Source organism: Marinobacter sp. MBR-99 (assembly GCF_040547575.1).
GTDB lineage: Bacteria > Pseudomonadota > Gammaproteobacteria > Pseudomonadales > Oleiphilaceae > Marinobacter.
The window spans coordinates 229,378-287,048 of sequence record NZ_JBEPPY010000002.1 but is presented as its reverse complement, the minus strand read 5'-3'; the positions used below and the strand labels follow the sequence as shown (position 1 = coordinate 287,048).

Genomic DNA, 57,671 nt, shown 5'->3' with positions numbered 1-57,671 from the left:
CGGGAGCGGCACCAGAAAGGCGGTTTCTGACAGGTTGTTCTCCAACGCAATGGCCTGCATCTGTTGCTCCGGCAGCCAGCTCTTTAGCGGCATCACCGCCGCAGGATTACCCCGGAACAGTTCGTTGGTAAAAGCATCCACCTGATAGATATCGGTCTTCATGGCGTGTCCTTGTGGGCTGTTTGTAAAAGGTGTCTTGCGGGTGACGCTGCGATTCTCCGGAGTTCCTGGGCACTGTAACAGTGAATTTCGGGCAAGGGGCTTTGGCCTCGCAGTACCCAATGGCCGTGCCCCGCAGGGATCACCCGAATGCCCTCTTTGGCCAGGGCCTGCAGCGCCGTCATTAGGGTGCTGTGGTGTGGTTCTTCCTCTGTTGCATAAAGACCCAACACGTCCTTGCGAGTGGCGCGATGAGCAGGGCGTTGAAGTAAAGGGGCGGTGGTCGGGATGGTTGCGGTTGCCATGATGAAACTCCTTTTCTGATTCAGGAACCATTATTGGTTTCATCGGATTTCCATAACAGATTCAGCTACAGTGCTATTGAATCGGTACAGATGCAGAAAAATGGAAACTGTACTGCCTGAAAAGTCGGGAAACTGTACTGCTCATCGTGGCGCCGGTTCTGTTGGAATAGAACGCAGAGAGGACAGCACTGGAGAGAACAAAAATGGGAATGCTCTACAACCAGGTGGCGGACCAGCTCCAGGCGCTGATCCTTGATGGTGTATACCGGGAAGGGGAACGTGTGCCTGGTGTGCGGGTATTGAGCCGGCAGTTCGGTGTCAGTATTTCAACCGTGCTACAGGCCCACCAGACTCTGGAAGCACGTGGTTACCTGCAGGCCCGGGAACGCAGCGGATATTTCGTTCGCCGGCCAGCCCGAGACTTGCCGGAACCAAGAATGACCGAACAGCGCAGTCGTCCGGTACCGGTGTCTGCCCGGGAAATGACTCTGGACCTGTGTGCCGACGAACAAAAGCGCATGGTACCTCTGGCCACAGCCATTCCGCACCCGGACTACCTGCCGGTCCGGCAGATTCAGCAGAGCACGTTATGGGCGGCGAGGCGAGGTCTGGAAACCCTCGACTATGCGTTTCCCGGTAAGGAGTCGTTCCGGCGCCAGATTGCGCAGCGAATGGCCACCATCGGAGTGCCCGTTGCACCAGATGATGTGCTGGCCACCAACGGAGCCCAGGAGGCCATCATTCTGGCTCTGCGGGCGGTGACCCAGCCTGGGGATATCGTCGCCGTGGAGTCACCCTCGTTTCCCGGCATCCTGCAGGCGCTGGAAGTGGTGGGCCTGCGGGTGATTGAAATCCCCACCCATCCGTCAGACGGCATCAGTCTTGAAGGCCTGCAGCTTGCCCTGGAACAGTGGCCCTTGAAAGCCTGCGTGGTGGTGCCAAACCACAGCAATCCCATGGGTGCCCGGATGAGCGACGAGCGCAAGCAACAGCTGGTTTCCATGCTGGCGGCCGCCGGGGTGCCGTTGATTGAAGACGATATCTACGGCGACCTTTTCCATACTGGCGAGCGCCCGCGCCCGGCCAAGGCCTTTGACCAGGCCGACAACGTGATTTACTGCAGCTCCTTCTCCAAAACCATCTCGCCGGGCCTTCGGCTTGGCTGGATGATCCCGGGCAGGCACATGGCCGCTGCCCGGCAGCACAAGTATTTCGTGAATCTGGCGACATCGACCATCCCGCAACTGGCGGTGGCCCATTTCCTGGAACAGGGTGGCTATGACCGTTACCTCCGCTCGGCCCGGCAGCACTACAAAGAGTCAACAGACCGGCTTCGCTCGGCCATTGCCAGAACTTTTCCGGAAGGGACAGCGGTGAGCCGGCCCCAGGGCGGATTTGTGCTCTGGGTTCAGCTGCCGGAGGGTGTGTCGGGTACCGAGGTTTACCAACGGGCCCGGAGGGAAAACATCAACGTTGCCCCGGGGCTGATGTTCTCCACCGCCAACAAGTTCGACAACTGCCTGCGGCTGAACGGCGGCAATCCCTGGACCGGCCGGATTGAAGCCGCGGTTGATCGGCTGGGCGCCATCGCCCGGGAAGTGCAGTCCGGCGTCAGCCCGGACCGGTTCTGAGATTTGCAGGGTTCAGCAGCCCGGCTGCGATGGCAATGCCGGTGACATCCGGCAGCCGCTCGGCGCCCAGGCGTTTCATTACCCTGGCCCGATACAGGTCGATGGTTTTGACGCTGACGTCCAGTTGTTCGGCGATTTCCTTGCTGGTGTAGCCTTGGGCCAGGGGCAGGAAGACATCCCGTTCCCGGCGGGTGAGGGTGCTGATCAGCGCTTCGGTATCGGCATCGGATCGAGCGGGTGGCTCGGGCTTGGCGGGTGACTGTAATGCCTGTTGCACGCTGTCCAGCAGCAGCTGCTCGTTGAAGGGTTTCTCGATAAAGTCGAAGGCACCGGATTTGAAGGCGCGCACCACGATGGGCACATCGGCATGGCCGGAGACAAAAATAATCGGTATCTCCAGACCCCGTTTCTGCAATTCTTCCTGAACATTCAGCCCGCCAAGGCCGGGCATCCGGATATCCAGAATCACGCAACCGGGGCGTTGGTCTTCCACGGCGTCCAGAAACTGCCGGCCATCGCTGTAGGCTCTGACCTCAAGCCCGACCGATTCCAGCAGCCATTGGGTTGACTCCAGCATACCGGCATCGTCATCAACAACGTAAACGGTGTTGGCGTTTGACTGGGTGGTACCAGACATCGGGGGCTTACTCCTGGGTTGGTTTGTGGATGCATCGGGTGTTGCCGGGAGGGAACCGGCAGATCAGCGAAAGGCCGCCGGTGTCTGTGCGGGTGGCATCCAGAAAGCCGCCAAATCCCTCAATGATGGTACGGCTCATGGACAGCCCAAGCCCCAGCCCCTTGGCCTTGCTGGTATAGAACGGCTGGAACATCTGGCGGATGCCTTCGTCATCCAGCCCCGGGCCTTCATCGATGACCTGAATCAGAGTTTCCTGTTGTTCGTTGACGCAGGTGCTGACCACAATCCGGGAGGGACCAGCGCTGTCTTTGTCTGCTCCGGCTTCCGCATTGGCTTCTATGCCATTGCGGATCAGGTTAATCAACACCTGTTCAAGCAACACCGGGTCCGCAGTGATGGTGGGGGAGTCTGCGGCCAGGTTCTCGTAAATTCGGACACCATTCTTCTCCGCCTCCCACTGGCAAAGACGGGCAACCTCGGTGATCACTGAGTTCAGGGATACCGGCCCCATGCGTTTCTGACCTTTACGCAGGAAGGCCCGAAGACGTTTGATCACCTCGGAGGCCCGATTGGCGTGGTGCACGATCTTCTGGAGGCCGTCGTCAACTTTCAACAGCTTCTCGGGATGTTGGTCCGCTTCCTTGAGAAAGCGCTGGCTGGCGGATGCGAAATTCACAATCGATGCCAGTGGCTGATTCATCTCATGGGCAATGCTGGAAGCCAGCTCACCCAGGGTTGCCAGGCGAGCGGTGTGCGCCAGCTCATCTGCCAGCAGCCGGTTCTGTTCTTCCGATTCCACCCGCGCGGTGATGTCACGGGATACGCTGATCACCTCAACCACGGCGCCGGTATAGGTCTCCCGGATGGCGCGGCTGGCAATTTCGAACCAGCGGCGGCTGCCATTGCGGTGAATAATCTCCAGCGTCATGGTGGCGTAGCCGTCTTCCCGCAGCCGGTGGCGAGTCAGGGCCAGTTGCTCGGCTACATTTTCCCCCTGGAACACTTCTTCCAGGGCCTTGCCCCGAAGCTCTTCAGGCCAGTAACCCAGCAGGCGCCAGGACGCCGGCGTGGCATCGATGAAGCGCCCGTCCGGGGCGTGCCGCGAGATCAGGTCTGTGGTGTTTTCGGTAATCAGCCGGTACAGCCGATTGGAGCGAACGGCCTCTTCCAAGGAAAGAATATCGTTTGTGGCGTTCCGGCCCCGAACCAGTACCTGCTGGTTCTCTAAGTCCGGAATGAAACTCCACAGGAAGATGTGGTCGGCAAACCGGGATTCCACGGCTTCAATGGCCCGCGCCTGGTCCAGGGCCGAGTTGGCCAGAGCCGTCGCGTTTATCGGCAACAACTGTTCCGGGCGGTTCAGCTTTGCTTGGAGTGTCAGGGTATCAGCAGCTTTATTGCTGGCCAGCACCTCTAATTTGCGACTGACAATGAGAGTCGGCTGCGGATCATTGGGTATTAGTTGGCTGAAACTACTGGAGTTCTTTCTGTTGGCCATAAGGTTATAGTAATTATCCTATAATACCATGGTAGAGTTTCTAGTATTTTTTCTATCTTCTACCATCTCGGGCAATTTGAAGTATAGCTGCTTTGGCTATTCTTCTGAATATGCCATAAGAACAACATTCGAGTTAGAGGACCACACCAATGACTTCGATCTTCGACCAGGGCCTTTCGCCCCGGGATGCCAACTACGCAGTCCAATCCCCCGTTGATTTTATCGAGCGCACCGCCAGTGTGTACCCGGATTATCCCGCCATCATCCATGGTGCCATCCGCCGTAACTGGGCCGAAACCTATGACCGGTGCCGGCGTCTGGCGTCTGCCCTGAAAGGCCGGGGGATCGGCCGCGGAGACACAGTGGCGGTGATGCTGTCTAACATTCCGGCCATGGTGGAATGCCACTTTGGCGTGCCCATGATCGGCGCGGTACTGAACACCCTGAACGTGCGCCTGGATGCCGAGGCCATTGCCTTCATGCTGGAGCATGGTGAGGCGAAAGTCGTGATTGCCGACCGCGAATTCGGCCAGGTAGTGAAAGATGCGGTGCGCCACCTTGAGCACAAGCCCCTGGTGATTGATGTGGACGATCCTGAGTACGGTGAGGGCGTTCAGGTCAGTGATCTCGACTACGAAGCCTTCCTGCAGGAGGGTGACCCCGAGTTTCAGTGGAGTTTCCCTGCCGATGAGTGGGATGCGATATCCCTGAACTACACCTCCGGCACAACAGGTAACCCCAAAGGTGTGGTGTATCACCACCGTGGGGCTTATATCAATGCCCTGGGTAACCAGACCGTGTGGTCCATGGGCATGCACCCCGTGTACCTGTGGACCCTGCCGATGTTCCACTGCAACGGCTGGTGTTTCCCCTGGACCATAACGGCCATGGCGGGCACCCACGTGTGCCTGCGTCGGGTAGACCCGGAGAAGATTCTGCAGCTGATTCGTGATCACCAGGTTACCCACATGTGTGGTGCGCCGATCGTACTGAACGCGCTGCTGAATGCATCCCCGGAAGCCAAAGCCGGTATCGACCACGAAGTGAAGTCCATGACCGCCGGCGCTGCGCCTCCCGCTCAGGTGATTGGTTCCATCGAGGAGATGGGCATCAAGGTAACTCACGTCTACGGCCTGACCGAAGTGTACGGCCCGGTTACCGTGTGTGCCTGGAAGTCAGAATGGGATGAACTGCCGTTGCGTGAGCGTGCCCAGATCAAGGCGCGCCAGGGCGTTCGTTATCACACCCTGGGCGGTACCATGGTGGCTGACCCCAACACCATGCAGCCGGTCCCGAAAGACGGCAAGACCATCGGCGAGATCTTCCTGCGCGGCAACACCGTGATGAAAGGTTATCTGAAGAACCCGAGTGCCACGGAGGAAGCCTTCCGGGGTGGTTGGTTCCATACCGGTGACCTGGCCGTGTGGCACGAAGACGGCTACATGGAAATCAAGGACCGCCTGAAAGACATCATCATCTCCGGTGGTGAGAACATCTCCACCATCGAGGTGGAAGACACCCTTTACCGCCACCCGGCGGTGATGGAAGCGGCGGTGGTTGCCCGGCCGGATGAGAAATGGGGTGAAACGCCCTGTGCCTTCATCACCCTCAAGCCAGAGGCAGGGGATGTGTCTGAAGAAGACATCATCAATTTCTGCCGCGAGCACCTGGCACGATTCAAGGTGCCCAAAACCGTGGTCTTCTCGGAACTGCCGAAAACATCCACAGGCAAGATCCAGAAATTCGTACTGCGGGACCAGGCCAAAGAGCTGAATTGATCCCCGAACGGCGGCACCCTTCGGTGCCGCCACACCTCGTCACAAAAACAACATTGACTGGCACCCTAAACCGGTGTGCGCGGAGGTAATGTAATGCAAATGTTCCACAGAAAAAACGGCGAAGAACAGCCGTTCTGGCCGGCCGGCCCCTTCAAGATCCGTTTGCCGTTCGTCCACTATCGCTGGGAGTTCGCGGAGATGGTCCAGGCCCTGATCATGTTTGTGGTCAGCCTGGCGATGATTCCCCTGCTTGAAACCTACCTTGGTGTGCCTTACGAGGTTGCCCTGGCTTATGTGGTTATCTGCGGTATTGGCTTCATGCTGCCGGCCCTGCTGGGCGTGCCCCTGGTCCCCGGCTGGATTACCCCGGGCATTCCTGTGGTTTTGCTGTTCCTCTCGGACTACGAGCCCGGCCCTGAGGCAATCCAGGCGCTGTTCGCCTTGCAGTTCCTGGTGTTCCTGATCTTCCTGGTTCTGGGTGTTACCCGCCTGGGCAGTAAACTGGTTGAGTGGATTCCACGCTCCATGAAGGGCGGGATCATTATCGGTGCCGGTATTGCGGCCCTGATGGGTGAAATCGAAGCCGGTGGTCGTCTGGCCAACACGCCAATCTCCCTGATTGTCGGTGGCCTGGTCTGTCTGTACCTGATGTTTTCAGTGTCTTTCAAGGGTTTCGTTGACAAGAGCAACATCGCTCGCAAGATTGCCAACTACGGCATGGTACCGGGTATGGTTGTTGCCATTCTGGTAGGTTTTGCCACTGGTGAATACGCCGTACCGGATGTGCAGTGGGGTATCACCAAGCCCGCTTTTGATCAACTGTGGAACTACTTGCCATTTACCGTTGGCTTCCCGGATCTGAATATCTTCCTGTATGCGATTCCGACCGCGGTCATCGCTTACGTGATTGCCTTCGGCGATATCGTCGTGGGTCAGTCCCTGATGAATCGTGTGGACCACCTGCGTAAAGATGAAGACATCGACAACAGCATCGACCGTGTTCACCTGGTAACCGCTATCCGAAATGGTGGCCACGCCTTCTTCGCTCCGTACCCTGGCCTGGCAGGCCCGATCTGGACGGCGGTCACGGCCACCATGGCAGAGCGCTACAAGTACGGCCGCAACGCCATGGATTCCATTTACAGTGGTGGTGGCACCTTCTGGATTACCGGCTTTATCGCGCTGTTTGTTCTGCCGCTGGTGAGCTTTTTCCAGCCGGTTCTGCCGATTGCGCTGTCGCTGACCCTGCTGCTGACCGGTTACATCTGTCTGATGGTGGGCCTGGAGCAACTGGAGAACAACACCGAGCGAGGCATTGCCGGCACCATGGGTGTGGTCCTGGCGGTGTACGGTGCAGGCTGGGGCCTGGCCACCGGTGCCATCCTCTACTACCTGATTGAGCGTACGCATCTGCTGAAGTTTACCTCTGACCCGGAGGCCCCGGGCGCCGAGAAGAGCGAGTAACACTAAACCCGGTGCCGTTATGACGATGGCGGCACCAACCCACTGTGTGTCCTTGGGAGGCTAGATGCCTCCCTTTTTTTGTTTGTAAAAGTGTGCTGACAATTTGTCATTTCATGACAAATTGTCGAATTTTTCAGGCTGGCCCCTTCCAGTTATCCGGAACACGGGGGTACACTGTCTTAACTGGTGAAAATTTATCCAATGTCGAGTGCTTCAATAACAACAAACCGACAACAGGGGGCCGGAATGACCATCAGTTCCACACCGGACGGCGTCGCCGTCAAACCCAGGCATCTGCGTTTTGATGTTCGTGACGAGTTGAAAACCCTTTGGCACGGCAACGATGCCTTCCGCACGGCATTTTTCAATGCCTTGTCCCTTCAGTTTCCCGATGGCGAGCAGCAATTCATCAACGCCGTTCGCCTGTACCGGGACCAGATCACCGACCCGAAACTCAAAGAAGAAATCAAAGGCTTTATCGGCCAGGAAGCGCTGCACAGCCGGGAGCACAAGGACTACAACGAAGCGCTGAAGGCCCGAGGGTATGATATCGATGCCCTGGACAGACGGTTCCAGAAACATATGGAGTGGGTGGGCCGACTGCCGCCAAGTCGGCAACTGGCGGGAACCTGCGGGGCAGAGCACTACACCGCCGTGCTGGCCAACGCCATTCTCAGCCATCCCGAGTGGATGGAGGGCGCTACGCCGACAATGCAACGGTTGTGGCGCTGGCATGCCATCGAGGAAACCGAGCACAAGTCGGTGGCTTTCGACGTGTACCGGGCTTGCGTTGGCAACGAGCGGTTGCGCCGGATTGTCTTTTTGTTTGTCACCTGGAATTTCTTCAAGTACACCTTCATCAACACCTGCAGCCTGCTGAAGACGGATGGCAAACTCTGGAGTCTGAAAACCTGGTTAGGCGGGCTGAATTTTCTCTGGGGTAAGCCCGGCGTTCTGCGCAAGTGCCTGCCCGAATTTCTGGCCTATTTCCGGAAAGATTTCCACCCATGGCAGCAAGACAACCGGCGACTATTGGAAGATAACCTGAGAGAACTGGAGGTTTGACAGCCTGAGGTGGGTGCTGAAATTTTCACCAATCTGTGCAAGACTGTAGCGCGACAAAAATAATGACAATAAAGGGCATGCCCAGATGAGGTGTTGCCCGCACCCGGAGACACACAGCATGCGCGTTGGCCTGATTGTAGATTCCGCCTGTGACCTTCCCTATGAATTTGCCCGGAAGCACGACCTGTTCGTTCTGCCGGTAACCGCGATTATCGACGGCCAGACCTACACCGATAAACATTGTCCGGTTCGTACTCAGGAGTTTTATCAAAGTGGCCTGTTGGGCAAGGGTCATGAAGCGGAAACCAAAGCCTACACTGCCGAACAGATCCATGACTTGTTCATGGAAAAGATTGTGACCGAGTTCGATGTGGCCATCTGCGAAACCGTCACCAAAAGCCGTAGCCAGATTTTCCAGAATGCCGCGGAAGCCATGAACTCCGTCATGGCTCATTACGAGGAGGCCCGTAAGGCCGCTGGCCGGGATGGCAAGTTCTCCATGCGGGTGATCGACAGTAAGCAGATCTTTGCCGGGCAGGGTTTGCTGGCAGCCCATACTCTGAAACTGATTGAGCAAAAGCTTTCCAAGAATGCCCTTCGGCATGAGGTCGAGACGTTTACCGACAAGATCTATACCTGTGTGATCCCCAGAGATCTTCACTATATCCGCGAGCGGGCCCGACGCCGTGGCGACAAGAGCGTTTCGGCTTTGGCGGCGTTCCTGGGCAAGGCCCTGAATATCATTCCGGTCATATTTGGGCAGGGCGCTGAGGGCAAGCCAGTGGTCAAAACCCGCAGCTTTGATATGGCGGTCGAGAAGGTGATGAATTACGCGGTTGCCCGGGTTGAAGCCGGTTTATTAACGCCTTACGTCAGCTTGTCCTGCGGGTTGAGCTGGACGGAAATCGAAGACCTGCCTGGCCTGAACCGCCTGCGTGATGCCTGCGAAAGTAATGGGGTGGAGTTATTGCTGTCACAGATGGGCATTACCAGTGCCATCTATGTAGGCCCGGGCAGTATCTGCCTGGCTCTGGCCGCCGAGCCCCATACCTTCAACGATTTCCAGTAGCCCCCTGGCCAGTCGGTCCCGACTGGCCGCGCGTCGCCCTTCCCGGGGTAATTCCGGCGAACCCGCAACCGGCCAGTTCGTGTTAGCCTCGTTGACAACGTTCAGGATCCCAGTCAAAAGGATGTCCGGTTTATGACAAAGCAAAGCCTTGCCGATACCTTGTTGGAAGCGCACGTCAAACATGAAATGTCTGCCCTGAAAGGAGCAAAGCTGAAAAAGTTTCTCGAGAACGAGGTAGGTGAACTGCTTAATCACGCGGACAGTGTCACCCTGAACCGGCTGGTTAGTGCAGACCAGATAATGGGTGTGATTCAGCGTATCGTCGTGGACATGGAGTTGGATGCTGGCATCCCGGAGCTGGCTGCCGAAATGGCAACCGAGGTAATGAATGCGCCGGTCCAGTCTGACACAGTCCTTGGCGACATTCTCACTCGCGATCAGGCCAGTGGCTTTATCGAAGAAGCCCTGGAGCTACGCCACCAGCGTGAGCGCATTATCGCAGAAATCATGGCCCATCCGGTGTACCAGGAGCTGGTTTCCAACGTGGTATATCACGGCCTGGTCAACTACCTCTATGAAGACAATCTGATCACCCGCTCCGTACCTGGGGTTGGTTCGATGATGAAGTTTGGCAAGAAAATGGCCAACAAGGCGGTGCCGGGGTTGGACGAGACGTTTGAACGGCGCATCAAGGCCTGGCTGGCAGACAGTTTGCCGGGGTTGATTGCTCGCAGTGAGCAATTCCTGAACAAGGCGCTGTCTGATGATGAGCTGAGAGATACCGTGATGGCTGCCTGGGTGTCCCTGGAAGGCCGCACCATCGCCGAGCTTAAAGAGGGGCTGGGTGACGTGGAGTTGCAGGAGTTCGTGGTGTTGGGTTACGAGTTTTGGCTGAATTTCCGGAAAACCGGCTACTTCGAAGGCTGCGCCAGGGCCGTGGTGGAGCATCTTTTTGCCAAGTATGGCGATCGCCCGGTCATGGATCTTCTGCAGGATGTGGGAGTGACGCGAGAGGTTATTGTTACCGAAGTTGAGTCCCTGGCCCTGCCGATCGTGGAAGTGTTAGCCGAGGAGGGCTACCTGGAGGCGCTGGTGCGCCGGCGCTTGGGAGCATTCTATGGTTCTGCAGCAGCCAGGAAACTGCTGGTTTAGCCTGTCCCGATTTATACATGCCCCAGAGCCCTGCCATGCACGGGCTCAAACAAAAAGGCCGGACGAGTAACATCGTCCGGCCTTTGTGTTGCAGCGGTATCGCCCGAGGTGATCAGCGCTCCAGGTACTGAAGTTTGTTGGGCTTGCCGTCCCACTCTTCCGCATCTGGCAGAGGGTCTTTCTTCTCGGTAATATTCGGCCATTTGCCGGCCAGTTCGGCGTTAATCTCAACGAAGGCCTCCTGCCCAGCCGGCAGTTCGTCCTCAGAGAAGATGGCCTCGGCCGGACACTCGGGCTCGCACAGGGCGCAATCAATGCACTCGTCCGGGTCAATTACCAGAAAGTTGGGGCCTTCGTAGAAGCAGTCCACCGGGCAGACTTCCACGCAGTCGGTGTATTTGCACTTGATGCAGTTATCAGTAACGATAAACGCCATAGTCAGATCCCTGGTTCGTAAAGTAATCGGTCTCATCAGGAGCCCTGATGTTCCGGCCCCATCTATAATTTTGTGCGCGATATTGTAGGGAGCGCCCCCCGCAGCCGCAAGCGTTGGGCTGCTATAACCTTATTACACAGATCAAGTTTGGCCCAGTTTCCTGTTATTTTGCCAGCAAAGCTTTCAGCTCATAGAGCTGATTGAGGGCATCCCGTGGTGAAAGCCCATCAATGTCCAGTTGTTGCAAGGCGTCCTCTACAACGCTCGGCTCCGCGCTGGCAAACATATCGCCCTGAAACACCGACTCCACGGCAGCCGGTTGTTTAGCCGTTTTGGGGGCTGGTGATGGCGTTGCAGCGGCACCGCTTGTCGTTCCATTGGACGGGCCGGCGCTGCCTTCCAGATGCGCTAGCTGCGCCTTGGCATTACGAATCACATCCTGGGGCACGCCCGCCAGTTTGGCCACTTGCAGGCCATAACTCTGGCTAGCCGGGCCATCGTGCACATTGTGCAGGAAAACGATGGAGTCGTCGTGCTCGGTGGCGGTCAGGTGAACATTCACCGCATGTTCCAGGTCATCCGCCAGTTGGGTCAGTTCGAAGTAGTGGGTGGCGAACAGGGTGTAGCAGCGAATGTCCCTGGCCAGGTGCTCAGCCGTGGCCCAGGCCAGCGACAGGCCGTCAAAAGTACTGGTCCCACGGCCCACCTCATCCATCAGCACAAGGCTGTGCTCGGTGGCATTGTGCAGGATATTGGCGGTTTCGGTCATTTCCACCATAAAGGTGGAGCGGCCGCCGGCAATGTCATCGGAAGAGCCCATGCGGGTGAATATCCGGTCTACCGGCCCCAGTACCGCCCGGTTAGCAGGTACAAAGCTGCCGGTGTAGGCGAGCAGGGCTATCAACGCGGCCTGGCGCATGTAGGTGGACTTACCACCCATGTTCGGGCCGGTGATCACCAGCATGCGCCGCCTGGCGTCCATCAGCAGGTTGTTCGGTACGAAGGGCTCGTCCAGCAGTTGCTCTACCACCGGGTGGCGGCCCTCTTCCACATCAAAACCCGGCTGCTCGGTGAACTCCGGGGCGGTGAAACGCAGGCTGGTGGCCCGCTCGGCAAAGTTGCTGAGCACATCCAGTTCCGCCAGGGCCTGGGCGGCGTCCTGCAGCGGTGCCAACTGCTCGGCGACGGTTTCCAGTACGTCGTCATACAGGCCTTTTTCCCGGGCCAGGGCCCGGCTCTTGGCGCTCAGGGCCTTGTCTTCAAACTCTTTCAGTTCCGGCGTGATGAACCGCTCGGCGTTTTTCAGGGTCTGGCGGCGGATGTAGTCCACTGGCGCCTGGTCTGACTGGGCCCGGCTGATTTCGATGTAGTAACCGTGCACCCGGTTATAGCCCACTTTCAGGGTGGAAATGCCGGTGCGTTCGCGCTCGCGGGTTTCCACATCCAGCAGATACTGGCCAGCGTTCTCGCTGATGTTGCGTAGCTCGTCCAACTCCTCATCAAAGCCTTCGCGAATTACACCGCCATCCCGGATCACCACGGGCGGGTTCTCGATAATCGCCCGCTCGAGCAGGTCAGCCAGCTCCGGGTATTCGCCAATTACCGTGGCCAGCTTCACCAGGTGATGTGAGTTTACGGGCTTCAGGGCCTCCTGCAGCCCCGGTAAGGTCTGGAACGCATCCCGCAGGCGTGCGAGGTCCCGGGGACGGGCGGAACGCAGCGCGACTCGGGCCAGAATCCTCTCGATATCACCCACCTGCTTGAGCAGATCGTGGATTGGCTCGTAATGGAAGCCGTCGAGCAAAGCCGACACCGCCTGCTGGCGCTGGCGCACAACCTCCACATTCCTGAGCGGCCGGTTCAACCAGCGGCGCAGCTCACGGGCTCCCATGGCCGTGGCTGTGCGGTCCATGACCCAGGCCAGGGTGTACTGCTGGCCACCCATCAGATTGGTATCGATTTCCAGGTTGCGGCGGCTGGCGGCATCCAGGATCACCGCATCTTCCCGACGCTCGCGGGTCAGTTTGCGGATGTGGGGCAGGGCGGTACGCTGGGTTTCCCGGGCGTACTGCAGAAGGCAGCCGGCCGCGCAGATTGCCAGGTGCAGGTCTTCGCAGCCGAAACCGGTCAGGTCTTTGACCTGTAGCTGCTGAGTGATTACCCGCCGGGCGGAATCCATCTCAAACAGCCAGGGGCCTTGGCGACGAATCCCGGTGAAGCCCTCCAGCACTTCGCTGTAAGGGAAGTCCTCACTGATCAGAATCTCCGCCGGTCGAAGGCGTTGGAGCTCCCCTTGAAGAGCTTCCAGGCTCTCAAGTTCCGCGACGGCAAACCGACCACTGGAAATGTCCAGCGATGCGAATCCGAACTGCTCTTTATGGCTGAAAATTGCGACCAACAGGTTATCGCGGCGGTCTTCCAGAAACGCTTCATCGCTCAGGGTACCGGGTGTAACCACGCGCACCACCTGGCGATCAACCGGCCCCTTACTGGTGGCCGGGTCGCCAATTTGCTCAGCAATGGCGATGGATTGACCTGCGCGCACCATGCGGGCAATGTAGCCCTCAGCTGCATGGAAAGGCACTCCGGCCATGGGGATGGGGTTGCCCCCGGACTGGCCGCGGGCCGTCAGCGTAATATCCAGTAGCTCAGCTGCTTTCTTGGCGTCGTCGTAGAACAGCTCATAGAAATCGCCCATGCGATAGAACACCAGCTCGTTCGGGTGCTCCCGCTTGATCTTCAGATACTGCTGCATCATGGGGGTATGCTTGGAAAGATCGGTTTGGGCTACTGACATGAATTTGTCCGGTTGATCGTACTTTTGGGTGAAAGTCGCGATTGTAAGAAAATAATGCCCGTGATGAAACGAAGGGTTTGGCAACAGATACAGGGAGATTGTTATGCAGGCCTCTGATCAGCAACTGGAGAGCGCTGGAAATACGCTCGGCGAGTGGCTCGCCGAGCACGGAAAAACCATCGCCACTGCAGAAAGCTGCACCGGCGGCTGGGTGGCCAAAGTACTGACTGACCGGGCGGGGTCGTCTGCGTACCTGATGGCCGGGCTGGTGACCTACAGCAATGAGGCGAAACAGGCCATTCTGGGGGTTGAAGAATCGGTACTCGCCGAACATGGCGCGGTGAGCGAGCCGGTGGTTCGCCAGATGGTCGCCGGTGCCATATGCGCTGCGGGCGTTGACATAGCTGTGGCCATCAGCGGCATTGCCGGCCCAGATGGCGGCAGTGATGAAAAGCCCGTAGGCACCGTATGGTTCGCCTGGGGCACCGGCCCGGACCGCATCGAAACTAGTATGCAGTGCTTTGACGGCGACCGGGATCAGGTGCGACGCAAGTCGGTTTTGTATGTTCTGCAAGGGGTTACGGAGTTTCTGAAAACACTGTGACGTTTTTCACCCGGGCAGGGGTTGGTCTCAGCGAAGGCTTATGTTTTAATACTGTTCAAATATACAGGAAAACACTGGATGCCTCCGGTGTCATCGCTTTGAATTTCGCTGCTGTTGGCCCAATCGCGGCTCAGCGGCCCCGGCAAATGAGGGTCAGGTACCAATGGAAGATAATCGCAAGAAAGCACTCAGCGCAGCACTCGGCCAGATTGAGCGCCAGTTCGGCAAAGGTGCCGTGATGAAAATGGGCGACCAGCCCCGTGAAGCCATTCCTGCGGTATCCACTGGTTCCCTGGGGTTGGACGTAGCCCTGGGTATTGGTGGCCTGCCTTACGGCCGGATCGTCGAAATCTATGGCCCGGAAAGCTCCGGTAAAACCACACTGACCCTGCAGGTTATTGCGGAAGCCCAAAAGGCCGGAAAAACCTGCGCCTTCATTGACGCTGAGCACGCGCTCGACCCCATTTACGCGGAAAAGCTGGGCGTTAACGTAGACGACCTGCTGGTGTCCCAGCCAGACACCGGCGAACAGGCCCTGGAAATCGCCGACATGCTGGTGCGCTCCAACGCCATTGACGTGATCATCGTCGACTCCGTTGCCGCACTGACACCGAAAGCCGAAATCGAAGGCGAGATGGGCGACAGCCACGTAGGACTCCAGGCCCGCCTGATGTCCCAGGCCCTGCGTAAACTGACCGGTAACGTCAAACACGCCAACTGCCTGATGGTCTTTATCAACCAGATCCGGATGAAAATCGGCGTCATGTTCGGCAGCCCGGAAACCACCACCGGCGGTAACGCCCTGAAGTTCTACTCCTCCGTACGCTTGGACATCCGCCGCATCGGTGCTGTCAAAGAGGGCGACGAAGTGGTCGGTAACGAAACCCGCGTAAAAGTCGTCAAGAACAAGGTATCTCCGCCCTTCAAACAGGCCGAGTTCCAGATCATGTACGGCAAGGGCATCTACCACATGGCCGAAGTTCTGGATATGGGCGTAAAAGAAGGCTTCGTCGACAAATCCGGCGCCTGGTACGCCTACAACGGCGACAAAATCGGCCAGGGCAAAGCCAATGCCTGCAAGTTCCTGGAAGAGAACCTGGACATCGCCAACGAAATCGAAGCCAAGGTTCGCGACAAACTGATGCCCAAGCCGGTTAAGAAAGAAGCGGCAGAAGCGCCAGTAGAAGCAAACGGCGAGTTGCTGTAACACTTCTCTGTCGGACCGCCCTCTGCAAAGTTGGGCGGGCGGCGCAGTGGGGAGCCTTTCCGGGAATCTCGGAGGCCATGGATGGCCGGAGCGAAGCGCACATGGATGTGCTTGTAGCGTTTCCCGGAAAGGCTCCCCACTGTGCTGACCTGGCAAGATAGTTAGGTGCAGGAATAAGGTTGGAATACTATGACGATGAAAAAGCAGTTGTTAATAGTAGCCCACGCCCCATCCCCAAATACCCTGAAACTCCGGAAAGCCATAGAAACCGGCGCCCGCCACCCCGATATTGAATCCGTGGACGTAGTGGTAAAAGCCCCACTTGATGCCGGCCCCGAAGACATCCTCGCCTGCGACGCCATCATCCTCGGCACCACCGAAAACCTCGGCTACATGTCTGGCGCCCTCAAAGACTTCTTCGACCGAAGTTATTACCCCTGCCTCGAGAAAACCCAGGGCCTGCCCTTCACCTACTACATCCGCGCCGGCCACGACGGCACCGGCACTCGCCGCGCCATCGACAGCATCACCACCGGCCTTCGCTGGAAACGGGTACAGGAGCCTTTGCTATGCAGGGGAGATTACACGGATGAATTCGAGGAGCAGTGCCAGGAGCTGGGCATGTATGTGGCAGCCAGCCTGGATGCGGGCCTGATCTGATCAGCTGGCAAAACGGTTGTAGAAACCCTCAATCCGGGACAAGGCATTATCCATTGCCCGTGAATAGCCCTTTTTGTCGAGACAGTAGCTGAACTGAAGGCTGAGACGATAACCGGTCTGAAACGGCTGGCACGAGACCACACAGGCATCGACGCGGGACTCGCTGATGTATTTGCCCTCAATATCGAGGAACAGGCGAGCGCCAGAGTCTATCGGCCGAGGGCAGAGCACTGCCATACCGTAACGGTTGAGATCCAGGCAGGTTACCGCTACCGGCTGTTTTCCGCGACCAAAGAACGCCCTCTCACGGAGTTGTACCTTGAGACATGACGCCGAAAAACGATCCTTGATGCGGCGATCTGCGGAATAATTCGTCATTGTGTTGACCATCACGCGTATTGTACTTGTTGTGTCCGGAATCCGTCCGGGCATGGAAGTGTAGTAATCGACGGCCTGCCTGAAAAATGATCAAGAGGTAATTTGTGATCCAGTTGGCAAATTGCCAGGCTCCAGGCCTCATCGGATAAAAGCGGAAGTGGTACGCGACAGCTTGATGCTCAAACACTACAATGCCAGCGACAGCTAATTTTCAAAACCGAACTCAACGGGAATCAAACTTGAAGTCACTGCCCTTGCATCAGCTCTACAAAGCCTGCGTTCTCAAAGACCTGCCCTTTAAAACCACCCGGCAACTGGAGCCTCTGGCTGAGATTGTTGGTCAGAATCGTGCTCAGGAAGCGGTGCGATTTGCACTCGCCATGCCCCATGGTGGTTATAACGTGTATGCGGTAGGTCGCAACGGCTTGGGCAAGCGCACCATGATGCTCCGGTATCTGGAGCACCATGTGGACACAGAGCAGCAAAGTCATGATTGGTGTTACGTTGCCAACTTTGATGAACCGCGCAATCCCCGTTTGTTGCAACTGCCGGCAGGGATGGGGACCCAGCTCAAGCAGGACATGGACAAACTGATGTCGCGGTTGGTGAAAGTGATTCCCCAGACCTTCGACAGTGATAGCTTTCTTGAGCGTTCAGAGCAGCTCAAGAACGAATACGGCAAGAAACAGGAAGACGAGCTTGAGAAAGTCGCCAACCAGGCACGACGCAAGAAAGTCAGCCTGACGGTCACGACGCCAGGTGGTTATCGGCTGGTTGCCATGAATGGTGATGAACCCCACACCGTGGAGAGCTTCCAGGCGCTTACCGATGAGCAGCGTGACAAGTTTGAAGACACCATTAACGCCCTTGAAAAGAAACTTCGCCAAGCCCTTCGCAAGCTGGCCGATTGGGAGCAGGAGTACGCTGAGAAGCATCAGGCATTGAACCAGGAAACCCTCGAGGGCATCTCTGGCCACCAGATTGATGAGTTGGTGAAGCGTTACAACGAACAGCCAGACGTTGTTGCCTATCTGGAGGCGGTTCGCAAAGATCTGGTCGACAACCTGGATATCTTCCTTGAGGACGACGAAGAGCAGGCGGCGATTGCCTACGCCTCACTGGACAAGAAAACGCCCCGGCGCTACGTGATCAATGTGCTGGTGCACCAGAAAACCAATGAGGTGCCGGTGGTGGTGGAAGACAATCCCACCTACCACAACCTGTTCGGGTACGTGGAGAACGTCACCTTCAAAGGTACCGTGTTCACCGACTTCTCCCTGATTCGCCCGGGTAGTCTGCACAAGGCCAATGGCGGTTACCTGCTGATGGATGCCATCAAGGTGCTGGAGCAGCCCTTTGTCTGGGACGGTTTGAAGCGCGCCCTGCGTTCCCGGACCCTGCAGATCAATTCCCTGGAACGGGAACTGACGCTCTCGGGAACCATTTCCATTGAGCCGGAAGCGGTACCCCTGGATGTCAAAATCGTTTTGTTCGGCGATCGCGAAACCTGGATGTTGCTGCAGGAATACGATTCCGAGTTTGCCGAGTTGTTCCGGGTGACCGCTGATTTCGAAAACGAGATGTACCGTACTGAGGAAAGCCAGCTGCTGTATGCCAAGTTCATTGCCAGCCTGGTGGTGGAAAAGAAGCTGCTGCACTGCACCAACAAAGCGGTGGCCCGTATTATTGAACACAGCGCGCGCATGGCAGAGCATCAGAACAGGCTTTCGCTGCACGCAGCGGACATTGCGAACCTCCTGCGGGAATCCGATTTCTGGGCCCGACAGGCGGGGGCCAAGCTGATTTCGGAAGTGCACGTGGAGCGAGCGTTGGAAAGTGCCCGTTACCGCAGCAGTCGTATTCGTGACCATTTTTACGATTCCGTTCGTGATGGCTCCACTCTCGTAACCACCACTGGCACCTGCGTCGGGCAGGTGAACGCCTTGTCGGTGCTGTCGACTGGCGGTTTCGAGTTTGGTTTGTCCAACCGGGTAACGGCAACCTGCTATTATGGTGATGGCGGTGTTATGGACATCGAGCGGGATGTCAAACTCGGCGGTAATATCCACTCCAAGGGCGTGATGATTCTCAGCTCCTGGCTGGCCTCACATTTTGCGGTCAATGACCCGATGCACCTGTCGGCCAGTCTTACCTTCGAGCAGAACTATGGTGAAGTAGATGGAGACAGCGCCTCCCTGGCCGAGCTTTGCGCATTGATCTCGGCCCTGTCTGGTATTCCGGTGCGGCAGGATCTGGCGATTACCGGTTCGGTAAACCAGTTTGGCGAGGTGCAGCCGATTGGCGGCGTGAACGAAAAAGTCGAAGGCTTTTATGCCACCTGTGAGCTGAAAGGTGGCCTGACTGGTTCCCAGGGAGTGATTATTCCGGTCACTAACGTACAGAACCTGATGCTGGACAGCGAGGTGGTCAAGGCATCGAAGGCGGGCAAGTTTGCCGTATATCCGGTTGCCCGAGTGGAAGAGGCCATTACACTGTTACTTGGCAAGCCGGCCGGCAAGGCCGATGACAAAGGCAGGTACCCCAAGCAGAGCGTTTTTGGCATTATCCAGCAACGACTTGAAAAAATGCGGGAACATGAACGGCAGGAACATGCCAGAGACGATCACAAAGATCCGTCCATCCACTGACCGGCCCGATAATAAAACGGACAGGAGAAAACAGATCCATGACTGATATCCAGCAGACTGTGTACGTGGTAGAGGACGACGAGGCCGTCCGCGATTCACTGGAATTGTTGCTGAAATCCGACGGCAAGCCGGTGAAAACCTATGAAAGCGCTGGCGCCTTTCTGGCGGACTATTCCGACCAGATGGCGGGCTGCATTGTGCTGGATATCCGTATGCCGGGTATGGACGGCATGGAGCTGCAGAAGAAACTCAACGACAAGCATTCCATTCTGCCGATCATCTTTGTGACCGGTCACGGCGATGTGCCCATGGCGGTTGATGCCATGAAGGAAGGTGCTGTCGATTTCATCCAGAAGCCCTATCGCGAAGAAGCGCTGTTGGAAAAGATCGAGGCGGCGCTGGAACAGGATCGCGACCAGCGTAAATCCCTGGATGAACGCCAGGAGATTGTTCGCCGGGTGAAGAGTCTTACCCCCCGTGAACGGGAAATCATGGATCGCATGATTGCCGGCCAGGCCAACAAGGTGATTGCCATCGAGCTTGAGATCAGCCAGCGCACCGTTGAGATTCACCGGTCCCGCGTTATGCACAAGATGGGCACCCATTCATTGGCACATCTGGTGCGCATGGTTCTGTCCGTAAAGGAACTTATCGACTAGGTCTGTCGGTATCGTCATCATACAATGACGTTTTTAACCGGCCATGTTTCTATGACTGAAGTTGTCAGTGAGAACTCCGAGGTGACGGTTCTGCTGGTTGATGACAATCCGCAGAACCTGAAAGTCCTCTACGAGACCCTGAAAGACAAAGGCTACCGGCTTCTGATCGCCAACGAAGGCGAGAAAGCGCTGGACCTTGCCCACCGCCATCATCCGGAAGTGATTCTGCTGGACATCATGATGCCGGAAATGGACGGCTATGAGGTATGTGAGCGCCTGAAAGCCGACCCCGAAACTTCAGACTGCGCTGTCGTCTTCCTGTCTGCCCTGGATGACCTGCAGGCCAAGGTAAAAGGCTTCAGTCTGGGTGGTGCAGACTACATCTCCAAGCCATTCCAGTCGCTGGAAGTCATTGCCAGGGTTAAAACCCACGCTCAGGTGATTCGTCTGGAGCGGGAACTCCAGGCCCGGAACCGGGAACTTCAGAGCGATCAGACGCGCATCCTGAACTCAATCAGTGAAGGTATCTACGGCCTGGACGAGAATGGCATCATCGAGTTTGCCAACCCCGCCGCTGCCATGATTATGGGCTGTCCGGCGGAAGATCTGATTGGCAAAAGTTTCTTCGATCTACACTTTTCAACGGCGGCAGAGTGCCAGGACAGCCTGCCGGTGATGGCCACCTGCCGGCAAGGGGTCGCGGAAAGCCAGCGTGATATCCGGCTGCTGCGTGCCGATGGCAGCGGCTTCCCTGCAGAGTACCGTTCCACGCCCAAGCTGGATGATGGTGAGTTGCACGGCGCGGTGGTTGTGTTCCGTGACATTTCCGTGGAACTGGATAATGAACGGGCTCTGGAAGAGGCCCGGACACTGGTTCAGGAACAGCGGGATCAACTGGCCCATACATCTCGCCTGACCACTATGGGCGAAATGGCCGCGGGGTTTGCCCATGAAGTTAATCAGCCACTGACCGCTATCACCAACTATGCCCGGGTGTCCAAGCGCATGATGGCGAAGGAGCAGCCAGATCTTGAGTTGCTTCAGGAAACCCTCGACAAAATCGAAGCGCAGTCGCACCGGGCCAGTGAGATCATTCGTCGCATTCGCCGATTCATGAAAAAGCCCGCCACTGGCAAAGAGGTGTTATCGGTTCTGGTGCTCCTGGAAGATACCCGGCAGTTTGCCGAAGTGGATATGAGGAACAACGAAGGCGGCATTGAAGTGCGCGTAGAGGACGATCTGCCCGAAGTGCTGGCAGATCCGATACAGGTTCAGCAAGTGGCCCTTAACCTGATTCGGAATGCTCTTGAAGCCACTCGTAGTGCCGAGTCATCGACGCCGGTTGAGGTCAGTGCCCGCCGCTGTGGCGATCAGTGTGTACGCATCGAGGTGCTCGATCACGGTGTAGGTGTGCCAGAGGATGCCGAGGAAAAGCTGTTTCATCCGTTCTACACCACCAAGGACGAAGGTATGGGTATTGGCCTGGCTACCTGTCGATCCCTGATTCAGGCCCAGGGCGGCGAAATTGGTTATGAGCGTCCGGAAGCGGGCGGTGCCTGCTTTTATTTCACCCTGCCTGTTGCACACGCTGAAGGCCAGCCCTGCGCTGCAGATTGAATATCGATCTGGCGGTGAGCGGCCAGATCGATTCGTTTATCCCACTTCTACAGCCACTCAATACGACCACTCAGGTGAGGCGCATCGCCCGTGCTGTTCAGTAGTTGATAATCCCAGGTGTCGCTGGTGGTCTGCCAGTTCAGTTGGGCTATACCGGGCAGAAACAGGGGTTTCTTGAACTGACAGCTCACACGAACCAGGCCCGATTGCCAGCCCTCTTGCTGTTCCAGTATTGACAGTGCCCGGGCTTTGCTCCACATGCCATGGGCAATGGCCCGTGGGAAGCCAAAGGCTTTGGCACTCAATGCGTGCATGTGAATCGGGTTGCGGTCCCCTGATACCTGCCCATACCGTCGCCCAAGGTTTTCCGGTGCCGTGATGGACTCGCTGAACGGATAGGTGTCGAGTTTGGGTGGTTGTGCTTTAGCCTTGCCGCGCTCAGTATTGGCCATCCGAAACAGGTTGGTGCTTATTTCCTCCCAGATCAGCCGGCCTGCCGAGCGAGCCTCTGTAATCAGATCAAATTCGATACCGCGCCCCGTGCTCTGCTGATTGCCCAGCGTTACTCTGATATCCAGGTTTTCGCCGGTCTGGATTGGGCGGTGCTGGGTGATGGTGTTGCGCAGATGCACCAGGCCTAGCAAGGGCAATGGAAACCGTTTGTCAGTCAGCAGTTTCAGGTGCAGCGGGAAAGCCAGGATGTGGGGCCAGGTTATGGGCAGGGTGGAACCGGGCTTGAATCCGCACACGCTGATATAGCGGGACAACATCGGTGTGTCGGTAGCCACCCCCAGCAGCTCGGCCCGCAACTCCGGAATCTCTGTGTTGGCGCCGGGCTTGTGTGATTTTGGCAGCAGCGCCCGGCCGAACATGGGCAGTAGCGCTGGTGGCGTGCTGCGGTAAATCAGTGGTTCTGTCATTGTGCTCGTCTCCCTCATCGGCCAGGCTGGCCGGATAATTTCCCGTGAATCAGTAACGTAATTACCGATTTTCTCTACATTCTGGTACAACTGTGCGTCTGTGGCCTGATATGCTCTAATATAAGACGAAAGTCGTGGCGGCCTCGCAGTCTGGCAAACCCGTCCAGATCGGGCATTGACCCGCCGTGCCTTGGGCACTGTCCGGTGGGTCAAAGTAGTAACCATATAAATAAAATAGCGGGATACTATGCAGGAACTACGTGATGCGGGCGTGATGTTGCGCCTGATTTATGAGGCGATGAAGAAAAAGGGTGTCGATACCGATGCCATATTCAGCCGCCTCGGCGTTGACGAGAACTACGTCTACACAGACCAGCTTCGCACTCCCCACAGCGCCCAGCTTTACTTCTGGCAGGCGGTGGAGGATGTATCCGGCGACCCGGACATAGGCCTGCACCTGGGGCCGCTGTTGCCCGCCTACAAGGGCCAGGTGCTCGAATACCTGTTTCTCAGCAGCCCAACCTTCGGAGAGGGACTGCGCCGGGCTCAGAACTATCAGCGCTTGCTGAGCGATGCCGCCAATACCGATTTCTTTATTGAGGGCGAAGAGGCCTGCATGGTGCTGGATGCTGCCTCCGATGAGATTCGCAAACTCAAGCACTTCAATGAATGCTTCGTCCAGGGGCTGATTACTTTCTTCAAGTCCATCACCGATGGCAACTTCTACCCATCACGAATCGAGTTCGAGCATGGGCGGGAGCAGGGGGCCGAGCACGTACGCGAGGTTCTGGGTTGTAACGTGGTTTTTGGCGCAGAAGAAAACCGGTTGTATTTCCCTGCTGCGATGCTGTCCCATGCCTCGCCCCACGCAGAGCCGGAACTGTTGGCACTGCACGAGCGCTTCGCCAGTGAACAGGTGGCGCGGCTCGAGAAAAAAGACATTGTTGGCCAGGTGGAGCGCATCATCGCCGAGCTGTTGGACAGCGGCGAGGTGACCCTGGATGCGGTAGCTGACCGGCTGGGTATCAAGCCAAGAACCTTGCGCACCCGGCTCACCGAGGCAGAAACCAGCTTCAACCAGGTGCTGGCGGATTTCCGCTATCGGCTGGCGCGGCAGCTCCTTGCTACCACCGATGAGTCAATTGATGAAATTGTGTACCTAACCGGTTTTTCCGAACCCAGTACGTTCTACCGGGCGTTCAAACGCTGGTCGGGTATGACGCCCATCGAATACCGGAAGACGGCCCAGGGCAAAGATGCCATGGTTGACGCCATGTAATCGGAGGTTTGGAAAAATCTGAAAAAAGTTCCGTAAAAGCGTTGACATAAACGGGGGCCTCTTTATAATGCGCCCTCGTTGTCACCGAGCAGCCAGCAACAGAGGCTGTTAGGCAGCAAACGCGGAGCGGTAGTTCAGTTGGTTAGAATACCGGCCTGTCACGCCGGGGGTCGCGGGTTCGAGTCCCGTCCGCTCCGCCATTTTTATCCCCCCCCTTTGCTTTACCTTAGTTACTCCCCTTGATGTGTTTCCGGTATTCTCCCGGGCTTATGCCATACCAGCGCCGATAGGCCTTATGGAATGCCGGTGGGTTTGCAAATCCTAACAGCCAGGCAATTTCTGACAGCGAGCTGTTGGTTTCCTGCAGATAATCCTGCGCCAGTTGTCTGCGGGTGTTGTCCAGCAATTCCCGAAAGCCGGTTCCCTCACTCGCAAGCTGTCTTTGCAGTGTCCAGGGTGTTGTTCCCAGCCGGTTGGCCAGGGTTTCAATGGTCGGCGTTTCTCCTCGTAGTAACGGCGTCATCAGGTATCGGGCTCTGTCAGCCACACTCCAGCCTTTACGAATCTGCTGCAGTTCCTGCTCGCACCACGACGTCAGTTTCTCGTGCATGCTCTGGTGAGCCTGACTGGGCACCTGCAGCCAGGCGCTTTCCTTGACGCGAATTGAATTTTCCTTCGCGCCGAATTCCACCGGGCAGCGAAACCAGCTTTCAAATACATCATCCAGCCCAATCGACGGATACTCGATACGCACCCGTTCCAGAACGTCGTAGCGGCCTGTCATGTGTCTGATCAGTTGTGCCCAGGCGGCAAGAATCGAATCCACTACAAAGTAGTTGTACTGGTTGTAAGGGCTGATGGAGTAAAAGCAGGCCTTACGGTGCTCAGCTGCCAGGCTTGGCTCCCCCCGGGAGTTTCGGCTGCTAAGCAGGGAATAACGTATCAGTGTGGCAAGGGCCTGGTGAACCGAATTGGCGGTTTCTGCTGCCAGGCCGGCAATGCCGGCATCGATGGGGCGTGTCAGGGCGCCCATGCGCAGGCCGAGGGCTGGGTTGCCTGTTGTGGCGATGGCAGCCTGGCCCAGGCGCATGAATCTGGGAATGCTGATGCGGCCTTCCGGTGCGGCCAGCTTGGGGTCATTCAGGTGAAACTGGGATTTTAACTTTTCGGTATCGCCTCCCTCGGCCTCAGTGGCGCGCAGCAACACCGAAGCATAGAGCAGGCTGATGTCGCCCAGCGAATTCTGGTTGGAACTGGAAACATTGGTCATGATCGTATTATCGGTGTTATCCAGAGATAATAAAATGTTCTTTTTGGATATTGTTGCGTTAGCGGGAGCTGGGTAGTGTAGGAGCCATAACAATGGGAGCGACCGCTTCCCGATCCTACAAACGATGAGGAGTTTACCAATGGCTGCATCACCGGGCGTGAGCAAGTACCCGCACCTGCTAGAACCACTGGACCTTGGCTTTACCACCCTGCGTAACCGCACACTGATGGGCTCCATGCATACCGGCCTGGAGGAAGTGAAAAACGGATTCGAGCGTTTGGCGGCGTTCTACTCCGAGCGCGCCCTTGGTGGCGTTGGCCTGATCGTAACGGGTGGTATTGGTCCGAATACCGAAGGCGCGGTCTTTCAGCACGCGGCCAAGATGAGCACAGAGGAAGAGTCTGACAAACACAAGGTGATTACCCAGGCCGTGCACGAGGCCGATGGCAAAATCTGCATGCAGATCCTGCACGCTGGCCGTTACGCTTATTCCCCTGAGCTGGTAGCGCCGTCTGCCATCCAGGCGCCGATCAACCCGTTCAAGCCTAAAGAGCTCGATGAAGCCGGCATCCAGAAGCAGATCGACGACTACGTGAATTGTGCGGCCCTGGCCCAGCGTGCCGGATACGATGGCGTGGAGATTATGGGGTCCGAGGGTTATTTCATTAACCAGTTCATCGTCAAACACACCAACCATCGAACCGATCAGTGGGGTGGCAGTTACGAGAACCGCATTCGCCTGCCCATTGAAATCGTTCGCCGGGTACGTGAGCGTGTGGGCGAGAACTTTATCATTATCTATCGCCTGTCCATGCTCGACCTGATCGAAGACGGCAGCACCTGGGAAGAGGTGGTGCACCTGGCCAAGGAAATCGAGAAGGCGGGCGCCACCATTATCAATACCGGTATCGGCTGGCACGAAGCCCGAGTGCCGACCATCGCCACCTCCGTGCCCCGTGGCGCCTTTACCAAGGTAACGGCCCGGCTTAAAGGTGAGGTCAGTATTCCGCTGGTCACCACCAACCGGATTAACATGCCGGACGTTGCCGAGAAAGTTCTGGCAGAAGGCGATGCGGATATGGTGTCCATGGCCCGCCCGTTCCTGGCGGATGCTGACCTGGTGCTCAAGGCCGAGGAAGATCGTGCCGAGGAGATCAATACCTGTATCGGCTGTAACCAGGCCTGCCTTGACCACACGTTCAGTGGCAAGTTGACGTCCTGCCTGGTCAACCCCCGTGCCTGCCACGAAACCGAGTTGGCTTATGTCAAGACGGCTGCACCGAAGGCGATTGCGGTGGTTGGTGCCGGCCCCGCGGGCCTGGCGTTTGCCTCCGTTGCCGCGGAGCGCGGGCATAAAGTGACTGTCTTTGACGCCGGCAGCGAGGTTGGTGGCCAGTTCAATGTGGCCAAGCGCATTCCGGGCAAGGAAGAGTTTTACGAGACCCTGCGTTACTTCCGGGTGATGCTCGATAAGCACGGCGTTGACGTTCGGCTCAATACCCGTGTCACGGCAGAAGACCTCAAGGCCGGTGGCTTTGATGAGGTGGTTCTGGCCACTGGCGTTGAGCCCCGCACCCCGGATATCGAAGGCATTGATCACCCGAAGGTGATTGGTTACCTGGATGCGCTGCTGGAGCGCAAACCGGTTGGTCAGAAAGTTGCGGTCATCGGAGCGGGGGGTATCGGCTTTGATGTGTCAGAATTTATCGTCCACAAGGGTGAATCGCCCTCTTTGAACACCGAGCACTTCATGAAGGAGTGGGGCGTGGATCTGACTGTTGAACACCGTGGCGGTATTCAGGGTGTCCAGCCGCAGGTGCCTGAGCCTGCGCGGGAGGTTTACCTGCTGCAGCGCAAGGCCTCCAAAGTCGGCAAGAACCTTGGCAAGACCACAGGCTGGATTCACCGCACCTCGCTCAAGCATCGCAACGTGCAGATGGTGCCTGGCGTCAGCTATCGCAAGATTGATGACGAAGGTCTGCACATTACCATCACACCGAAAGGTGCCGAGCAGGGTGAAGATAAAGTGTTGCCGGTGGATACCATCATTGTGTGTGCGGGTCAGGAGCCGCTGCGTGAGCTGCAGTCAGGTCTGGAGGCAGCCGGTTTGCCGGTGCACCTGATTGGTGGTGCTGATGTTGCCGCTGAGCTGGACGCAAAGCGGGCCATTGATCAGGGTAGCCGCCTGGCAGCGGAGATCTGATCACAAAACGTTGCAGTTTTTCTCTGTGTTTCGGTTAAGGTCTGGCTAGACTGTGGGGTTGAAGAGCGGAAGAAGAATGGAACTCTCTTCCCGCCTTGGGCGTCCATAACAAGAGTCTTCCGAAGCATGGAGAAAGTGAATGGTTAATGCCGCGCAGGCAGGTGAAGGGTACTCGGCAGTTTTCTTTATGGAGGGCAGTCAGGTTGCCCGGCAGATGCGCTTGTCTGAGTTCGGCGCGTTTCTGGACGGCTATGTTGGTTTGTCTGACCTTGCCGAGACAGACGTCCGGGCGGTACTGGTAAACCTCTCTCCGGAGCTGATGGTCCGCTCCCTAGTCTTCTTCCGTATCTGGTTCGATGACGAGGGGCGGGCTGACAGCCACTGGAATGTGCCCATCGAGGCGTTGGCAGAGAAAGGCGCCAAGGGCCCGGATATGGGCTGTGGAGCTATCCGGCTGGTGTGCCGAAGCCAGTGCCCCGATCCGGCGTTTGCCCAGGAGCTCTGGGACCCGGACATGACCCCCGGCAGCAACCATTTCCAGTTGATCCGCAAAGCGGTGGAAGCCAATACCCTGCGTTTCCAGAAAATGGAACCGGAAGAAGAGAATATCCCGGTTCTTACCACGGCAAATGTGGAGCAGCCGGTTGATGACGGACGCGATCGCGCCCGCGTTGCCCAGATCCTCCGTGAACAACGGCTCCGGATCAAAACCCTCCAGAGTGTACACCGGGATTCCCTGGCTGACCTCCAGCGTGAGCATCGCCTTGAGATGCAGGCCCTGCGCGGTGAGATGTCAGATCTGGAGCAGCGTTACGAGCGCACCCGGATCAGCAATGAGCAGCTCAAGCAGCGCCTGGCGCAACGCAACGAGCAATACCTCTCCATGCAGGAGAAAATGGCGGAGGGCGATGCCCTGCAGCGCAAGGACGTCAACGCCGATGCCGAGACCGTCCTGCTGCGAGAGCAGCTGGAGCGTAAACAACGGGAGCTCGAGCTTCGGGATGACAAGATTGTTGCCCTTGAGCAGGAAAACCACGAGCTCCGCCACCAGGTTCCGCCTGAGGATTCGCTGCTACAACAACTGCAGAGCCAGTCGGTATTTCTGGTTGCCTACCATCCCGGTGTCGGGCACATCACCTTGCCCTACGAAGATATCGACACCTATTTTGGTAATCCGGTGGCCTACGCGGCGGAACGTTGCGGTATGAACGAGCCGGCCTACAAAGACTGGCTGGCGCACTACGAACACCCGGTTTGCCGCCATGTCGATAATGCAGGAAATGCCTGCGGTGAGCCGATCATGAGGGTAACTCAACCGGCTGAGTTCCAGCCCGGGATAGACGACCACTGCGAGCAGCATCGGTCCTGACGCGGATCTTTTTTCAGTATCGGCCCGAGATTCGTTAAACTGTGGATCTGTTCGTTACAGAACAGGGAGGGCGACGCCTTTCCTGTCTCATTCAGACACCACGGGATACTTCATGGATCAGTTCAGGAATATCGGCATCGTCGGGCGTATGGGCAGCGTCAAGGTGGTTGAGTCCCTACGACAGCTCAAGCAATACCTGACGGCCAACAACTACCACGTCATCATTGAAGAAGATACATCCACCATGATTCCGGGCCATGGTCTTCAGGTAGCCAGCAAGAAACTGCTTGGCGAGATCTGCGACCTGGTCATTGTGGTGGGTGGTGACGGTAGTTTGCTCGGGGCCGCCCGTGAGCTGGCGAAATCCAAGATCCCGATTCTGGGCGTCAACCGCGGTCGGCTGGGCTTCCTGACGGATATTTCCCCGTCTGATCTGGAAGAGCGCCTGGCGCAGGTGCTGGCCGGCGATTACATTGAGGAATCGCGGTTCCTGCTGGATGGCCATGTGGAGCGTAATGGCCAACCTCTTGGCTATGGCTCCGCTTTGAACGATGTGGTGCTGCATCCGGGGAAATCCACCCGGATGATCGGTTTTGACCTGTATATTGATGGCCATTTCGTCTACAGCCAGCGCTCCGATGGTTTGATTGTGGCCACGCCCACCGGGTCAACCGCCTATTCCCTGTCAGCAGGCGGCCCCATCATGCATCCGAAGCTGGACGCCGTGGTACTGGTGCCCATGTTCCCTCACACCCTGAGCAGTCGCCCGATCGTGGTGGACGGCAAGAGTGAAATCAAACTGGTTATTGGTGAAACCAACGAAACCTACCCGCAAGTCAGTTTTGATGGCCAGATGAATATTGCCTGTGCGCCAGGGGATATCATCCGCATTACCAAAAAGCCGTTCAAGATCCGTCTGATACACCCGACCGATCACAATTTCTATGCCACCTGTCGTGACAAGTTAGGTTGGGCAAGCGAAATAGCAGCGAGTTGATTATGGCGGGACAGACTCCAACCGCGAGCCGCGGTTACGACATTATTGGCGATATTCACGGTTGCGCCCACACGCTGGAGCGCTTGCTCGAACAAATGGGGTATCGCAAACAGAACGGCATCTACCAGCATCCTCGGCGTCAGGCGATTTTTATTGGCGACATTATTGACCGTGGCCCAAGGATCCGTGAGGCTCTGCACCTGGTGCGAGACATGGTTGAGCATGGGGCTGCACGTATCGTGATGGGCAACCATGAATACAACGCCCTCGGTTATTGCACCCGGGCCCGGCCGGGCAGTGGCAAGAAGTTTCTGCGCGAACACAACGCCCGCCATGATCGTCTGATCAAGGAAACCCTTGAGCAGTTTGATGCGTACCCCCATGAGTGGAATGACTTCCTCGAGTGGTTCTATACCATTCCGCTGTTCATTGAGGAGGAAAACTTCCGGGTGGTTCATGCCTGCTGGGATCAAGACCTGATCGACAAGTTCCGGCAGAGTCAGGGTGGCGCCTGTATTGATGAAGACTTTTTGCATGCGTCGGCCGCCATTGAGTCTTTTGCTGGCCAGGTGATGGACACCTTGTTGCGCGGTACCGACCTGCGCTTGCCGCCGGGCGTCAAGATTACCGGGCGGGACGGCTATGTGCGGGAGTTTTTCCGTACCAAGTTCTGGGCCGACAACCCGCAAACCTATGCCGACGTGGTGTTTCAGCCAGACCCATTACCACCGGAAGTGGCTGCCATGAGCCTGCGGGAAGACGAGCGCAGACAACTGATCACTTACCCGCTGAACGCGCCGCCAGTGTTTGTTGGGCATTACTGGATGGACGGTGAGCCCGCACCCTTGAAGTCGAATGTGGCCTGTATCGATTACAGCGCCGTAAAGTACGGCAAGCTGGTGGCCTACCGGCTGGATGATGAGAAGGCACTTTCCCGTGACAAGTTTGTCTGGGTAGATGTGGATCGCCCGGAACAGCCGGATTATCCCACCAGCGAAGACAGTGTGGCGCGTTAGAGATCAGCGAGGTTAACTTGGACCAACAGACATCGTCTCCGATTACCCCCAGTGGGCGCTGGCAGCCTTCCCCTCGCCACGCTCCTTTTGTTGTGGGGGTCATCGGCATTGCCGTTGCCATGGTGTGGCTGACGTCCATGGGACAGAATCCCATGGCCGCTGCCATGATGGTTGTCGATCCCAGGCATTACTCCTGGAATGTGTTCAGCTCACTGGACGGACGGCTGGATGCGCTTGTGGCGACGCTGACAAGCGGACAGGTGTGGCGCCTGATCACACCGGACTTCCTGCACTTCAGTTGGACGCACATCATCTTTAACTCGGTCATGCTCTGGTTTCTGGGCAGCCAGATCGAGTGGATTGATGGCCGTGCGCGCCTGGTGGCGCTGTTCCTGGTAACCAGCCTATCCGCCAACCTGTTGCAGTATCTGGTGTCTGGCCCGTTGTTCGGGGGCTTGTCTGGCGTGGTGTACGGCATTCTGGGTTACTGTTGGCTGAGCCAGCAACGCCAACCCAGATTCCAGTTTCCCCCGGCGCTGGTTACCTTTGCCCTGGTGTGGATGGTGATCGGTTTTACCCCTATACCGGAAATGATTGGCGTCGGCCGGATGGCCAACGAGGCCCACCTGGGTGGCTTTATTGGCGGACTGGCTGTGGCGGCGGTGATGCCTGTAAGGCGCCGTTTTCGGTGATCGGATAAAAAAAAGCCCCGCCAAATGGCGGGGCATGAAAAGAGCTTTTAGCTCCTGATGAGAGAGACCAAATGATACGACCGTCGTCATTTGGTGAATTAATGATAATTGTTATCATTTAGATCTGTCAAACGGATTTGCCGGTTTTTTTATGAATGATTTTTCAGGAGGTGGGTAATGACCTACGACGAACTCATTGAACGGCTGGATCCGACTGTTTACCGGAACCTCAAGCAAGCGATTGAGCTTGGCAAGTGGCCTGATGGCCGGGCCATGACCCGCGACCAGCGGGAAATCAGCCTGGAAGCCGTTATCTATTACGAAAACAAACACAATGTGCCCGAAGAACAGCGCGTGGGCTATCTGGACCGGGGCGAGAAAGCCGGTACAGCTTGCGACCCGTCTGTGCAATTCCGTAAAGATCGCCAGAACGACAATGGTGTAGACCCGGAGCAGTTTGTCGAGGTCAAGGTTTGAGCGAATCAATTGATGTAACCGGGCGCCTTCGGAAGATGCCGGCGCAAGCTGGCGACCCGGTGGCCTATACTCTGGCCGTGGGCGACACCCGCATTCCCCTGAACGACCTGATTGGCCAGACGGTGCGGCTGGACTTTGACGGTGTGATCCGCTGTATCCACTGCGACCGCACGACCAAGAAGAGTTTCAATCAGGGCTACTGCTATCCCTGTTTCCGCAAACTGGCTGCCTGTGACAGTTGCATCATGAGCCCCGAAAAATGCCATTACCACCAGGGCACCTGCCGGGAGCCGGAGTGGGGCGAGGCGAATTGCATGGTAGAACACGTGGTCTACCTGGCCAATTCCAGTGGCTTGAAGGTGGGTATTACCCGGGGCTCGCAAGTGCCGACCCGCTGGATCGACCAGGGGGCGGTGACAGCTATTCCTATGCTGCGGGTGGCGAGCCGCTACCTGTCTGGTCTGGTGGAGGTGGCATGCAAGAACCACGTGGCTGACCGAACCAACTGGCGCGCAATGCTCAAGGGCGACGTTCCGGAGCTGGATCTGGTGCAGGAGCGGCGGAAAATGCTGGAGCTTATTGAGGATGACCTGGCGCAGTTGCGCGCGAAACACGGTCAAGACAGTATCAGAGTCGTAGAGGAGGTCTCACTCGGGCTGGGTTATCCGGTTCAGGTGTGGCCGTCGAAAGTGAAAACCCATAATCTGGATAAAACGCCGGAAGTAGAGGGGCTCCTGGAAGGTATCAAGGGCCAGTACCTGATGCTCGATACCGGCGTGATCAATATCCGAAAATTTACCGGCTACGAAGTCCGGTTCCGGGTTCTTGACTGAGCCCTGAACGTTTACTGCCTGGAGAATGTGAATGCGTACCAACCAGCCTCAAACCATTTACCTGAGCGAGTACCAGGCGCCGGCGTATCTGGTGGACCATGTTAACTTGCGCTTTGAGCTGTTCGAGGATGGCGCGAGGGTTCACAGCACCTTGTCCATGCGCCGTAATCCGGCCGCCGGGCAGGGCGGCACACCGCTGGAGCTGGACGGCGACAGCCTGACTCTGGAATCTCTGGCCCTGAATGGTCGTTCCCTGGCCAGCGCTGAGTATCAGGACGAGGGCGACAGGCTGGTGATTCCCGTGGTGCCTGATACCTTCGAGCTGACGGTTGTCACCTGGATAGAGCCGCAGAATAATACCCGCCTGGAGGGGCTTTACAAGTCATCGGGCATGTTCTGTACCCAGTGCGAAGCCGAAGGTTTCCGCTGCATTACCTATTATCCGGACCGGCCGGACGTGATGGCGCGCTTCCAGACGCGAGTTGAAGCCGATAAGTCTGCCTACCCGGTATTGCTGTCCAACGGTAACCCCATTGAACAGGGCGACCTTGAGAACGGCCGTCACTTTGTGACCTGGGAAGATCCGTTCCCCAAACCGGCGTACCTGTTTGCACTGGTGGCGGGTGACCTTGTCGAGAAGCGGGATACGTTTACCACCGTTTCTGGTCGCGATATCGATTTGCGCATCTACGTTGAGGCGCGTAATGCCCGCAAGTGCGATTACGCCATGGATGCACTCAAGCGCTCGATGCGCTGGGATGAAGAAGTGTACGGCCGTGAGTACGATCTTGATATCTTCATGATCGTTGCGGTGGATGATTTCAATATGGGGGCCATGGAAAACAAGGGCCTGAACATCTTCAATTCATCCTGTGTGCTCGCCAGCCAGGACACAGCCACCGATGCGGCATTCCAGCGTATCGAAGCCATTGTCGCCCACGAGTATTTCCACAACTGGTCCGGCAACCGGGTTACCTGCCGGGACTGGTTCCAGCTAAGCCTGAAAGAAGGCTTCACGGTGTTCCGGGATTCCCAGTTCTCGGCGGATATGGGGTCGCCCACCGTCAAGCGCATTGAAGACGTTACCCTGCTGCGCACCGCTCAGTTCGCCGAAGATGCCGGCCCTATGGCGCATCCAGTTCGGCCGGCCTCATATATGGAAATATCCAACTTCTATACCTTGACCATCTACGAGAAAGGGGCAGAAGTCGTACGGATGATTCACAATCTGCTCGGTGCCGAGCTGTTCAGGAAGGGCAGCGATCTCTACTTTGAGCGTCACGACGGCCAGGCCGTCACCACCGATGACTTTGTGCGGGCAATGGAAGATGCCTCCGGGCGCGACCTGGGCCAGTTCCGCTTGTGGTATGAACAGGCGGGCACACCGGTTTTGGCGGTCTCGGACTATTACGATGAGGTGCAAGGTGTGTATCGACTGGATATCCGGCAGTCGATTCCGGATACGCCCGGGCAGTCCGGCAAAAAGCCGCAACATATCCCGTTCGCGGTGGGCCTGCTTGATTCCGAAGGCCAGCCTCTGCCCCTGAATTTGGGCGCGGGTGAGCAGAATGGCCCGGTTGAGCGGGTGCTTGAGCTGACTGAATCGGAACACCGTTTTGAGTTTCATGGTCTCAAGCAACGGCCAGTTCCGTCGCTGTTGAGGGATTTCTCTGCGCCAGTTCGTGTGCATTACCCCTGGACCCGCGAACAGTTGTTGTTCCTGATGAGTCATGATCCGGACGGCTTTAATCGCTGGGATGCGGGGCAGCGTCTGGCCGTGGACGTGATTCAGTCTTTGCTTGGTGCGCCCGAAGATGCGGAAGTTGAGCCGCGGTTGGTGGAAGCCTATCGTCAGTTATTGAACGATGCGGAGCTGGACCAGGCGCTTGTGGCCAAGATGCTGCTGTTGCCCTCGGAGGCCTATCTGGTCGAGCTTTCCGAGCAGGCCGATGTGCCGGCCATCCACGCTGCCCGGGAACGGGTGGTGAAGCATCTGGCATGGGCGCTCCGGGATGATCTTCTGGCCTGTTACCAGCGCAATACTGGCCAGGGTGTTTATGAGCTGACGCCCGGCGCCATCGCCCGCCGTAGTCTGCGGAATACGGCGTTGGCATGGCTGCTCCACATTGATGATGAGCAGGGGCGGGGATTGGCCGTTGAGCAATTTCAACAGGCGGATAATATGACGGATCGCCTCGGCGCCCTGCGTGCCCTCGTGAACTCCGGTTTTGAGTCGGAGCGAAATGAGGCCCTGGCGGCATTCTTCGAGCGTTTCCAGGATGATCCTCAGGTGGTTGAGTTATGGTTCTCGGTGCAGGCGTCCAGTGACCGGGCCGGGCAGTTGCCGCAGATCCAGGCGCTGTTGGAGCACCCCGCCTTTGACTGGAAGAACCCCAACAAGGTGCGTTCTGTAGTCGGCGTATTTGCTGGCCAGAACCTGGCCGCTTTCCATGATCCGGATGGCAGCGGCTACCAGTTCCTTTCAGAGCAGGTGTGCCGGTTGGACGATAGCAACCCGCAAATCGCGGCACGGCTGGTGTCCCCGCTCACCCGGTGGAAGAAGTTTGCACCGCAATACAGCCGTCAGATGAAGGCCGCCCTTGAGCGGATTCGCGGCAAAGCCGAGCTGTCGCGAGATGTGTACGAGGTGGTTCACAAGAGCCTGGCGGACTGACGCCGCTCGTTATCTGGCTGTGATTGTAAAGCCGTCGTCACAGCCAGATACAAAATCGCACTTTCGGTCGATAGACAATGTTGCTCAATCAGCTAATCTGATGGAAAGTCTGCGATTGCGTCAGACCATAACAATAAAGCCCTGTAGAGGCTCCCAGACGGATTTAAGGTTGCACAATGAGATACAACAAGAACGCATTTTTTGGCGGGTTGCTTGCGCTTTCGTTTGCAGCGGCACCCGTTCACGCCGGTGTGTCTGCCGCCGAGGCTAGTCGCCTCGGCCAGGACCTGACGCCATTCGGTTCCATCAAAGCCGGTAATGAAGCTGGCACCATCCCGGCCTGGACTGGCGGTCTGACACAGCCCCCGGCTGGTTACGAGGGCAGCGGACAGCATCATATTAACCCGTTCCCGGACGACCAGGTTCTGTTCACAATTACTGCTTCCAACATGGAACAGTATGACGAGTACCTGACTGATGGCGTCAGGGCCATGCTCCGTACCTACCCAACGACCTTCCGCATTCCTGTTTACCAGTCGCGTCGCACCCACGCAGTGCCGGATTGGGTTGCTGAGAATACCCGGAAAAACGCCGTCAACGCCGAAATTGTCGGGCAGGCCGAGGGGCTGAACGGGGCATTTGGTGGTTATCCGTTTCCAATCCTGCACGGCACCGATGAAGAAAAAGCCTGGCAGGTGGTCTGGAACCATCTGACCCGTTGGCGGGGTGTTTCTGTAACCCGTCGTTCCAGTGAGGTGGCGGTTCAGACCAACGGCGACTATGCTCTTGTAACGTCACAACAGGAAGCCTTCTTCAACTTCTACAACCCGGAAGGTGGTGAAGCAGATCTCGAAAACGTCATTTTCTACTATCTCTCGTTCACCCAGTCTCCACCCCGCCTGGCGGGTGGTGCCATCCTGATTCACGAGACTCTGAACCAGATTATCAACCCCCGTAACGGTTGGGGCTATAACGCTGGCCAGCGGCGGGTGCGCCGTGCGCCAAACCTTGGCTATGATTCGCCAATCGCGGCGGCCGACAATCTGCGCACCGCCGATGACACCGATATTTTTAACGGTGCCATGGATCGCTACAACTGGAACTATGAGGGTATGAGGGAAATTTACATCCCTTATAACAACTACCGGATTGGTGAAAAAGGCACGCCATATTCTGAGATTCTGGGTATTTCTCACCTGAATCCTGACTTGACCCGCTGGGAGTTGCACCGTGTGCACGTGGTAGAGGCAACCCTCAAGCCAGGCGAGCGGCATATTTACGGCAAGCGTCGTTTTTATGTGGATGCGGATAGCTGGAACACTGTGCTGCTGGACCAGTATGACGGTCGTGGAGAACTGTGGCGCGTGACCATGGGTATCCCCAAGAACTATTATGAGCTGCCCGGCGTGTGGACAGTGCTTGACGTATACCACGACCTTCAGGCTCGCCGTTACCATGTGCTGGGCCTGGATACAGAAGAATCCGGTACACGGGTGTTTACTGACGATGTGCCGAACAAACGTTATTTCTCACCGGCCTCGCTGCGCCGGCGGAGTGTACGCTAAGGATTCGGCGTACAGTCTGATCCCGGAGTGGCAGTAGTGGTACCAGCGATACCGGCGGCCTTATGGCTGCCGGTTTGTTTGTGCTACTGCGAGGCTCAGGGATAACGCAACAAGATACAATCAACGTAAAGGCAATTTGAATGGCTAATAGGTTCATATGCGAGACACTGGGGTCTGCCTGTGTGGGGTTCTCCATGGTACTGGCAGCCCCCGCGGCATTTGCGGTGCCAGATATTCTTGAAACTCCCGCCCGCCCGACACTGCTGGCACCGGAATCGTTGCTGAATGACGCAACGCGTGCCGGTGAGCGGATTGTTGCCGTTGGTGAACGTGGGCACGTGATCTTCTCGGATGATGAGGGGCAAACCTGGGTGCAGGGAGCTGTGCCTGTGTCACTGACACTCAACGCTGTGGATTTTGGCACCGAACAGCACGGCTGGGCTGTGGGTCATAGCGGCGTGGTTTTGCACTCATCGGATGGTGGCGAGAACTGGACACTGCAGCTGGATGGCAATCAGGCCTCAGCTCTGGCTATCGAGAGCAAGCAGTCTCAAATTGCCGAGCTGGAAGAGCAAATCGAACAGGCTGAAGACGATGAGAAGGCGGACCTGGAATGGGCGCTTGACGACCTGTTCTTTACCCTTGAAAACATGCAGGCAGATCAGGATGTCGGGCCGGTTAACCCGTTCCTTGATGTCTGGTTTGAGGACGATAGTCACGGCTTTGTAGTAGGCGCCTACGGCATGATCCTCAGAACTCAGGATGGTGGTGATACCTGGCAGGATTGGGCGCCTAATCTGGACAACCCTCAGAACTTTCACCTTAACAGCATCACCCAGGTCACCGGTGGTGGGCTTGTGGCGGTGGGGGAGTCTGGCCAGATCCACGTGTCTGTAGACGGTGGCGATACCTGGGAGCGTCGCGAAAGCCCTTATGAAGGTTCGTTGTTCGGAGTCATGGGAACCGGCCAGGTCAATGAAGTGTTGACGTTTGGTCTGCGGGGTAACACCTTCCGTTCGACCGATCTTGGTCGCAGCTGGACGGTTGTGCCGAACGAAGGCGGTGCAACGATCAACAACGGTGCGGTTGCAGATGATGGCCGGATCACCCTGGTGGGCAATGGCGGTGCCGTGCTCATGAGCAGCAATGGCGGTGAGAGCTTCCGGGTCTATTTTCGTAACGACCGGGAAGGTGTGATGGCCGTTGTTCCTCTGAAAGGAACCAATCTTCTTCTCGTTGGCGAGGGCGGTGTGAAGTTCACCGACGCTCGTGGCCGGGACCTGAATTAACGCCCTGGTGTGGCATCAACAGATTAATGGATAGAGGGGCTTTTTAATGTCTAACCCGATGCACGACAGGGGTGAACATTACCTGACAACGCCAAAGGCGGAGCCGTTTCTCGAACGGCTGATTTTCAATAACCGGGCACCGATCCTGGTTGCGTTCTTCATTCTGACGCTGTTCCTTGGCTATAACGCTGTCAAGATCCAGCCAGACGCCAGCTTCGAGCGGATGATTCCGCTCGAGCATCCTTACATCGTCAACATGCTCGAACATCGTAACGATCTGGAGAACCTCGGTAACTTTGTCCGGATTGCGGTTGCCGTAAAAGAAGGCGATATCTTCACCGCCGAGTACATGGAAACCCTGCAGCAGATCACGGACGAAGTGTTCTACCTGAACGGGGTGGACCGCTCGGGTCTCAAGTCATTGTGGACCTCCAACGTTCGGTGGGTAGAGGTAACGGAACAGGGCTTCCAGGGCGGCACCGTTATTCCTGACGGATACGACGGTTCCCGTGAAAGTCTGGAGCAGTTGCGCCAGAACATTCTGCGCTCCAATGAAGTAGGGCGCCTGATTTCCGACAACTTCCGTTCTACCATCGTTTACGCTCCACTTTACGAGAAGAATCCGGAAACCGGAGAAGCGCTGGATTACGGCGAGTTCTCGCGCCAGTTGGAAGAAAAAATTAGAGACAAGTACCAGGCGCAGAATCCGAACATCAATATCCACATCGTCGGTTTTGCCAAGAAAGTGGGTGACCTGATTGAAGGTATTGCCTCTATTGCCTGGTTCGCCGGTATTACCATTGTGCTGACTACGTTGTTGCTGTTCTGGTACTCCCGTTGTATCGCAGGCACCCTGGTGCCGGTGTTTACGTCGATCATCGCGGTGTTCTGGCAGCTCGGTACTCTCAGGCTGTTAGGCTACGGGCTGGACCCATATTCCGTGCTGGTCCCCTTCCTGGTCTTTGCGATCGGTATCAGTCACGGCGTGCAGATCGTTAACGCCATGGCGGTTGAAGCCGGTAAAGGCTTTGACGCCATTACCTCTGCCAGGCTCGCGTTCCGGGCGTTGTACATTCCCGGTATGCTGGCCCTGATTTCCGATGCCTTCGGCTTCCTGACCCTGGTGTTCATTGAAATCGACGTAATCCGTGATCTGGCCATTGCAGCCGGTCTGGGCGTGGCGTTCGTGATCATCACCAACCTGGTGCTTCACGTACTCATCATGTCTTACATTGGTATCTCCAGGGGTGGTGTCCGTCATGTGCAGAATCATGGGGAAAAACAGGATCGCAAATGGCGGGTCATGTCGTATTTCTCCCATCCAGGTGTTGCGCCGATTTCCCTGCTGATTGCGGTGATTGGTCTTGGTCTGGGTCTTTACTACAAGCAGGACCTGAAGGTTGGTGACCTTGACGAGGGAGCGCCGGAGCTACGCCCGGATTCCCGTTACAACAAGGATAACTCCTTCATCATCAACAACTACTCCACCAGTGCTGACGTTCTGGTGGTGATGGTGAAAACGCAGGAAGAGCAGTGCACCCAGTACAACGTGCTGCGTGCGATGGATCGCCTCCAGTGGGAGCTGCAGAACACCCCGGGCGTGCAGAGCTCTGCCTCCCTGGCGGATGTTTCCAAGATGGTGACCAAGGCCCTGAACGAGGGTAGCTGGAAGTGGTATGAGATTTCCCGTAACCAGACCATCATCAACGCTTCCATTCGTGAGGCCCCGGCGGGCCTGATCAACACCACCTGTGATCTGACGCCGGTGTTGGTGTTCCTTGAAGACCACAAGGCGGAAACCCTGCAGACCGTTGTTGACCGTGTCGAGGAGTTTGCCGATAACTTCAACAACAACGAGCACACTTTCCTGCTCGCGGCTGGTAACGCCGGTATTGAGGCCGCTACCAATGAAGTGATCGCCAATGCCAAGGACATCATGCTGCTGCTTGTCTATAGCGTGGTGAGCTTGCTGTGCTTCCTGACATTCCGGTCGATCCGCGCGGTGGCGTGTATCGTGATTCCGCTGGGCCTGACCTCCATCCTGTGTGAGGCAATCATGGCGGTCTCCGGTATCGGTATCAAGGTGGCGACTCTGCCGGTTATCGCGTTGGGTGTGGGTATCGGTGTCGACTATGGTATTTACATCTACAGCAAGCTTGAGAAGTTCCTGCTGGAGGGCAAGACACTCCAGGATGCCTATTACGAGACCCTCCGCTCCACCGGTAAGGCGGTTATCTTCACCGGTGTGACTCTGGGCCTTGGTGTGGTGACCTGGATCTTCTCGCCGATCAAGTTCCAGGCGGATATGGGCTTCCTGTTGTTCTTCATGTTCCTGTGGAACATGGTGGGCGCCATCTGGCTGCTGCCTGCATTGGCGCGCTTCCTGCTGCGTCCGGACAAAATGCTTGCCAAAGCAAGATCGGCGAAATGACCGCCTGAACCTCAAAAAAGCCCGCTCCTGCGGGCTTTTTTGTTGATGGGTCAGACGGTTAGCGAGCTAATGCATTCTTTATTTATGACCCGAAGTGGTCTATGTTCTTAAACGACCGGAATGTTTGCCCGGGCTATGGGTCGGGCAACTGACAATAAAGACCAAGAAAGAAGGATGAGCACACATGACACTAAAACTCAAAGCGTCCGCGTTTGCCATTGCTGCCGCAGTGAGCCTGGGGGCCGCATCGACAGCCGTTTCCGCCCAGGAACAGCGCTTCGTAACCATCGGTACAGGCGGTGTGACCGGTGTTTACTATCCTGCGGGTGGCGCCATCTGCCGGCTGGTGAACATGGATCGGAAAGCGCACGGCATTCGCTGCTCTGTTGAGAGCACCGGGGGCTCAGTGTATAACCTGAACGCCATTCGCGGTGGTGAGCTTGATCTGGCGGTTGCTCAGTCGGACTGGCAGTTCCACGCATATAATGGCACCAGTCAGTTTGAAGATGCTGGCAAGAACGAAAAACTGCGTTCGGTATTCTCGCTGCACCCGGAACCCTTCACTGTCGTGGCCAGCAAAGGTTCTGGCATAAAGACCTTTGAAGATCTTGAGGGCAAGCGCGTATCTGTAGGTAACCCGGGTTCAGGCCAGCGTGCAACCGCCGAGGTTCTGATGAACCAAATGGGCTGGGGTATGGACAAGTTCGCCCTGGCGGCGGAAATCAAGGCCGCGGAGCAGTCTCAGGCCTTGTGTGACGGCAACATCGATGCGTTTTTCTACACCGTTGGCCACCCGTCCGGCGCCATCAAGGAGGCGACCACTTCCTGCGATAGTGTCCTGGTGAACGTGGACAATGCCGCCAGCAAGAAGCTGATCGACGACAACCCCTACTACCGGAAAGCCGTTATTCCTGGTGGTATGTATCGCGGGTCTGATCAAGACGTAACCACCTTCGGTGTGGCAGCGACCTTTGTGTCATCAACCGATGTCGCAGACGACGTGGTTTATGAAGTGGTCAAGGCGGTCTTTGAGAACTTTGACAGCTTCAAGCGCCTGCACCCTGCGTTTGGCAACCTGAAGAAGGAAGAGATGGTCTCTGACGCCCTGAGTGCGCCTCTGCACCCGGGTGCTGCCAAATACTATCGTGAGGCTGGCCTGATCGACTGATCCGGCCCGCCGCCGGCAAGGCGGGCGTCCGGCCCGCTTTGCTGATTCCAGTCAGGTTATTTCCCATCACAGGTACATTCTATGGCGAAGAACGACCCCGGTGCCGGGGCGGGCGTTGATGCCGCCAAGGTCGATCAGCTGTTGCAGACAGAAACCGGAGGCAGGGCGCTTACCGGACCGGCATCTGTCATCCTGTTTATCGTGCCGCTTTGCTGGTCCTTGTTTCAGCTCTGGATTGCATCGCCGCTGCCGTTTATCCTGAACGTCGGCATTTTCAATTCAACGGAAGCCCGCTCCATCCATCTCGCATTTGCGGTTTTCCTGGCTTTTTCAGCATTCCCCATGATCAAGGGAGTGCATGCCAATAAAGTTCCGGTCTATGACTGGGTGTTGGCGCTTGCGGCGGCTTTTTCCGCCTCTTACCTCTTTGTATTCTATAACGAACTTGCTACCCGGCCGGGCGCGCCGATTACCGTGGATCTTTGGGTTGCGCTTGGCGGCCTCGTGCTGCTTCTGGAAGCGACGCGTCGGGCCTTGGGGTTGCCGCTGACCATTGTTGCCGCGGTTTTTATCACCTATTCCCTGGCCGGCCCCTACATGCCGGACGTCATCGCCCACAAAGGGGTCAGCCTCAATAAGCTGGCGTCTCATCAATGGCTGGGCACCGAGGGTGTTTTCGGGGTGGCGCTAGGTGTATCCACCAGCTTTGTGTTTCTTTTCGTGCTTTTTGGTGCGTTGCTTGAACGTGCCGGAGCAGGCAATTACTTCATCAAGGTGGCCTACGCCATGCTTGGCCACATGCGCGGTGGCCCGGCGAAGGCTGCGGTTGTGTCCAGTGGTTTGAGCGGTGTTATTTCCGGCTCATCGATTGCCAATGTGGTCACCACGGGTACGTTTACGATTCCGCTGATGAAGCGTGTTGGTTTTCCGGCTACCAAAGCCGGCGCTGTTGAGGTTGCCGCCTCCACCAACGGACAGCTCACACCGCCGATCATGGGCGCTGCTGCGTTTTTGATGGTTGAGTATGTGGGCATTTCCTACCTGGAGGTTATCAAGCATGCCATCCTACCGGCACTGATTTCCTACGTGGCTTTGATCTACATTGTTCATCTTGAGGCCTGCAAGCTGAAGATGGAGGGTATGGAACGGCCGAACCGTCCATCTCTGGCCCAGCGCATGCTGAACTGGGTTGTGATCCTGATTGGTCTGATCGTGCTCACCTTTGCAGTCTATTACGGCGTTGGCTGGACCAAGGATGTCCTGGGCGAAGCGGCCCCTTGGGTGCTTGGCCCTCTCCTGATTGCCGTATATGTGGGGCTGGTCGGCTATGCCACCCGATACCCAGAGCTTGAGGCCGATGACCCAAATCAGGAAATGGGAGCACTGCCGGAAGTCGGCCCGACGGTAAAAACCGGGCTGTACTACTTGTTACCGGTGGTGGTATTGGTGTGGTGTCTGACCGTTGAACGCTTCTCCCCGCAGCTGTCGGCATTCTGGGCAACCCTGTTCATGATCTTTATCGTGATCACTCAACGCCCGCTGAAAACGCTGTTCCGCAGCCGTGGCCAGGTGCTCCGTGAGTTTGCCGGCGGATTTATGGATCTGGTGCACTCATTGGCCACCGGCGCTCGTAACATGGTGGGCATTGGCGTTGCCACGGCCACGGCCGGCATCGTGGTTGGTACCGTAACCCTCACCGGTATCGGGCTGGTAATGACAGAGTTTGTGGAGTTCCTCTCCGGGGGGAACCTGCTGCTGATGCTCATCTTCACCGCGGTGATAAGCCTTATACTCGGTATGGGCTTGCCCACCACGGCAAATTACATCGTGGTATCGACGCTGATGGCCCCGGTAATTGTCACCCTGGGGGCCCAGAATGGTTTGCTGGTGCCGCTCATTGCGGTTCATCTGTTTGTGTTCTATTTCGGGATACTCGCGGACGACACGCCACCCGTGGGTCTGGCCGCCTATGCGGCGGCGGCTATCTCGGGCGCAGACCCCATTCGCACGGGTATTCAGGGTTTTACCTACGATATCCGCACCGCCATCTTGCCGTTCATGTTTATCTTTAACACCCAGCTGTTGCTGATCGGCCTGACCGGGTGGGTGGACTTACTGATTACAGTGGCCAGCGCGGTAACGGCAATGCTCGTCTTCTCCGCCGCAACACAGGGTTTCTGGTTTACTCGCAGCTACAAGTGGGAAAGCCTGCTGTTGCTGTTGATCACCTTTACCCTTTTCCGGCCCGGGTTCTGGTGGGGCATGATTTACCCGCCCTACGAAGAGCGGCAGGGCAGTGCGATCATGGAATACGTAGAGGTGGTTCCGGTTGATGACACCACGGTATTCCGGGTATCGGGCATGGGGTTCGATGGCAGCGATGTGACCACCTATGTTCAGCTCGACCTTCCGGCCGGCGATTCGGCCGAGGAACGGCTGTCAGCCGTGGGGCTGGATGTGACCGACCAGGGTGATGTGCTGGCAGTGAACTTTGTTGACTTTGGCAGTGCTGCAGAAGACGCAGGCATCGAGTTTGGCTGGAACATTGAAGCGGTCCAGGCAAAACTTGATCGCCCGCCCCGGGAGTTGATGTTTATTCCCGCGCTGTTGTTGCTGGGCTTGGTTGCGTTCGGTCAGCTCAAGCGGAAGGCCCGTGAGGAGGCTTCGCCCCAAGGCGCCTGACACCGCAAAGCAGGCTTGGTAGAAACCCGGCGTTGCTGCCGGGTTTTTTTCTGTTAGACTCGCCCTCAAACCGGCCCGTGGTTTGTATCACGGAGCCGGCCAACATGTGATCTTTGGTATAGATCACCGCTGAGAGACCATCAGGAGAGAATCATGCCCGTCGTTACCCTGCCGGATGGCAGTCATCGCAGTTTTGCCGAACCCGTTACCGTTCATGATGTGGCCGCCGATATTGGTGCAGGCCTTGCCAAGGCCGCCCTGGCCGGAAAAGTGAATGGCAAGCTCGTGGATACCAGTCATCTGATCGAAAACGATGTAGAGCTGGCTATCGTAACCGAGCGCGATGAAGACGGTGTAGACGTGATTCGTCACTCAACCGCTCACCTGATGGCCATGGCGGTACAAGATCTGTTCCCCGGCGCCCAGGTGACCATCGGGCCGGTGATCGAGAACGGTTTCTACTACGACTTTAAATACGAGCGCCCGTTTACCAACGAAGACCTGGCCCGTATCGAAAAACGTATGGAAGAGCTGGCTAAGCAGGACCTGCCGGTCTCACGCTCGGTCATGTCGAGGGATGAAGCGGTCAAGCTGTTCGAAAAGATGGGCGAGGAATACAAGGTCCGTATCATCGAGGATATCCCCGGTGAAGAAGATCTTTCGTTCTACAGTCAGGGTGATTTCATTGATCTTTGCCGTGGCCCTCATGTGCCCAGTACCGGCAAGCTGAAGGCGTTCAAACTCACCAAGGTGGCGGGTGCCTACTGGCGCGGTGATACCAGCAATGAACAATTGCAGCGTATCTACGGCACTGCCTGGGGTAACAAGAAAGACCTGAAAACCTATCTGCATCGCCTGGAAGAGGCCGAAAAGCGGGATCACCGAAAGATTGGCAAGAAGCTGGGCCTGTTCCACATGCAGGAAGAAGCTCCCGGCATGGTGTTCTGGCATCCGGATGGCTGGTCCCTGTACCAGGAAGTTGAGCAGTACATGCGGGCCAAGCAGCACCAGCATGGCTACAAGGAAATCAAAACACCGCAGGTGGTGTCCCGCACGCTCTGGGAGAAGTCTGGGCACTGGGACAAGTTCAAGGATGGCATGTTCACCACCGAGTCCGAGAAGCACGATTACGCCATCAAGCCCATGAACTGCCCGTGCCACGTCCAGGTGTTCAATCAGGGGCTGAAAAGCTACAAGGATCTTCCTCTGCGCCTGGCAGAATTCGGCTCATGCCATCGTAATGAGGCCTCCGGTGCTCTTCATGGCCTGATGCGGGTGCGTGGATTCACTCAGGATGATGCCCACATCTTCTGTGAAGAAGACGCCATCCAGGAAGAAGTGTCGGCGTTCATGAAAATGCTGCACGAAGTTTACGAGGACTTCGGTTTCACCGAGATTCTGTACAAATTGTCCACTCGCCCTGAGAAGCGCGTAGGTTCGGACGAGGTCTGGGATAAGGCGGAAGCTGCCCTTGAAGAAGCCCTGAACCGCGAGGGGGTTGATTGGGAATTGTTGCCGGGTGAGGGTGCCTTCTATGGTCCCAAAATTGAGTATTCCTTGAAGGACTGTCTCGGCCGGGTGTGGCAGTGTGGTACCATTCAGGTCGATTTCTCAATGCCGGGCCGCCTGGGTGCCCAATATGTGGCCGATAATTCCGAACGGAAAACGCCGGTTATGCTGCATCGGGCGGTTCTCGGGTCTTTTGAGCGGTTTATCGGTATACTGATCGAAGAATACGAAGGTGCATTCCCCACGTGGCTGGCTCCGACACAGGTTGCGGTGCTGAATATTACCGATAACCAGCGTGATTATTGTCAGAATCTGGCCAAAAAGTGGGATTCTTTGGGCTATCGGGTTAATGCTGACTTGAGAAACGAGAAGATCGGCTTTAAAATCCGCGAGCATACTCTTAACAAGGTTCCCTACCTGATCGTTGTTGGCGATAAAGAAATCGAGAACAACGCCGTTGCAGTAAGAACTCGCAAAGGCGAAGATCTGGGCACCATGTCTGTCGACGAGTTTGAACAGCTGCTTGCAGCCGACGTCGACCGAAAAGGCAGAAACAAAACGGAGATCTGATTATTAAACAGCGAACGAATCGGGGTGGGCGTACTCCAAAAGCGCCTATCAATGAAAACATTGACGCAACTGAAGTCCGTCTGATTGATGCCGAAGGCAATCAGGTCGGGATAGTACCCATCGAGGACGCGATCCGCATGGCGGAAGAAGCCACCCTTGATCTGGTGCAGGTTACGGATTCCGATCCGATCGTCTGTAAGATAATGGACTACGGCAAGAAAATTTTTGAAGAGAAAAAGGCCAAGGCGGCTGCCAAGAAAAAGCAGAAGCAGACGCAGGTCAAAGAGCTGAAGTTCCGACCAGGAACGGAAGAAGGGGATTATCAGGTCAAACTACGCAACCTGGTACGTTTCCTTGAGAACGGGGACCGCGGCAAGATCACAATTCGGTTCCGTGGCCGTGAGATGGCACACCAGGAAATTGGTATGAAGCTCATGGCCCGGATTGAGGCCGACGTTGAAGAACTCGCAACGGTTGAGATGCGGCCGAAAATGGAAGGCCGGCAGATGACCATGATTGTGGCTCCCCGCAAGAAGAAGTGAACCTGATCCCAGCACGGGTCCCCCGCAGCGGCGGGGGATTTGTCGTTCAGGGGCACAGTTGTTTTTATTCATAATAGAATGCGGAGTTTTAAAAATGCCGAAGATGAAAACCAAAAGCGGAGCTACCAAGCGGTTCAAGAAGACCGCCACCGGCTTCAAGCACAAGCAGTCCTTCACCAGTCACATCCTGACCAAGAAGAGCCCGAAGCGTAAGCGTCAGCTGCGCGGCACCAAGCTCATCGCCAAGTCGGATGTTGCATCTATCAAGCGCATGACCGCGTGCTGATCCAGCCGCGCGAAACGTTCCTTAGAAAGTAAAGGTAGAAGGATTAAAGTATGGCTCGTGTAAAGCGTGGCGTGGTAGCACGTCGTCGTCACAAGAAGATTCTCAAGCAGGCCAAGGGTTACTACGGCGCTCGTAGTCGTGTATTCCGCGTTGCCAAGCAGGCGGTTATCAAAGCTGGTCAGTACGCCTACCGTGACCGTCGCAACCGTAAGCGCGCATTCCGCGCTCTGTGGATTGCCCGTATCAACGCTGGCGCCCGTGCAAACGGCCTGTCGTACAGCCGTCTGATCGCTGGTCTGAAGAAGGCGAATGTTGAAATCGATCGTAAGGTTCTGGCTGATCTGGCCATGAACGAGCAGCAGGCGTTTGCCGCTGTGGTTGAGAAGGCCAAAGCATCCCTGTGATCGCTTAAGCTCTTTCATCGATTACTGATCGATCCGGGTGCTTCATGTCATCGTGAATGCGCCCTCTGATAGGGGAAGGGCACGCTCTTCCCCTATTTTTGTTTTAACCTACCCCATTTCTGGTTTGGAGCAGGGTCAATGGAAAACCTGGAGCAACTGGTTCAGGACGGGTTGAACGCGGTAGAAAACGCGAACGACCTTCAGGCACTTGATCAAATTCGCGTGGAATACCTCGGCAAGAAGGGGGTGATCACCCAGCAAGCGAAAACCCTGGGTAAACTCTCTGCAGAGGAACGCCCAGCCGCCGGCCAGAAGATTAATGAAGCCAAGGGAAAGGTTGAGCAAGCGATTAATGCGCGCCGGGCGGATCTTGAGAAAGCCGGCATTGAGGCAAAGCTGGCCGGCGAATCCATTGACGTGACCTTGCCCGGCCGTGGTCAGGATCTGGGCGGACTGCATCCGGTGACCCGCACCCTTCAGCGTATCGAAGAAATTTTTGCCCGCGCAGGTTACAGCGTGGAGCAGGGGCCTGAAATCGAAGATGACTACCATAACTTCGAAGCCCTGAATATTCCTGGCCACCATCCCGCCCGCGCCATGCACGATACCTTCTATTTCAATCCCGGTACTCTGCTGCGCACCCATACCTCACCGGTGCAGATCCGCACCATGGAGGCCGGCAAGCCGCCATTTCGCATGATCTGCCCGGGCCGCGTGTACCGCTGTGATTCGGATATGACTCACACCCCCATGTTCCACCAGGTAGAGGGGTTGCTGGTTGAGAAGAACGTCAGCTTTGCGGATCTGAAAAGCACGGTGGAAGAATTCCTGCGGGTGTTCTTCGAGCGTGATCTGAAAGTACGTTTTCGTCCGTCGTATTTCCCGTTCACCGAGCCCTCTGCGGAGGTGGATATCGAGTGGGGCCGGGAAGCAGACGGCAGCATCAAGTGGCTGGAAGTGATGGGCTGCGGCATGGTGCACCCGAAAGTGTTCGAGCATTGCGGTATTGATGCCGAAGAATATCGTGGCTTTGCCTTTGGTCTGGGCGTTGAACGCCTGGCCATGCTCCGCTACGGCGTGAAAGATCTGCGCATGTTCTTCGAAAACGACCTGCGTTTCCTGCGTCAGTTCCGTTAGGCCCAAGGGCAGGGCGACGTACGCAGAGTTCAGAATCAACCGCATAAACCGCATCAGGACAAGGCAAGAACGATGAAATTCAGTGAACAGTGGCTGCGCGAGTGGGTTAATCCGAACCTTGGATCCCAGGAATTGATGGATCAGATCACCATGGCCGGGCTGGAAGTGGATGGCTTTGAGCCGGTGGCCGGGGAGTTCAGTGGTGTGGTGGTTGGTGAGGTGATTTCCGCCGAACCCCACCCGGATGCTGACAAGCTGCGTGTGTGTCAGGTGAGTGACGGCACCAATACCGTTCAGGTGGTTTGTGGTGCTCCCAATGTGCGTGCAGGCCTGAAAGTGCCGTTTGCGGTGGTTGGTGCGGTGTTGCCCGGTAACTTCAAAATCAAGAAGGCCAAGCTGCGTGGCCAGCCTTCCGAAGGCATGCTCTGCTCTGAATCCGAACTGGCACTGTCTGAAAATCACGATGGCCTTATGGAATTGCCTGCCGATGCGCCGGCTGGTCAGGATGTGGCGGATTACCTGAAGCTCAATGACATCGCCATTGATGTTGACCTCACTCCGAACCGCAGTGATTGTTTGTCGATCAAGGGGTTGGCCCGGGAAGTGGGTGTTCTGAACAGCCTGCTGGTAGAGGCACCGGAGCTTGTCCCGGTGGAAGCGGTGCATTCGGAAGTGCCGGATATCCGCGTAGAGGCGCCAGAAGGTTGCCCCCGTTACCTGGGCCGTGTTCTGCGTAACGTAAACCTGCAGGCGGAAACACCCCTGTGGATGCAGGAAAAGCTGCGCCGCTCCGGTATCCGGTCCATTGATGCCGCAGTGGATGTTACCAACTACGTCATGCTGGAACTTGGCCAGCCGATGCACGCCTTCGACCGAGACGAGATCAGTGGCGGTATCATTGTGCGTATGGCCAGGTCCGGCGAAAAGCTGGTGCTGCTGGATGGTCAGGAAGTTGAACTGACTCCGGAGACGCTCCTGATTGCCGATCACCAGAAGCCGATCGCCATTGCCGGCGTTATGGGTGGGGAACACTCCGGGGTAAGCCCGAAAACCCGGGATCTGGTGTTGGAATCGGCATATTTTGACCCGATTACCCTGGCGGGCAAGGCCCGCGAGTATGGCCTGCACACGGATGCCTCCCACCGTTTCGAGCGTGGTGTTGACTATCAGTTGGCTCGAGATGCCATGGAGCGGGCAACCCACCTGTTGATGGAGATCGTGGGTGGTGAGCCTGGTGAAATTGTTGAAGTGGCCAGTCAGGAACATCTGCCCAAGGCCCGAGTCATCGATCTTCGGGAAAAGCGTCTGGCCGACGTGCTGGGCCTGGCTATTGACCGAACCACCGTTGAAGAGATTCTGTCTCGCCTTGGGCTGCATATCGACAAGCTACTGAAGGATGGCTGGCGCGTCAGTGTTCCCAGCTTCCGCCCGGACATCTCCATCGAAGAAGACCTGATCGAGGAAGTCGGTCGCATTTTCGGTTACAACAACCTGCCGGTGACCGAGCCCCGCGGTTCCCTTGGCCTGCGGGCGAGGGAAGAGGCGGTGCGGCCGTTGTCGGCTATTCGAAACTTCTTTGTGGCGCAGGGCTACCAGGAAGCGGTCACGTACAGTTTTGTTGATCCGAAAGTACAGCAACTGATTGATCCGGAGCGCGAAGGGATTGCCCTGGCCAATCCGATATCCGCAGATCTCTCGGTCATGCGTACCACGCTGTGGAGTGGGCTGTTGAAGACTGTGGTGCACAACCAGAATCGCCAGCAGCCCCGTATCCGCCTGTTTGAAACGGGCCTCCGGTTTCAGCAAAACGATGGCGAGATCGTCCAGCAGCCGATGTTGGCCGGTGTCGTGGTGGGTAATCAGACGCCGGAAAACTGGGTAAACGGTCGCAGAACTGCCGACTTCTTTGATGTAAAAGGGGAGTTAGAGGGTCTGTTCCGGGTACTGGGCATCGATATTCAGTTTATTGCCAGCCAGCATCCGGCTCTGCATCCGGGCCAGACCGCCGAATTACTGCGGGATGGTGAGCATGTGGGCTGGCTGGGAACGCTGCATCCACAAGTTCAGAAAAATCTTGAACTTAATGGCACGATCCTCATGTTTGAGCTATTCTTGAATTCGATCGTGACTGGATATGTGCCTAATTTCAAAGATATTTCAAAATTTCCGGAAGTTCGGCGGGATTTGGCTATCATTATCGGAAGCGATGTGGCGTTCGCCCAGGTTGAGCATGTGGCCCGGAAGCATGCCGGCGAACACCTCACGGCGTTGCGTGTGTTTGATGTCTATGAAGGCGAAAGCCTGGGTGAGGGTAACCGCAGCCTGGCGCTCAGCCTGTTCTGGCAGCATCCCGAACGCACGCTCAATGAAGATGAAGTGCATTCGCTCTTCAACGGCGTTATTGATGCCTTGAAGGAAGAGTTGGGGGCAACACTGAGGAGTTGACAGATGGCGGCTTTGACGAAAGCGGATATGGCAGAGCGCTTGTATGAAGAGTTGGGTCTTAACAAGCGTGAAGCCAAGGAAATGGTAGAAGCTTTCTTCGACGAAATCAGAGGCGCACTCAGCCACAACGAGCAGGTGAAGTTGTCAGGCTTTGGCAACTTCGATCTCAGGGACAAGAAGCAGCGGCCGGGACGGAACCCGAAAACAGGTGAAGAAATTCCCATCAGTGCACGACGCGTAGTTACGTTTCGACCAGGTCAGAAACTGAAGCAGAAAGTAGAAGCGTATGCTGGAACCGAGTCATAACAACGAGCTCCCCGCCATTCCGGGGAAGCGATACTTCACAATTGGTGAAGTGGCAGATCTGTGTGCTGTAAAAGCGCATGTATTGCGCTATTGGGAACAGGAGTTTCCCCAGTTGTCACCGGTCAAGCGCCGGGGTAATCGCCGTTATTACCAGCGTGCGGATGTGATCACTATCCGCCAGATTCGCAGCCTGCTTTACGATCAGGGCTACACCATCGGTGGTGCCAAACAGAAGCTGAGCAGCTCGGAAGTCAAAGACGACACTTCCCAGTACAAGCAACTGATCCGGCAGATGATCACCGAATTGGAAGAAGTGTTGGATGTGCTGAATTCCCCGGCTCGCTGAAAGCTGCGGGCGGCGCACCGGAAGTGCTCGCTGGAAGGCCGAAGTGGTACGCCCACTTCGGCCTTTGTGCTTTCTGGCGGACGCTTTTACGCTTTACCGGAGGGGCACAGACACAGCGTGCACCAGTCGAGCAAGTTGCTCGGCGGCCTGAGCCAGATTCTTTTCTGCCTGTTGGTAGGCGTCCTGTAACCGTATTGGGGCAGGTGTAATCGAAAATGCAGCAGACAGGCCAAGGTCGTGCAGTTTACTCAAGTCATCACCAAGTTTACCGGCTAGTCCAATCACCGGCACGCCGTGTTGTTTTGCCAGAGCGGCAACGCCCGCCGGGGTCTTTCCGTAAGCGCTTTGCGCATCAATGGCTCCCTCGGCGGTGATCACCAGATCAGCCTGTTTCAGATGGCTCTCCAGTGCCACAGCTTCCATCACAAGCTCAATACCTGGCCTTAGTTTAGCGCCGAGGATGCCCGCAACCACCCCGCCAATTCCGCCTGCTGCGCCGCTACCAGGGAAACTTGAGATATCGAAGCCCTGCTGTTCAACCAATCGGGCAAAATTCGCCAGGTTGTTATCCAGCTCAGTCACCTGCTCTGGCGTGGCCCCCTTCTGGGGACCAAACACCGCCGCCGCGCCATTGGGGCCGAGTAAGGGGTTGTTTACGTCGCAGGCAACCACCAACTCTGTTCCTGAAAATCGCTCAATGGCGGGCGCCAAGTCCACACTGGACAATTTCGCCAGACCCAAGCCACCGGGTGAGACAGGGTTGCCTTTCTTGTCCAGCAGCCTGGCCCCAAGGGCCCGTAGTATGCCGGCAGCGCCATCAGTGGTGGCGCTGCCGCCCAGTCCCATAATCAGGGTTCTTGGCCTGTGTGCCAACGCCGCCAAAATCAGTTCACCGGTGCCCCGGCTGTCGGATCGCATCGCATCGCGGGCTTCTGAGGGAACGCAATGCAGCCCGCTGCCCTCCGCCACCTCCACGATCGCCATCGCACCATCATTCACCAGCCCGAAGTGAGCGGTAACGGGCTCTCCGAGAGGGCCAGTAACCTGAACGGCATGCAACTGCCCGTTTAGCGCTTTGGTGAGTGCGACAGTGGTTCCTTCACCGCCATCCGCCAAAGGAACCTGTATCACCTGGTCGGACGGCGCAGCTTTGTTCCAGCCCCGTGCAATTGCGCGGGCCACCTGGTCGGCGCTCAGGCATTCCTTGAAGGAATCGGGGGCGATGACAACGTTGAGGGTGGACGGTCTGTGGGTGGTCATGGTAACGCTCCTCAGAGACCCCGGTCTTTGACACTTTCCATGACCACGAAGGTGCTGGTCTGGAGAACATGGGGCAAGCTGGAAATCTGTTCACCAAGCACCTGTCGGTATTCCGCCATGTTCCTGGTTCGTATTTTAAGAAGATAGTCGAAGTTCGCGGCCATCATATGGCATTGCTCCACTGCAGAGATCTGCCTGACGGCTCCGTTGAACGCAGCTAGCGCCTTACTACTGGTGTCATTCAGAGTGACCTGGGCAAAGGCCACGTGAGACAGGCCCAGTTTGGTCTGGTTTACCATCGCGCTGTAGCCAGTAATGTAACCCTGTTCCTCCAGTCGCCGCATCCTGATCTGGCAAGGGGTTTTGGAAAGCCCGACCCGGGAGGCGAGATCCGTTACCGTGATACGACCATTCTTCTGGAGTTCACGAATGATTGAAAGGTCAATTCTGTCGAGATCTGCCATGACTGCTATCCTTCAAGATAAAGGCCATTATCTTCTCTTCGGGTCAAAATGCCTGATTTCAAAGAAAATTGAGGAAATAAGCATTTTCCTGTGATCGAGAAAAGGAAAAAGGTAAACCAAAGTCTATCTGAATAGGTAAATAGTATATACGGGCTTCGCTAGAATGCGGACAGTATTCCAATAAACAGGAGGGTGCCCCTATGAGTCCACAGCAATCCGTGATGCCAGAGCTCCGAGAGATCCGCAAAGCGATTCGGAATAATTACCTGGCGAACGAATATGACGTTATTCATCGATTGATTGCTGAGGCCCAGCTCTCGGATGGAACACGGGCGGCAATCTCTGCCCGGGCAGCGGAGCTTGTGCGCAGTGTACGCAGTAGCGCTCGCCCGACCATCATGGAAAAGTTTCTCGCTGAATATGGCTTGACCACTAAAGAGGGTGTGGCGCTGATGTGTCTCGCTGAGGCCCTTCTGCGAGTACCGGATAACCTGACCATTCATGACCTCATCGAAGACAAGATTACCTCCGGCAACTGGGGCGCACACGTAGGCAAAGCCAAGTCTGGCATGATCAATTCAGCAACTCTTGCTCTGCTGATGACCAGCAATCTTCTGAAAGATTCGGAGCGCCAGAGTGTCGGTGAAACCCTGCGCAAACTGGTCAAGCGCCTTGGCGAGCCGGTGGTTCGAACCGTGGCGGGGCAGGCCATGAAAGAAATGGGCCGACAGTTCGTGCTGGGCCGGGATATCGAAGAAGCCCAGGATCGTGGCAAGGCCCAGGAAGCAAGAGGCTACACCTATTCCTATGACATGCTGGGTGAGGCTGCCCGTACCGATGCCGACGCCCAGCGTTACTACCAGGCGTACTCCGATGCTATCGACAGCATCAGCAAGCGCTGCGAAGGTGATGTGCGCACCAATCCGGGTATTTCGGTAAAGCTGTCCGCACTGCTGGCCCGCTATGAGTACGGTAACAAAGAGCGGGTGATGAATGAGTTGATGCCCCGGGCCCTGAAACTGGCCCAGAAGGCCGCAGCGGCCAATATGGGGTTCAATATTGACGCGGAAGAGCAGGACAGGCTCGACCTGTCCCTGGATGTGATTGAAGCGATTCTGTCGGAACCGTCACTGAAAGGCTGGGATGGTTTTGGCGTGGTGGTCCAGGCCTTTGCCAAGCGGGCGTCCCAGACGCTGGATTGGCTCTATGCACTGTCTGAGAAACTGGACCGCCGGATCATGGTGCGGCTGGTGAAGGGTGCCTATTGGGATGCTGAAATTAAACGGGCCCAGGTGATGGGGTTGTCAGACTTCCCGGTGTTTACCCGCAAGGCCTGCAGCGATGTGTCGTATTTGGCGTGTTCCAAGCAGTTGCTGGGCATGACAGACCGGATTTACCCCCAGTTTGCCACCCACAACGCCCATTCCGTATCTGCGGTGCTGGAGTTGGCAAAAGGCCTGGGTCGCGACAAGTTTGAGTTCCAGCGGCTACACGGCATGGGTGAATCCCTGCACGACCAGGTGCTTGAAGACAGCGGTGTACCTTGCCGGATCTATGCTCCGGTTGGTGCCCACAAAGATCTGCTGGCGTACCTGGTGCGCCGCCTGCTTGAGAACGGTGCCAACAGTTCTTTCGTGAACCAGATTGTGGACACCAGTATCACTCCGGAAGAGATTGCCAAAGACCCGATTGATGTGGTGAAGACTCTGGGGCACAACCTGTCCAGCAAGGCGATTGTGCATCCGTCCAAGCTCTTTGGCGAGCAACGCCGTAACTCGAAGGGCTGGGACATCACCGATCCCGTGACCGTTGAGGAAATCGACGAAGGCCGCAACCGTTACAAGAGCCATCAATGGCAGGGTGGTCCTGTGCTGGCCGTTGCGCCTTCCAGTGATGAGGTGGTTGAGGTGCGCAACCCGGCCAACCCGGATGATCTGGTCGGCCACATTACCTATGCCTCCGAGGCGGACGTGTCTGCTGCCCTGGATGCTGCCCGGGACGGGTTCAAGCAATGGTCTGCACTGTCTGCGGAAGATCGCGCAGAGATGATCCGCAAGGTGGGTGACCTGTATGAAGAGAATGTGCACGAGCTCTTTGCCCTGACCACCCGGGAAGCCGGTAAATCCCTGCTGGACGCAGTGGCGGAGATTCGTGAGGCGGTCGACTTCGCGATGTTCTACGCCAACGAAGGTGTCCGTTACAAAGACGCGGGCGAGGCCCTTGGCGTGGTTTGTTGTATTTCCCCCTGGAACTTCCCGCTGGCCATCTTTACTGGCCAGATCCTGGCGAACCTGGCGGCAGGCAATGCGGTTGTCGCCAAGCCGGCGGAGCAGACCTCACTGCTGGCGGTACGGGCGGTTGAGCTGATGCACCAGGCGGGCATTCCCAAGGCAGCTATCCAGTTGCTGCCGGGCACCGGCGCCACTGTGGGTGCTGGCCTGACCTCCGACGCCAGGGTGAATGGCGTTTGCTTCACCGGTTCCACCATGACTGCTCAGCGCATCAATAAAGCCATGACCGAACACATGGAGCCGGACGCGCCGCTGGTGGCGGAAACCGGTGGCCTGAATGCCATGATTGTGGATTCCACCGCGTTGCCCGAGCAAGTGGTTCGGGACGTTCTGGCGTCGTCATTCCAGAGTGCCGGCCAGCGCTGTTCTGCCTTGCGTATGTTGTACGTGCAGAAAGACATCGCCGACAACCTGCTGGAAATGCTCTATGGCGCCATGGAAGAGCTGGGCATTGGCGACCCCTGGTTGCTCTCTACCGACGTCGGCCCGGTGATCGATGAGAATGCCCGCAAGAAAATCAACGATCATTGCCAGAAGTTCGAGCAGAAGGGCAAGCTGCTGAAGAAGATCAAGGTGCCCGAGAAAGGCCTGTTTGTTTCTCCGGCGGTGCTGCAGGTGAGTGGCATTGAGGAACTGGAAGAGGAGATCTTTGGTCCGGTTCTGCATGTGGCCACGTTTGAAGCCAAAGACATCGACAAGGTTGTGGATGCGGTGAACGCCAAGGGTTACGGCCTGACCTTCGGCATTCACAGCCGGGTAGACAACCGCATTGAGCATATTGCCAGCCGCATCAAGGTGGGCAACACCTACGTTAACCGGAACCAGATCGGTGCCATCGTCGGGTCCCAGCCCTTTGGTGGTGAAGGTTTGTCTGGCACCGGTCCGAAGGCTGGTGGCCCGCAGTACGTGCGGCGCTTCCTGAGAGCAGAGGTTGCCCACAAACCGTCTGAGTCCAGCAACAAGGTGCTCGGGGCGGACAAGGTACAAAAGCTGATCGACAAGCTGGAAAAGGTCGAAGTGCCGGCTGCAGAGCGACGTAAAGACGCCCTGCGCCCCTGGTTCAAGACCGTGCCGGCGCCGTTGGATCTTGGCCATGAAGAAATGCCCGGACCAACCGGCGAGCAAAACCACCTGTCCTGCCATGCCCGTGGCACCATTCTGTGCCTGGGACCGGATGCGGAGTCTGCGGTAGAGCAGGCTGGCACGGCGTTGTCACAGGGCAACAAGGTGGTTGTGATTGCACCTGGTGCCGAAAAGGCCCTGGCGGATGCGATTAAGGCCGGCCTGCCGGTGCTGGCCGCCGACGGCGTGATTGACCCGGATGCGCTGACTCAGCTTGAGGGCTATGCCGCGATTACCAGCGTGGCCGAAAAGCCGCTGCTGAAACAATATCGCCAGGCCCTGGCCCGGCGTGATGGTGCGTTGCTGCCCATCATCACCGAGCACAACCTGGATCAGCGCTACGTGATCGAACGGCATCTG

The 57,671-nt window shown here is 56.9% G+C and carries 46 protein-coding genes and 1 tRNA gene (2 of these 47 only partly in view); 36 read left to right on the top strand and 11 right to left on the bottom strand.

Going from position 1 to position 57,671, the window contains the following annotated elements:
- Window positions 1–162, bottom strand: partial view of a PhzF family phenazine biosynthesis protein gene (locus ABIE59_RS03110; RefSeq protein WP_354444137.1) — the 5' end (the start) only. 645 nt of this gene lie to the left of the window's left edge; 162 of the gene's 807 nt are visible here — the first part of the coding sequence; its start codon is at window positions 160–162; the stop codon falls past the left edge of the window.
- Window positions 159–464, bottom strand: a complete 306-nt coding sequence (locus tag ABIE59_RS03105) for a hypothetical protein (protein ID WP_354444135.1) — start codon at window positions 462–464, stop codon at window positions 159–161. The genes ABIE59_RS03110 and ABIE59_RS03105 overlap by 4 nt, the downstream gene beginning before the upstream one ends.
- 203 nt (window positions 465–667) lie before the next feature.
- Here ABIE59_RS03105 and ABIE59_RS03100 point away from each other — a divergent pair, with 203 nt between their 5' ends.
- Window positions 668–2,095, top strand: coding sequence for an aminotransferase-like domain-containing protein (locus tag ABIE59_RS03100; RefSeq protein ID WP_354444133.1), 1,428 nt, complete (start codon window positions 668–670; stop codon window positions 2,093–2,095).
- Here the strand turns inward: ABIE59_RS03100 and ABIE59_RS03095 are convergent.
- Complete coding sequence (locus ABIE59_RS03095; RefSeq protein ID WP_354444131.1) at window positions 2,076–2,732, bottom strand: response regulator transcription factor; 657 nt, start codon at window positions 2,730–2,732, stop codon at window positions 2,076–2,078. The two genes, ABIE59_RS03100 and ABIE59_RS03095, sit on opposite strands and share 20 nt — an antisense overlap.
- A 7-nt stretch (window positions 2,733–2,739) precedes the next feature.
- A complete protein-coding gene (locus ABIE59_RS03090; protein ID WP_354444129.1) occupies window positions 2,740–4,230 on the bottom strand; it encodes a sensor histidine kinase in 1,491 nt (496 codons plus the stop codon).
- Between the two features lie 149 nt (window positions 4,231–4,379).
- On the opposite strand from ABIE59_RS03090, the gene ABIE59_RS03085 reads away from it, so the two are divergent.
- The 5 genes from ABIE59_RS03085 (at window position 4,380) to ABIE59_RS03065 (ending at window position 10,758) form a co-directional block, all read left to right on the top strand.
- Window positions 4,380–6,008 (top strand): acyl-CoA synthetase, encoded by a 1,629-nt coding sequence (locus ABIE59_RS03085; protein ID WP_354444127.1) that lies wholly within the window; start codon window positions 4,380–4,382, stop codon window positions 6,006–6,008.
- Window positions 6,009–6,101: 93 nt separating this feature from the next.
- On the top strand, window positions 6,102–7,472 hold the full coding sequence (locus ABIE59_RS03080; RefSeq protein WP_354444125.1) for a solute carrier family 23 protein: 1,371 nt from the start codon (window positions 6,102–6,104) through the stop codon (window positions 7,470–7,472).
- 246 nt (window positions 7,473–7,718) lie between these two features.
- Window positions 7,719–8,537, top strand: a complete 819-nt coding sequence (locus tag ABIE59_RS03075; protein WP_354444123.1) for a metal-dependent hydrolase — start codon at window positions 7,719–7,721, stop codon at window positions 8,535–8,537.
- A gap of 118 nt (window positions 8,538–8,655) precedes the next feature.
- Window positions 8,656–9,606, top strand: a complete 951-nt coding sequence (locus ABIE59_RS03070; protein WP_354444121.1) for a DegV family protein — start codon at window positions 8,656–8,658, stop codon at window positions 9,604–9,606.
- A gap of 132 nt (window positions 9,607–9,738) precedes the next feature.
- Window positions 9,739–10,758 (top strand): hypothetical protein, encoded by a 1,020-nt coding sequence (locus ABIE59_RS03065; RefSeq protein WP_354444119.1) that lies wholly within the window; start codon window positions 9,739–9,741, stop codon window positions 10,756–10,758.
- Window positions 10,759–10,870: 112 nt separating this feature from the next.
- On the opposite strand, the gene fdxA is transcribed toward ABIE59_RS03065, so the two are convergent.
- A complete protein-coding gene (fdxA, locus tag ABIE59_RS03060; RefSeq protein ID WP_058093108.1) occupies window positions 10,871–11,194 on the bottom strand; it encodes a ferredoxin FdxA in 324 nt (107 codons plus the stop codon).
- Window positions 11,195–11,357: 163 nt separating this feature from the next.
- Complete coding sequence (mutS, locus tag ABIE59_RS03055; RefSeq protein ID WP_354444117.1) at window positions 11,358–13,991, bottom strand: DNA mismatch repair protein MutS; 2,634 nt, start codon at window positions 13,989–13,991, stop codon at window positions 11,358–11,360.
- Between the two features lie 103 nt (window positions 13,992–14,094).
- On the opposite strand from mutS, the gene pncC reads away from it, so the two are divergent.
- From pncC to ABIE59_RS03040, 3 genes are all read left to right on the top strand, one after another.
- The gene (pncC, locus tag ABIE59_RS03050; protein ID WP_354444115.1) at window positions 14,095–14,595 is read left to right on the top strand and encodes a nicotinamide-nucleotide amidase; all 501 of its coding nucleotides are present in this window, start codon (window positions 14,095–14,097) and stop codon (window positions 14,593–14,595) included.
- Window positions 14,596–14,758: 163 nt separating this feature from the next.
- Window positions 14,759–15,802: a recombinase RecA gene (gene recA / locus ABIE59_RS03045; protein WP_286815329.1), complete on the top strand. Its 1,044-nt coding sequence runs from the start codon at window positions 14,759–14,761 to the stop codon at window positions 15,800–15,802.
- A 189-nt stretch (window positions 15,803–15,991) separates the two neighbouring features.
- Window positions 15,992–16,462 carry a flavodoxin family protein gene (locus ABIE59_RS03040; RefSeq protein WP_354444113.1) on the top strand — a complete coding sequence of 157 codons (471 nt, stop codon included), beginning with the start codon at window positions 15,992–15,994 and terminating at the stop codon, window positions 16,460–16,462.
- Here ABIE59_RS03040 and ABIE59_RS03035 read toward each other — a convergent pair whose 3' ends face one another.
- On the bottom strand, window positions 16,463–16,840 hold the full coding sequence (locus ABIE59_RS03035; RefSeq protein ID WP_354444111.1) for a PilZ domain-containing protein: 378 nt from the start codon (window positions 16,838–16,840) through the stop codon (window positions 16,463–16,465).
- Window positions 16,841–17,079: 239 nt separating this feature from the next.
- Here ABIE59_RS03035 and ABIE59_RS03030 point away from each other — a divergent pair, with 239 nt between their 5' ends.
- Genes ABIE59_RS03030 through ABIE59_RS03020 form a run of 3 tightly spaced genes read left to right on the top strand, consistent with a single transcriptional unit; the run spans window position 17,080 to window position 21,764 of the window.
- Window positions 17,080–19,488, top strand: coding sequence for a Lon protease family protein (locus ABIE59_RS03030; RefSeq protein ID WP_354444109.1), 2,409 nt, complete (start codon window positions 17,080–17,082; stop codon window positions 19,486–19,488).
- 38 nt (window positions 19,489–19,526) lie between these two features.
- The gene (gene fixJ / locus ABIE59_RS03025; RefSeq protein ID WP_354444107.1) at window positions 19,527–20,147 is read left to right on the top strand and encodes a response regulator FixJ; all 621 of its coding nucleotides are present in this window, start codon (window positions 19,527–19,529) and stop codon (window positions 20,145–20,147) included.
- Between the two features lie 51 nt (window positions 20,148–20,198).
- Entirely contained in the window at window positions 20,199–21,764 is a 1,566-nt protein-coding gene (locus ABIE59_RS03020) for an ATP-binding response regulator (RefSeq protein ID WP_354444105.1), read from the top strand.
- Between the two features lie 47 nt (window positions 21,765–21,811).
- Here ABIE59_RS03020 and ABIE59_RS03015 read toward each other — a convergent pair whose 3' ends face one another.
- Window positions 21,812–22,684, bottom strand: coding sequence for a MaoC family dehydratase (locus ABIE59_RS03015; RefSeq protein WP_354444103.1), 873 nt, complete (start codon window positions 22,682–22,684; stop codon window positions 21,812–21,814).
- 247 nt (window positions 22,685–22,931) lie between these two features.
- Here ABIE59_RS03015 and ABIE59_RS03010 point away from each other — a divergent pair, with 247 nt between their 5' ends.
- Window positions 22,932–23,963, top strand: coding sequence for an AraC family transcriptional regulator (locus tag ABIE59_RS03010; protein WP_354444101.1), 1,032 nt, complete (start codon window positions 22,932–22,934; stop codon window positions 23,961–23,963).
- Window positions 23,964–24,086: 123 nt separating this feature from the next.
- Window positions 24,087–24,163 (top strand) — tRNA-Asp (locus ABIE59_RS03005).
- Between the two features lie 26 nt (window positions 24,164–24,189).
- Here the strand turns inward: ABIE59_RS03005 and ABIE59_RS03000 are convergent.
- Window positions 24,190–25,233: an AraC family transcriptional regulator gene (locus ABIE59_RS03000; RefSeq protein ID WP_354444099.1), complete on the bottom strand. Its 1,044-nt coding sequence runs from the start codon at window positions 25,231–25,233 to the stop codon at window positions 24,190–24,192.
- 139 nt (window positions 25,234–25,372) lie between these two features.
- On the opposite strand from ABIE59_RS03000, the gene ABIE59_RS02995 reads away from it, so the two are divergent.
- The 21 genes from ABIE59_RS02995 to ABIE59_RS02895 all read left to right on the top strand — a co-directional run bounded on the left by ABIE59_RS02995 (window position 25,373) and on the right by ABIE59_RS02895 (window position 52,174).
- Window positions 25,373–27,436 (top strand): oxidoreductase, encoded by a 2,064-nt coding sequence (locus ABIE59_RS02995; RefSeq protein WP_354444097.1) that lies wholly within the window; start codon window positions 25,373–25,375, stop codon window positions 27,434–27,436.
- Between the two features lie 139 nt (window positions 27,437–27,575).
- A complete protein-coding gene (locus ABIE59_RS02990; RefSeq protein ID WP_354444095.1) occupies window positions 27,576–28,805 on the top strand; it encodes a DNA repair protein in 1,230 nt (409 codons plus the stop codon).
- A gap of 112 nt (window positions 28,806–28,917) precedes the next feature.
- Entirely contained in the window at window positions 28,918–29,802 is an 885-nt protein-coding gene (locus ABIE59_RS02985) for an NAD(+) kinase (RefSeq protein WP_354444093.1), read from the top strand.
- A 2-nt stretch (window positions 29,803–29,804) separates the two neighbouring features.
- Window positions 29,805–30,818, top strand: coding sequence for a metallophosphoesterase (locus ABIE59_RS02980; RefSeq protein ID WP_354444091.1), 1,014 nt, complete (start codon window positions 29,805–29,807; stop codon window positions 30,816–30,818).
- A gap of 17 nt (window positions 30,819–30,835) precedes the next feature.
- Window positions 30,836–31,510, top strand: coding sequence for a rhomboid family intramembrane serine protease (locus ABIE59_RS02975; RefSeq protein WP_502915323.1), 675 nt, complete (start codon window positions 30,836–30,838; stop codon window positions 31,508–31,510).
- A gap of 177 nt (window positions 31,511–31,687) precedes the next feature.
- Complete coding sequence (locus tag ABIE59_RS02970; protein ID WP_354444089.1) at window positions 31,688–31,987, top strand: YeaC family protein; 300 nt, start codon at window positions 31,688–31,690, stop codon at window positions 31,985–31,987.
- Window positions 31,984–32,820 carry a DUF2797 domain-containing protein gene (locus ABIE59_RS02965; RefSeq protein WP_354444087.1) on the top strand — a complete coding sequence of 279 codons (837 nt, stop codon included), beginning with the start codon at window positions 31,984–31,986 and terminating at the stop codon, window positions 32,818–32,820. The genes ABIE59_RS02970 and ABIE59_RS02965 overlap by 4 nt, the downstream gene beginning before the upstream one ends.
- 31 nt (window positions 32,821–32,851) lie before the next feature.
- Entirely contained in the window at window positions 32,852–35,494 is a 2,643-nt protein-coding gene (pepN, locus tag ABIE59_RS02960; protein WP_354444085.1) for an aminopeptidase N, read from the top strand.
- A 176-nt stretch (window positions 35,495–35,670) separates the two neighbouring features.
- Window positions 35,671–37,059, top strand: a complete 1,389-nt coding sequence (locus ABIE59_RS02955; protein WP_354444083.1) for a DUF1329 domain-containing protein — start codon at window positions 35,671–35,673, stop codon at window positions 37,057–37,059.
- 140 nt (window positions 37,060–37,199) lie between these two features.
- A complete protein-coding gene (locus ABIE59_RS02950) occupies window positions 37,200–38,348 on the top strand; it encodes a WD40/YVTN/BNR-like repeat-containing protein (protein WP_354444081.1) in 1,149 nt (382 codons plus the stop codon).
- Window positions 38,349–38,394: 46 nt separating this feature from the next.
- Entirely contained in the window at window positions 38,395–40,779 is a 2,385-nt protein-coding gene (locus ABIE59_RS02945; protein WP_354444079.1) for an efflux RND transporter permease subunit, read from the top strand.
- A 184-nt stretch (window positions 40,780–40,963) separates the two neighbouring features.
- Window positions 40,964–41,947 (top strand): TAXI family TRAP transporter solute-binding subunit, encoded by a 984-nt coding sequence (locus tag ABIE59_RS02940; RefSeq protein ID WP_354444077.1) that lies wholly within the window; start codon window positions 40,964–40,966, stop codon window positions 41,945–41,947.
- Between the two features lie 81 nt (window positions 41,948–42,028).
- Entirely contained in the window at window positions 42,029–44,629 is a 2,601-nt protein-coding gene (locus tag ABIE59_RS02935; protein ID WP_354444075.1) for a TRAP transporter permease, read from the top strand.
- Window positions 44,630–44,782: 153 nt separating this feature from the next.
- On the top strand, window positions 44,783–46,708 hold the full coding sequence (gene thrS, locus ABIE59_RS02930) for a threonine--tRNA ligase (RefSeq protein ID WP_354444073.1): 1,926 nt from the start codon (window positions 44,783–44,785) through the stop codon (window positions 46,706–46,708).
- Complete coding sequence (gene infC / locus ABIE59_RS02925; RefSeq protein WP_072677721.1) at window positions 46,705–47,250, top strand: translation initiation factor IF-3; 546 nt, start codon at window positions 46,705–46,707, stop codon at window positions 47,248–47,250. Before thrS ends, infC begins: the two co-directional genes overlap by 4 nt.
- 94 nt (window positions 47,251–47,344) lie before the next feature.
- A complete protein-coding gene (gene rpmI / locus ABIE59_RS02920; protein WP_007151842.1) occupies window positions 47,345–47,536 on the top strand; it encodes a 50S ribosomal protein L35 in 192 nt (63 codons plus the stop codon).
- Window positions 47,537–47,586: 50 nt separating this feature from the next.
- Window positions 47,587–47,940, top strand: a complete 354-nt coding sequence (gene rplT, locus ABIE59_RS02915) for a 50S ribosomal protein L20 (protein WP_022989373.1) — start codon at window positions 47,587–47,589, stop codon at window positions 47,938–47,940.
- A 138-nt stretch (window positions 47,941–48,078) separates the two neighbouring features.
- On the top strand, window positions 48,079–49,077 hold the full coding sequence (gene pheS, locus ABIE59_RS02910) for a phenylalanine--tRNA ligase subunit alpha (RefSeq protein WP_354444069.1): 999 nt from the start codon (window positions 48,079–48,081) through the stop codon (window positions 49,075–49,077).
- A gap of 72 nt (window positions 49,078–49,149) precedes the next feature.
- Complete coding sequence (pheT, locus tag ABIE59_RS02905; RefSeq protein ID WP_354444067.1) at window positions 49,150–51,522, top strand: phenylalanine--tRNA ligase subunit beta; 2,373 nt, start codon at window positions 49,150–49,152, stop codon at window positions 51,520–51,522.
- A 3-nt stretch (window positions 51,523–51,525) separates the two neighbouring features.
- Window positions 51,526–51,828 carry an integration host factor subunit alpha gene (gene ihfA / locus ABIE59_RS02900; protein ID WP_044386556.1) on the top strand — a complete coding sequence of 101 codons (303 nt, stop codon included), beginning with the start codon at window positions 51,526–51,528 and terminating at the stop codon, window positions 51,826–51,828.
- A complete protein-coding gene (locus ABIE59_RS02895; RefSeq protein WP_058093133.1) occupies window positions 51,809–52,174 on the top strand; it encodes a MerR family transcriptional regulator in 366 nt (121 codons plus the stop codon). The genes ihfA and ABIE59_RS02895 overlap by 20 nt, the downstream gene beginning before the upstream one ends.
- Window positions 52,175–52,267: 93 nt before the next feature.
- Here the strand turns inward: ABIE59_RS02895 and ABIE59_RS02890 are convergent, their stop codons facing one another.
- Both ABIE59_RS02890 and ABIE59_RS02885 read right to left on the bottom strand, forming a co-directional pair.
- Entirely contained in the window at window positions 52,268–53,434 is a 1,167-nt protein-coding gene (locus tag ABIE59_RS02890; protein ID WP_354444064.1) for a glycerate kinase, read from the bottom strand.
- An 11-nt stretch (window positions 53,435–53,445) separates the two neighbouring features.
- A complete protein-coding gene (locus ABIE59_RS02885; RefSeq protein WP_354444062.1) occupies window positions 53,446–53,898 on the bottom strand; it encodes an Lrp/AsnC ligand binding domain-containing protein in 453 nt (150 codons plus the stop codon).
- A gap of 200 nt (window positions 53,899–54,098) precedes the next feature.
- On the opposite strand from ABIE59_RS02885, the gene putA reads away from it, so the two are divergent.
- Window positions 54,099–57,671 carry the 5' portion of a bifunctional proline dehydrogenase/L-glutamate gamma-semialdehyde dehydrogenase PutA gene (gene putA, locus ABIE59_RS02880; RefSeq protein WP_354444060.1) on the top strand. 57 nt of this gene lie beyond the right edge of the window, so 3,573 of the gene's 3,630 nt are visible here — the first part of the coding sequence; its start codon is at window positions 54,099–54,101; its stop codon lies off the right edge, out of view.

Excerpts from the sequence above, each read along its gene's own strand:
- thrS (WP_354444073.1), top strand. The coding sequence starts at position 44,783 with ATGCCCGTCGTTACCCTGCCGGATGGCAGTCATCGCAGTTTTGCCGAA.
- ABIE59_RS03065 (WP_354444119.1), top strand. The coding sequence starts at position 9,739 with ATGACAAAGCAAAGCCTTGCCGATACCTTGTTGGAAGCGCACGTCAAA.
- ABIE59_RS02935 (WP_354444075.1), top strand. The coding sequence starts at position 42,029 with ATGGCGAAGAACGACCCCGGTGCCGGGGCGGGCGTTGATGCCGCCAAG.
- ABIE59_RS02895 (WP_058093133.1), top strand. The coding sequence starts at position 51,809 with ATGCTGGAACCGAGTCATAACAACGAGCTCCCCGCCATTCCGGGGAAG.
- fixJ (WP_354444107.1), top strand. The coding sequence starts at position 19,527 with ATGACTGATATCCAGCAGACTGTGTACGTGGTAGAGGACGACGAGGCC.
- ABIE59_RS03070 (WP_354444121.1), top strand. The coding sequence starts at position 8,656 with ATGCGCGTTGGCCTGATTGTAGATTCCGCCTGTGACCTTCCCTATGAA.
- ABIE59_RS02980 (WP_354444091.1), top strand. The coding sequence starts at position 29,805 with ATGGCGGGACAGACTCCAACCGCGAGCCGCGGTTACGACATTATTGGC.
- ABIE59_RS03015 (WP_354444103.1), bottom strand. The coding sequence starts at position 22,684 with ATGACAGAACCACTGATTTACCGCAGCACGCCACCAGCGCTACTGCCC.
- ABIE59_RS03000 (WP_354444099.1), bottom strand. The coding sequence starts at position 25,233 with ATGACCAATGTTTCCAGTTCCAACCAGAATTCGCTGGGCGACATCAGC.
- ABIE59_RS02990 (WP_354444095.1), top strand. The coding sequence starts at position 27,576 with ATGGTTAATGCCGCGCAGGCAGGTGAAGGGTACTCGGCAGTTTTCTTT.
- pheS (WP_354444069.1), top strand. The coding sequence starts at position 48,079 with ATGGAAAACCTGGAGCAACTGGTTCAGGACGGGTTGAACGCGGTAGAA.
- ABIE59_RS03035 (WP_354444111.1), bottom strand. The coding sequence starts at position 16,840 with ATGACGAATTATTCCGCAGATCGCCGCATCAAGGATCGTTTTTCGGCG.
- ABIE59_RS03020 (WP_354444105.1), top strand. The coding sequence starts at position 20,199 with ATGACTGAAGTTGTCAGTGAGAACTCCGAGGTGACGGTTCTGCTGGTT.
- pheT (WP_354444067.1), top strand. The coding sequence starts at position 49,150 with ATGAAATTCAGTGAACAGTGGCTGCGCGAGTGGGTTAATCCGAACCTT.
- ABIE59_RS02890 (WP_354444064.1), bottom strand. The coding sequence starts at position 53,434 with ATGACCACCCACAGACCGTCCACCCTCAACGTTGTCATCGCCCCCGAT.
- ABIE59_RS02885 (WP_354444062.1), bottom strand. The coding sequence starts at position 53,898 with ATGGCAGATCTCGACAGAATTGACCTTTCAATCATTCGTGAACTCCAG.
- ihfA (WP_044386556.1), top strand. The coding sequence starts at position 51,526 with ATGGCGGCTTTGACGAAAGCGGATATGGCAGAGCGCTTGTATGAAGAG.
- ABIE59_RS03105 (WP_354444135.1), bottom strand. The coding sequence starts at position 464 with ATGGCAACCGCAACCATCCCGACCACCGCCCCTTTACTTCAACGCCCT.
- ABIE59_RS03100 (WP_354444133.1), top strand. The coding sequence starts at position 668 with ATGGGAATGCTCTACAACCAGGTGGCGGACCAGCTCCAGGCGCTGATC.
- ABIE59_RS03010 (WP_354444101.1), top strand. The coding sequence starts at position 22,932 with ATGCAGGAACTACGTGATGCGGGCGTGATGTTGCGCCTGATTTATGAG.
- ABIE59_RS03085 (WP_354444127.1), top strand. The coding sequence starts at position 4,380 with ATGACTTCGATCTTCGACCAGGGCCTTTCGCCCCGGGATGCCAACTAC.
- mutS (WP_354444117.1), bottom strand. The coding sequence starts at position 13,991 with ATGTCAGTAGCCCAAACCGATCTTTCCAAGCATACCCCCATGATGCAG.
- ABIE59_RS03040 (WP_354444113.1), top strand. The coding sequence starts at position 15,992 with ATGACGATGAAAAAGCAGTTGTTAATAGTAGCCCACGCCCCATCCCCA.
- ABIE59_RS02985 (WP_354444093.1), top strand. The coding sequence starts at position 28,918 with ATGGATCAGTTCAGGAATATCGGCATCGTCGGGCGTATGGGCAGCGTC.
- ABIE59_RS02950 (WP_354444081.1), top strand. The coding sequence starts at position 37,200 with ATGGCTAATAGGTTCATATGCGAGACACTGGGGTCTGCCTGTGTGGGG.
- rplT (WP_022989373.1), top strand. The coding sequence starts at position 47,587 with ATGGCTCGTGTAAAGCGTGGCGTGGTAGCACGTCGTCGTCACAAGAAG.
- ABIE59_RS02970 (WP_354444089.1), top strand. The coding sequence starts at position 31,688 with ATGACCTACGACGAACTCATTGAACGGCTGGATCCGACTGTTTACCGG.
- ABIE59_RS02945 (WP_354444079.1), top strand. The coding sequence starts at position 38,395 with ATGTCTAACCCGATGCACGACAGGGGTGAACATTACCTGACAACGCCA.
- ABIE59_RS02955 (WP_354444083.1), top strand. The coding sequence starts at position 35,671 with ATGAGATACAACAAGAACGCATTTTTTGGCGGGTTGCTTGCGCTTTCG.
- recA (WP_286815329.1), top strand. The coding sequence starts at position 14,759 with ATGGAAGATAATCGCAAGAAAGCACTCAGCGCAGCACTCGGCCAGATT.
- ABIE59_RS03075 (WP_354444123.1), top strand. The coding sequence starts at position 7,719 with ATGACCATCAGTTCCACACCGGACGGCGTCGCCGTCAAACCCAGGCAT.
- pncC (WP_354444115.1), top strand. The coding sequence starts at position 14,095 with ATGCAGGCCTCTGATCAGCAACTGGAGAGCGCTGGAAATACGCTCGGC.
- ABIE59_RS03090 (WP_354444129.1), bottom strand. The coding sequence starts at position 4,230 with ATGGCCAACAGAAAGAACTCCAGTAGTTTCAGCCAACTAATACCCAAT.
- rpmI (WP_007151842.1), top strand. The coding sequence starts at position 47,345 with ATGCCGAAGATGAAAACCAAAAGCGGAGCTACCAAGCGGTTCAAGAAG.
- ABIE59_RS03080 (WP_354444125.1), top strand. The coding sequence starts at position 6,102 with ATGCAAATGTTCCACAGAAAAAACGGCGAAGAACAGCCGTTCTGGCCG.
- ABIE59_RS03095 (WP_354444131.1), bottom strand. The coding sequence starts at position 2,732 with ATGTCTGGTACCACCCAGTCAAACGCCAACACCGTTTACGTTGTTGAT.
- ABIE59_RS02940 (WP_354444077.1), top strand. The coding sequence starts at position 40,964 with ATGACACTAAAACTCAAAGCGTCCGCGTTTGCCATTGCTGCCGCAGTG.
- pepN (WP_354444085.1), top strand. The coding sequence starts at position 32,852 with ATGCGTACCAACCAGCCTCAAACCATTTACCTGAGCGAGTACCAGGCG.
- ABIE59_RS02995 (WP_354444097.1), top strand. The coding sequence starts at position 25,373 with ATGGCTGCATCACCGGGCGTGAGCAAGTACCCGCACCTGCTAGAACCA.
- fdxA (WP_058093108.1), bottom strand. The coding sequence starts at position 11,194 with ATGGCGTTTATCGTTACTGATAACTGCATCAAGTGCAAATACACCGAC.